52 protein-coding genes (2 of these 52 cut by a window edge) are annotated in these 57,671 nt (G+C 61.5%); 27 read left to right on the forward strand and 25 right to left on the reverse strand.

All coding sequences use genetic code 11. The annotated features are described in order from the left end of the window. Positions 1-494 carry the 5' portion of a LysR substrate-binding domain-containing protein gene (locus ACU680_RS23980; protein WP_448180686.1) on the reverse strand. The gene continues 391 nt to the left of window position 1, outside the view, so the window shows 494 of its 885 coding nt (coding positions 1-494); its start codon is at positions 492-494; the stop codon falls past the left edge of the window. A 232-nt stretch (positions 495-726) separates the two neighbouring features. Here ACU680_RS23980 and ACU680_RS23985 point away from each other — a divergent pair, with 232 nt between their 5' ends. Then, complete coding sequence (locus tag ACU680_RS23985; RefSeq protein ID WP_448180687.1) at positions 727-1,215, forward strand: GFA family protein; 489 nt, start codon at positions 727-729, stop codon at positions 1,213-1,215. Between the two features lie 124 nt (positions 1,216-1,339). Here ACU680_RS23985 and ACU680_RS23990 read toward each other — a convergent pair whose 3' ends face one another. The 3 genes from ACU680_RS23990 to ACU680_RS24000 form a co-directional block, all read right to left on the reverse strand. Beyond that, positions 1,340-2,626: an ATP-binding protein gene (locus ACU680_RS23990; RefSeq protein ID WP_367084820.1), complete on the reverse strand. Its 1,287-nt coding sequence runs from the start codon at positions 2,624-2,626 to the stop codon at positions 1,340-1,342. After that, on the reverse strand, positions 2,627-3,334 hold the full coding sequence (locus ACU680_RS23995) for a response regulator (RefSeq protein WP_367084821.1): 708 nt from the start codon (positions 3,332-3,334) through the stop codon (positions 2,627-2,629). A gap of 147 nt (positions 3,335-3,481) precedes the next feature. Further along, on the reverse strand, positions 3,482-4,090 hold the full coding sequence (locus ACU680_RS24000; protein ID WP_448180688.1) for a MiaE family protein: 609 nt from the start codon (positions 4,088-4,090) through the stop codon (positions 3,482-3,484). Positions 4,091-4,249: 159 nt separating this feature from the next. On the opposite strand from ACU680_RS24000, the gene ACU680_RS24005 reads away from it, so the two are divergent. Then, on the forward strand, positions 4,250-5,113 hold the full coding sequence (locus ACU680_RS24005; RefSeq protein WP_367084824.1) for a universal stress protein: 864 nt from the start codon (positions 4,250-4,252) through the stop codon (positions 5,111-5,113). Positions 5,114-5,340: 227 nt separating this feature from the next. On the opposite strand, the gene ACU680_RS24010 is transcribed toward ACU680_RS24005, so the two are convergent. After that, a complete protein-coding gene (locus ACU680_RS24010; protein WP_007965774.1) occupies positions 5,341-5,811 on the reverse strand; it encodes a DUF1289 domain-containing protein in 471 nt (156 codons plus the stop codon). Positions 5,812-6,278: 467 nt separating this feature from the next. On the opposite strand from ACU680_RS24010, the gene acnB reads away from it, so the two are divergent. After that, the gene (gene acnB / locus ACU680_RS24015) at positions 6,279-8,888 is read left to right on the forward strand and encodes a bifunctional aconitate hydratase 2/2-methylisocitrate dehydratase (RefSeq protein WP_127651917.1); all 2,610 of its coding nucleotides are present in this window, start codon (positions 6,279-6,281) and stop codon (positions 8,886-8,888) included. Positions 8,889-9,056: 168 nt separating this feature from the next. On the opposite strand, the gene ACU680_RS24020 is transcribed toward acnB, so the two are convergent. From ACU680_RS24020 to ACU680_RS24035, 4 genes are all read right to left on the reverse strand, one after another. After that, positions 9,057-10,703, reverse strand: a complete 1,647-nt coding sequence (locus ACU680_RS24020) for a SulP family inorganic anion transporter (RefSeq protein WP_448180689.1) — start codon at positions 10,701-10,703, stop codon at positions 9,057-9,059. A gap of 142 nt (positions 10,704-10,845) precedes the next feature. Continuing rightward, positions 10,846-12,126 carry an HAAAP family serine/threonine permease gene (locus tag ACU680_RS24025; protein WP_448180690.1) on the reverse strand — a complete coding sequence of 427 codons (1,281 nt, stop codon included), beginning with the start codon at positions 12,124-12,126 and terminating at the stop codon, positions 10,846-10,848. A gap of 252 nt (positions 12,127-12,378) precedes the next feature. Then, entirely contained in the window at positions 12,379-12,549 is a 171-nt protein-coding gene (locus ACU680_RS24030) for a hypothetical protein (RefSeq protein WP_007965765.1), read from the reverse strand. A gap of 46 nt (positions 12,550-12,595) precedes the next feature. Beyond that, the gene (locus tag ACU680_RS24035; protein WP_367084826.1) at positions 12,596-12,790 is read right to left on the reverse strand and encodes a hypothetical protein; all 195 of its coding nucleotides are present in this window, start codon (positions 12,788-12,790) and stop codon (positions 12,596-12,598) included. A 230-nt stretch (positions 12,791-13,020) separates the two neighbouring features. Here ACU680_RS24035 and ACU680_RS24040 point away from each other — a divergent pair, with 230 nt between their 5' ends. The 5 genes from ACU680_RS24040 (at position 13,021) to ACU680_RS24060 (ending at position 17,257) form a co-directional block, all read left to right on the forward strand. After that, positions 13,021-13,404 (forward strand): tautomerase family protein, encoded by a 384-nt coding sequence (locus ACU680_RS24040; RefSeq protein ID WP_448180691.1) that lies wholly within the window; start codon positions 13,021-13,023, stop codon positions 13,402-13,404. Positions 13,405-13,610: 206 nt separating this feature from the next. After that, positions 13,611-14,135, forward strand: a complete 525-nt coding sequence (locus tag ACU680_RS24045; RefSeq protein ID WP_448180692.1) for a cysteine hydrolase family protein — start codon at positions 13,611-13,613, stop codon at positions 14,133-14,135. 139 nt (positions 14,136-14,274) lie between these two features. Further along, a complete protein-coding gene (locus ACU680_RS24050; protein WP_007965759.1) occupies positions 14,275-15,243 on the forward strand; it encodes a 2-hydroxyacid dehydrogenase in 969 nt (322 codons plus the stop codon). 156 nt (positions 15,244-15,399) lie between these two features. After that, complete coding sequence (locus tag ACU680_RS24055; RefSeq protein WP_448180693.1) at positions 15,400-16,467, forward strand: phosphotransferase family protein; 1,068 nt, start codon at positions 15,400-15,402, stop codon at positions 16,465-16,467. A gap of 22 nt (positions 16,468-16,489) precedes the next feature. After that, complete coding sequence (locus ACU680_RS24060; RefSeq protein ID WP_007965755.1) at positions 16,490-17,257, forward strand: SDR family oxidoreductase; 768 nt, start codon at positions 16,490-16,492, stop codon at positions 17,255-17,257. 201 nt (positions 17,258-17,458) lie between these two features. On the opposite strand, the gene ACU680_RS24065 is transcribed toward ACU680_RS24060, so the two are convergent. The 6 genes from ACU680_RS24065 to ACU680_RS24090 form a co-directional block, all read right to left on the reverse strand. Next, positions 17,459-17,680, reverse strand: a complete 222-nt coding sequence (locus tag ACU680_RS24065; protein WP_045122399.1) for a hypothetical protein — start codon at positions 17,678-17,680, stop codon at positions 17,459-17,461. A gap of 926 nt (positions 17,681-18,606) precedes the next feature. After that, positions 18,607-18,864, reverse strand: coding sequence for a DUF1652 domain-containing protein (locus ACU680_RS24070; RefSeq protein WP_123588182.1), 258 nt, complete (start codon positions 18,862-18,864; stop codon positions 18,607-18,609). Between the two features lie 134 nt (positions 18,865-18,998). Next, positions 18,999-20,495 carry a helix-turn-helix transcriptional regulator gene (locus tag ACU680_RS24075; RefSeq protein WP_448180694.1) on the reverse strand — a complete coding sequence of 499 codons (1,497 nt, stop codon included), beginning with the start codon at positions 20,493-20,495 and terminating at the stop codon, positions 18,999-19,001. A 189-nt stretch (positions 20,496-20,684) separates the two neighbouring features. Continuing rightward, a complete protein-coding gene (locus ACU680_RS24080; RefSeq protein WP_448180695.1) occupies positions 20,685-21,578 on the reverse strand; it encodes a LysR substrate-binding domain-containing protein in 894 nt (297 codons plus the stop codon). Between the two features lie 6 nt (positions 21,579-21,584). Beyond that, complete coding sequence (locus ACU680_RS24085) at positions 21,585-23,798, reverse strand: xanthine dehydrogenase family protein molybdopterin-binding subunit (RefSeq protein WP_448180696.1); 2,214 nt, start codon at positions 23,796-23,798, stop codon at positions 21,585-21,587. Beyond that, complete coding sequence (locus tag ACU680_RS24090) at positions 23,798-24,262, reverse strand: (2Fe-2S)-binding protein (protein ID WP_448180697.1); 465 nt, start codon at positions 24,260-24,262, stop codon at positions 23,798-23,800. The genes ACU680_RS24085 and ACU680_RS24090 overlap by 1 nt, the downstream gene beginning before the upstream one ends. A 118-nt stretch (positions 24,263-24,380) precedes the next feature. Here ACU680_RS24090 and ACU680_RS24095 point away from each other — a divergent pair, with 118 nt between their 5' ends. From ACU680_RS24095 to ACU680_RS24135, 9 genes are all read left to right on the forward strand, one after another. Then, entirely contained in the window at positions 24,381-25,271 is an 891-nt protein-coding gene (locus ACU680_RS24095; protein WP_448180698.1) for a LysR substrate-binding domain-containing protein, read from the forward strand. Positions 25,272-25,608: 337 nt separating this feature from the next. Then, positions 25,609-26,538: an amidohydrolase family protein gene (locus tag ACU680_RS24100; RefSeq protein ID WP_086792694.1), complete on the forward strand. Its 930-nt coding sequence runs from the start codon at positions 25,609-25,611 to the stop codon at positions 26,536-26,538. Between the two features lie 4 nt (positions 26,539-26,542). Next, positions 26,543-27,448, forward strand: coding sequence for an amidohydrolase family protein (locus tag ACU680_RS24105; protein WP_003224037.1), 906 nt, complete (start codon positions 26,543-26,545; stop codon positions 27,446-27,448). A gap of 279 nt (positions 27,449-27,727) precedes the next feature. Continuing rightward, positions 27,728-29,113: a UbiD family decarboxylase gene (locus ACU680_RS24110; protein WP_448180699.1), complete on the forward strand. Its 1,386-nt coding sequence runs from the start codon at positions 27,728-27,730 to the stop codon at positions 29,111-29,113. Beyond that, entirely contained in the window at positions 29,110-29,709 is a 600-nt protein-coding gene (locus tag ACU680_RS24115) for a UbiX family flavin prenyltransferase (RefSeq protein WP_448180700.1), read from the forward strand. Before ACU680_RS24110 ends, ACU680_RS24115 begins: the two co-directional genes overlap by 4 nt. Before the next feature lie 106 nt (positions 29,710-29,815). Continuing rightward, positions 29,816-30,856: a CobW family GTP-binding protein gene (locus ACU680_RS24120; RefSeq protein ID WP_448180701.1), complete on the forward strand. Its 1,041-nt coding sequence runs from the start codon at positions 29,816-29,818 to the stop codon at positions 30,854-30,856. A 257-nt stretch (positions 30,857-31,113) separates the two neighbouring features. Then, positions 31,114-32,469 (forward strand): nucleobase:cation symporter-2 family protein, encoded by a 1,356-nt coding sequence (locus ACU680_RS24125; protein WP_448180702.1) that lies wholly within the window; start codon positions 31,114-31,116, stop codon positions 32,467-32,469. A 13-nt stretch (positions 32,470-32,482) separates the two neighbouring features. Further along, a complete protein-coding gene (locus ACU680_RS24130; protein ID WP_448180703.1) occupies positions 32,483-33,871 on the forward strand; it encodes an amidohydrolase family protein in 1,389 nt (462 codons plus the stop codon). A gap of 221 nt (positions 33,872-34,092) precedes the next feature. Next, positions 34,093-34,302 (forward strand): hypothetical protein, encoded by a 210-nt coding sequence (locus tag ACU680_RS24135; protein ID WP_007965250.1) that lies wholly within the window; start codon positions 34,093-34,095, stop codon positions 34,300-34,302. A gap of 8 nt (positions 34,303-34,310) precedes the next feature. Here ACU680_RS24135 and ACU680_RS24140 read toward each other — a convergent pair whose 3' ends face one another. The 3 genes from ACU680_RS24140 to ACU680_RS24150 all read right to left on the reverse strand — a co-directional run bounded on the left by ACU680_RS24140 (position 34,311) and on the right by ACU680_RS24150 (position 38,288). Further along, positions 34,311-35,225: a DHH family phosphoesterase gene (locus ACU680_RS24140; protein WP_448180704.1), complete on the reverse strand. Its 915-nt coding sequence runs from the start codon at positions 35,223-35,225 to the stop codon at positions 34,311-34,313. A 140-nt stretch (positions 35,226-35,365) separates the two neighbouring features. Beyond that, entirely contained in the window at positions 35,366-36,649 is a 1,284-nt protein-coding gene (locus tag ACU680_RS24145) for a Zn-dependent hydrolase (RefSeq protein ID WP_448180705.1), read from the reverse strand. A 154-nt stretch (positions 36,650-36,803) separates the two neighbouring features. Then, entirely contained in the window at positions 36,804-38,288 is a 1,485-nt protein-coding gene (locus tag ACU680_RS24150) for an NCS1 family nucleobase:cation symporter-1 (protein WP_400764613.1), read from the reverse strand. 622 nt (positions 38,289-38,910) lie between these two features. Between ACU680_RS24150 and hydA the strand changes: the two genes are divergently transcribed. From hydA to preA, 3 genes are all read left to right on the forward strand, one after another. Further along, complete coding sequence (gene hydA / locus ACU680_RS24155; RefSeq protein ID WP_448180706.1) at positions 38,911-40,350, forward strand: dihydropyrimidinase; 1,440 nt, start codon at positions 38,911-38,913, stop codon at positions 40,348-40,350. A gap of 207 nt (positions 40,351-40,557) precedes the next feature. Further along, positions 40,558-41,925 carry an NAD(P)-dependent oxidoreductase gene (locus tag ACU680_RS24160; protein WP_448180707.1) on the forward strand — a complete coding sequence of 456 codons (1,368 nt, stop codon included), beginning with the start codon at positions 40,558-40,560 and terminating at the stop codon, positions 41,923-41,925. Continuing rightward, complete coding sequence (gene preA, locus ACU680_RS24165) at positions 41,926-43,200, forward strand: NAD-dependent dihydropyrimidine dehydrogenase subunit PreA (protein WP_448180708.1); 1,275 nt, start codon at positions 41,926-41,928, stop codon at positions 43,198-43,200. A 278-nt stretch (positions 43,201-43,478) separates the two neighbouring features. Here preA and ACU680_RS24170 read toward each other — a convergent pair whose 3' ends face one another. Continuing rightward, positions 43,479-44,099, reverse strand: coding sequence for a TetR/AcrR family transcriptional regulator (locus tag ACU680_RS24170; RefSeq protein ID WP_096795914.1), 621 nt, complete (start codon positions 44,097-44,099; stop codon positions 43,479-43,481). A 138-nt stretch (positions 44,100-44,237) separates the two neighbouring features. On the opposite strand from ACU680_RS24170, the gene copC reads away from it, so the two are divergent. Further along, on the forward strand, positions 44,238-44,600 hold the full coding sequence (copC, locus tag ACU680_RS24175; RefSeq protein WP_448180709.1) for a copper homeostasis periplasmic binding protein CopC: 363 nt from the start codon (positions 44,238-44,240) through the stop codon (positions 44,598-44,600). 3 nt (positions 44,601-44,603) lie between these two features. Next, complete coding sequence (gene copD, locus ACU680_RS24180) at positions 44,604-45,461, forward strand: copper homeostasis membrane protein CopD (RefSeq protein WP_448180710.1); 858 nt, start codon at positions 44,604-44,606, stop codon at positions 45,459-45,461. A 110-nt stretch (positions 45,462-45,571) separates the two neighbouring features. Here the strand turns inward: copD and ACU680_RS24185 are convergent, their stop codons facing one another. From ACU680_RS24185 to ACU680_RS24205, 5 genes are all read right to left on the reverse strand, one after another. After that, entirely contained in the window at positions 45,572-46,714 is a 1,143-nt protein-coding gene (locus ACU680_RS24185; RefSeq protein WP_448180711.1) for an HlyD family secretion protein, read from the reverse strand. After that, positions 46,711-48,366, reverse strand: a complete 1,656-nt coding sequence (locus ACU680_RS24190) for an MFS transporter (protein WP_448180712.1) — start codon at positions 48,364-48,366, stop codon at positions 46,711-46,713. The genes ACU680_RS24185 and ACU680_RS24190 overlap by 4 nt, the downstream gene beginning before the upstream one ends. 179 nt (positions 48,367-48,545) lie before the next feature. Then, positions 48,546-49,346 carry a sulfite exporter TauE/SafE family protein gene (locus ACU680_RS24195; protein WP_367084858.1) on the reverse strand — a complete coding sequence of 267 codons (801 nt, stop codon included), beginning with the start codon at positions 49,344-49,346 and terminating at the stop codon, positions 48,546-48,548. Between the two features lie 9 nt (positions 49,347-49,355). Continuing rightward, positions 49,356-50,600 (reverse strand): NAD(P)/FAD-dependent oxidoreductase, encoded by a 1,245-nt coding sequence (locus tag ACU680_RS24200; RefSeq protein WP_448180713.1) that lies wholly within the window; start codon positions 50,598-50,600, stop codon positions 49,356-49,358. A 168-nt stretch (positions 50,601-50,768) separates the two neighbouring features. Further along, entirely contained in the window at positions 50,769-51,110 is a 342-nt protein-coding gene (locus ACU680_RS24205) for an ArsR/SmtB family transcription factor (RefSeq protein WP_003224002.1), read from the reverse strand. 90 nt (positions 51,111-51,200) lie between these two features. Between ACU680_RS24205 and ACU680_RS24210 the strand changes: the two genes are divergently transcribed. Then, positions 51,201-52,064 (forward strand): MBL fold metallo-hydrolase, encoded by an 864-nt coding sequence (locus ACU680_RS24210; RefSeq protein ID WP_448180714.1) that lies wholly within the window; start codon positions 51,201-51,203, stop codon positions 52,062-52,064. A 109-nt stretch (positions 52,065-52,173) separates the two neighbouring features. Here ACU680_RS24210 and bkdR read toward each other — a convergent pair whose 3' ends face one another. Then, positions 52,174-52,662: a Bkd operon transcriptional regulator BkdR gene (gene bkdR, locus ACU680_RS24215; RefSeq protein WP_016985245.1), complete on the reverse strand. Its 489-nt coding sequence runs from the start codon at positions 52,660-52,662 to the stop codon at positions 52,174-52,176. Positions 52,663-52,847: 185 nt separating this feature from the next. Here bkdR and ACU680_RS24220 point away from each other — a divergent pair, with 185 nt between their 5' ends. The 4 genes in view from ACU680_RS24220 to lpdA are tightly spaced (at most 4 nt apart) and all read left to right on the forward strand, a layout consistent with a single transcriptional unit that may run on beyond the window. Next, positions 52,848-54,083 carry a 3-methyl-2-oxobutanoate dehydrogenase (2-methylpropanoyl-transferring) subunit alpha gene (locus ACU680_RS24220; RefSeq protein ID WP_007952906.1) on the forward strand — a complete coding sequence of 412 codons (1,236 nt, stop codon included), beginning with the start codon at positions 52,848-52,850 and terminating at the stop codon, positions 54,081-54,083. A 1-nt stretch (position 54,084) separates the two neighbouring features. Then, positions 54,085-55,143, forward strand: a complete 1,059-nt coding sequence (locus ACU680_RS24225; protein WP_003224000.1) for an alpha-ketoacid dehydrogenase subunit beta — start codon at positions 54,085-54,087, stop codon at positions 55,141-55,143. After that, positions 55,144-56,424: a dihydrolipoamide acetyltransferase family protein gene (locus ACU680_RS24230; protein WP_448180715.1), complete on the forward strand. Its 1,281-nt coding sequence runs from the start codon at positions 55,144-55,146 to the stop codon at positions 56,422-56,424. Between the two features lie 4 nt (positions 56,425-56,428). Then, a protein-coding gene (lpdA, locus tag ACU680_RS24235) for a dihydrolipoyl dehydrogenase (protein WP_448180716.1) crosses the window boundary here: on the forward strand, positions 56,429-57,671 show its 5' portion. It continues 131 nt past the right edge of the window; only the first 1,243 of its 1,374 coding nucleotides appear in the window; its start codon is at positions 56,429-56,431; the stop codon falls past the right edge of the window.

Raw genomic sequence — 57,671 nt, forward strand, 5'->3', positions numbered from 1 at the left:
TGCAGCGCCGGCAACGGCCGCACGAAATACGCGCTGCTGTCCACCGGTCCGGTGCCGTAGGTGATCGCCAGGTCGATGTCTTCGCCCGGCGCGCTGGCGTCGATCGGCTGTTCGTAGAGGTGCAGGGTGATGTGCGGATAGCGTGCGTAGAAATCGGTGAGGCGGTTCATCAGCCACTTTTGCGCCAGCTCGGCGGTGACCGCCAGCCGCAACACCGCCAGCGAGGAAGGATCGCGCAGTTCATCGCAGGCCTCGCCGATCAGTTCGAAGGCCTGCTGCAGGCTTTGCATCAAGCGCCCGGCGGCAATAGTCGGACGGATCTGCCGGCCTTCGCGGATGAACAGCGAGACGCCGAGTTGCTCTTCGAGCTGGCGAATCTGGTGGCTGACCGCGCTGTCGGTGACGCACAACTCGGCCGCAGCCCGGCCGAAATGCGCGTGGCGGGCGGCGCATTCGAAGGTTCGCAGGGCGGCCAGTGAGGGGAGTCTTCGCATGGGTTGGAGTGCCTTTTTTGGGGACATGCTGACCGGGCTGGCGGTGGGCGTCCAGTGCGACCGCGTCATCGTTCATCGCTGGCAAGCCAGCTCCCACAGGTTCTGTGTCGAATGGCAAAGCCGCGCACACCAAAAATCACTGTGGGAGCTGGCTTGCCAGCGATGGCGTCTGCATGATCGCCACAAACCTTCTAGGCTCAACCGCACCACTTCAGCCACTGGAGGCCCCCTCATGCACCTCGAAGGCTCCTGCCACTGCGGCGCCGTCACTTTCAGCCTGACCAGCGCCCATCCCTACCCTTATCAACGCTGCTACTGCTCGATCTGCCGCAAGACTCAGGGCGGAGGCGGTTACGCGATCAACCTCGGTGGCGATGCGGCCAGCCTCAAGGTTCAGGGCCGCAAGCACATCAGCATCTACCACGCGAAGATGAAGGAAGCAGGTGAAAAACGTGCCCATCGCAGCACGGCCGAGCGGCATTTCTGCTCACAGTGCGGCAGCGGCTTGTGGCTGTTCAGCCCGGAATGGCCAGAGCTGATTCATCCGTTCGCTTCGGCCATCGATACACCGCTGCCGGTGCCGCCGGAGCATACGCATTTGATGCTGGGATCGAAGGCGCCTTGGGTCGAGGTGGAGACCAAGCCCAAAGACAAGCAGTTTGCGGTATATCCCGAGGAGTCGATTGCGCAGTGGCATGAGCGACTGGGGTTGGTCAAATAAGTCCAGTCTTGTGCTGTGATTGATGGCCCTATCGCTGGCAAGCCAGCTCCCACAGGTTTTGTGTACGCCCAGTAACCTGTGGGAGCTGGCTTGCCAGCGATAGGGCCGGAACTGACAGCACAAATCAGTCCAGATGCGCCCAGGTCATCCGAAACGACGCCCCACCCCACACCGATTCCCCGACCTCGACCTGCCCGCCATGGGACTGCGACACCCGCCGCACCAGCGCCAATCCCAGGCCGAAACCGCCGGTACGACGGTCGCGACTGGCGTCCAGCCGCGAGAACGGTTCGAAGATTTTCTCTCGGCCCTCTACCGGCACACCCGGGCCGTCGTCGTTGACCCGCACCTCGTAGTAATCGCCGCTGCGCACCAGCGTCACCTCGACACGCTGCTCGGCATAACGAATGGCATTGCGCAGCAGATTGATCACCGCCCGCGCCATGAAACGCGGCTCGATGCGCACGGTGTCAAGCCGGCAGTCACCGATCAACAACTGCACCCCCGCCGCTTCGGCCTCCAGCGCCACGCTGCCGACCACGCTGTCGAGCCAGTTGGCCGCTTGAATGTTTTCCCGTTTGATCACCGTCGCGCCGCGTTCGAGGCTGGCGTAAGTCAGCAGCTCGGAGACCATTTCCTCCAGCTCGCCAAGGTCGGCGTACATGTCGGCGATCAGTTCGCGGTTCTGGCTGGCGTCCGGCTGTTGCTTGAGCTGGTCGAGTTCGAACGACAATCGCGCAATCGGCGTGCGCAGCTCGTGGGACACCGCGTTGGTCAGCTCACGCTGATTGGCGATCAAACTCTCGATGCGCGCCGCCATCAGGTTGAAGTGCTCGGCCAGGTCGCGGATGTTCGAGCGCTTGGACAGCTGAATGCGCACCGACAGATCGTTGTCGCCAAAGCGCTCGGCGGCCAGACGCAGTTTTTCCAGATCGCGCCAGTGCGGACGCACCCAGAAAAACAGCACGATGCCGATCAGCACCGCGAGCATCGCGTAAGCCACCGCGATGTAAAACGGCATCAGACTCGGCTCGGGCGGCAGCTTGATGCTGAGCAGTTGCGAGCCACCGTCGATGTTGCTGATGAACTGGGTGTAATTGTCGCGAATCACCAGCAGGTTCTGCGCCAGTTCGGCCTTTTCCTCGGGGCTGAGATCCAGTTGATCGGCCTCGATCAGCTTCAGCGACAAGCCGTAATGCGGGCGCAACGCCTCCAGTTGCCGCTCGCGCGCCGCGCCCTGCTGATCGCGCATGTGCTCGACCAGTGACCACGCCTGACCCCGCACCGCCTCGCGGTTGTAGGCCTGCATCTGGTTGTCGAGCAAGGCGTTGAAGGTGTGCTCGACGGTTTGCAGGGCCAGCACCAGCCCCACCGTCATCACCAGAAACAGCCCGAGGAATAACCGCAGCATCTACAGCTCCCACGCGAACGGATTGAACAGATAACCCTTGCCCCACACGGTCTTGATGCACACCGGTTCGCGGGGATTGTCCTTGAGTTTGTTGCGCAACTTGCTGATGTACACGTCGACGCTGCGATTGAGCCCATCGAAAGCGATACCGCGCATGCGGTTGAGGATGTCATCGCGGGACAAAGTTTTGCCGGCGGCGCTGGCCAGCAGCCACAGCAATTCGAATTCCATGGTGGTCATCTCGATGATCTCGCCGGCCAGACGCACATCGCGACAGCTGCGATCGATGCGCAAACGGCCGAACTCCAGCGCACTGACCACGCCGGTCTCCGGTACCTGGCGCCGCTGCAAGGCGCGCAGCCGCGCGAGCAAAACCGGCGGTTTGATCGGTTTGATCACGTAGTCGTCGGCGCCGGATTCCAGGCCGAGAATATGGTCGAGGTCGTCTTCCTTTGCGGTGAGGATGACGATCGGCGTGTCCGACACGCTGCGAATTTCCCGGCACACGTGCAGGCCGCTCTGCCCCGGCAGCATCAGGTCAAGCACCACCACTTTGGGCTGGAACTCGAGAAACGCGGCCACCGCCAGATCGCCGCGATGCACCGCGCGCACCTCGTAGCCATGCTGCTCGAGAAAGTGCGCAATCAGCGTGGCCAGACGCTCATCGTCTTCGACCAGCAGGACTTTGCCAAAACCCAGGTTATCCATAACAACCGTGTGCCAACCCATGTGTGAAGTGGGCGACATTATGGCGGCAATCGGCGGCAAGGCGTTGTTTCGGGCAGCAAAAACCGGCCGCAGGGGCCGGTTTTTGGTGATATTTCATACTCTTAAGAGTTTTTAACAGTTTGTGTTTCAGGCCGCGGCCGGCACACCACTGTGAAAGCGGAACTCTTCATCCGGCGACTCGATCAGCTCCTGCTCGGCCGCGCGAACCCTGTCGATCACCTGAGCGATGTCTTTCGCGTCGCCGTACTGGTAGGCCAGTTTCAGATAACCCTGAAAATGCCGCGCCTCGCTTTTCAGCAGGCCGAAATAGAACTTGCCGAGTTCTTCGTCCAGATGCGGCACCAGCGCTTCGAAACGCTCGCAACTGCGCGCTTCGATAAACGCGCCGACCACCAGGGTATCCACCAGTTTCACCGGTTCGTGGCTGCGCACCACTTTGCGCAGGGCCGAAGCGTAGCGCCCGGCGTGCAGCTGGCGCAGCTCGATCTTGCGGCGCTTCATGATGCGCATGACTTGTTCGTGGTGCACCAGTTCTTCCCGGGCCAGACGCGACATCATGTTGATCAGGTCGACGTGGGAATGGTACTTGGCAATCAGGCTCAGCGCGGTGCTGGCGGCCTTGAACTCGCAGTTCTTGTGGTCGATCAGCAGGGTTTCCTGATCGACCAGTGCCGCCTGGACCCAGGCGTCGGGCGTGCGGCAGCCAAGGAATTCGTGGATTTCGGGAAGGATCATGGGGCTCACGGTAAAAGGTGTACGAGCAAAGGCCGCCGATTATACCGGCCTGCCCGCAGACCACCAGTCGCAGGCGTTGATATGCATCAAGTCGCAGGCGCATGAGCAGCAACTATAGTTGTGCAACGCCGTGCCTTTTCTTTGCTGGAGACTCCGCTCATGCAAGCCATTCGCAGCATTCTGGTGGTCATCGAACCCGAACATTCGGAAAGCCTGGCGCTCAAGCGCGCCAAGCTGATCGCCGGCGTGACCCAGGCGCACCTGCACCTGCTGGTGTGTGACCGCAAGCACGACCACGCCGGCATGCTTGGCGTGCTCAAAGCCGCACTTTTAGCAGATGGCTATAGCGTGACCACCGAACAGGCGTGGAACGAGAGCCTGCACGAAACCATCATCGATGTGCAGCAGGCCGAAGGCTGCGGTCTGGTGGTCAAACAGCACTTCCCTGACAGCTCCCTGAAAAAAGCCCTGCTGACCCCGGCCGACTGGAAGCTGCTGCGTCACTGCCCGACCCCAGTGCTGCTGGTGAAAACCTGCACGCCGTGGAAAGACCGGGTGATTCTCGCGGCGGTCGATGTCGGTAACGCCGATGGCGAACACCGGCATTTGCACACTACGATCATCGATCACGGCTACGACATCGCCAGCCTGGCCAAAGGGCATCTGCATGTGATCAGCGCCCACCCCTCGCCGATGCTCTCGGCAGCCGACCCGGCGTTACAGCGGAGCGAAACCATCGAAGCGCGTTATCGCGAGCAATGCCGGGCGTTTCAGGCGGAGTTCGATGTCGATGATGAACACCTGCATATAGAGGAAGGCCCGGCGGATGTGCTGATTCCGTTCATGGCGCACAAGCTGCAGGCGGCGGTGACTGTGATCGGCACCGTGGCGCGGACCGGGTTGTCAGGCGCGTTGATCGGCAATACCGCCGAGGTGGTGCTGGATGCGCTGGAAAGCGACGTGCTGGTGCTCAAGCCGCAGGAGGTTGAGGATCATCTGGTGGAGTTGGCGGTGAAGCATTAAGGACTGCGGTGGCTGAACCGGCCCCTTCGCGAGCAGGCTCGCTCCCACAGTTGGAATGCATATCCCTATGGGAGCTGGCTTGCCAGCGATAGCGGTGGGTCAGTCAACATTGACATTGGATGCACTGCCCTCATCGCTGGCAAGCCAGCTCCCACAAGATCTGTTGGCGCCTGCAGGATCTGCATTCCACTCCGATCATTGTGGGAGCGAGCCTGCTCGCGAAGCTTCTAGGCGCCGAAGGCGTCTTTCAGGAAGCCCGGTGCGATATAGCGCTGATAATGCGCTTCCGACAGCAGGAAGAATTCCCGATCAATGGCATCGCGCAACTCCGGCAGGTTCCAGTCGCGGAACTCCGGCAGCAACACCATCCCGTAGGCTTCCAGATTAATGATCACCCGCGCCCCGCGCGCAATCAGCTGATACGCCCAGCAATATTCCGACTGATGCGGCACGAAGCGGATCTTGCGCTGTTCCAGCTGTTGGCGCAGACGCGCCGGATCGAAGATCTCGACCTTGCTCGCCATCACTTGTGACAGCAATTGCTCCAGACGCAACCACACCGCACGCTTTTCCTCCTCGCCGTAACCATTCCAATGGATCACTTCGTGGTGGAAACGCTTGCAGCCACGGCACACCAGATCTCCGTAAACAGTGGAGCAGAGGCCGACGCAGGGGGTCTTGATGGTCTGATTGGGCATAAATTGGCAGAACACTGAAACGCGGAACAGGTCGGCATGTTAGCCCTTTGTCGGGCATTGATCACCCCTCAAACGTCAGGGGCAAGCGCTGGCTCGCGGTTTACCCTGCCCGTGCACAACGCCACCAAAGTCCAATAGAGCCTGACTTACCTTTAAATTTTTTTTGCCGTAGAATCAGCCAGCCTTTTAAGGCGCCAATGTCCGTTAGAAGCTGTTTTCAAAGCGTCACGAGCACAGTCGTTCCTTCAGAGCGGTGTTGGCGAAGGGTTTTTCCAGCGGGGAAAAGCCCAACGCCAACCCTCATCAGCTCCCCGTTCTGCAGGCGTAAAACTTTGAAAGCAGCTTCTGTAAGGAATTGCCGGTAATTCTGGCCAAACGACCCACAACGTCGTGCGGTGCATGAGTACGGCAATTTCGGGATGAGCGTCCCGGACACCCATTTGGGACCACTGATGAGGGTAATAACTGTGCTTGAAGCCTACCGCAAACATATCGAAGAGCGCGCAGCCCTGGGTATCGTTCCCCAGCCGCTTAACGCCGAACAAACTGCAGGCCTGGTCGAGCTGCTGAAGAATCCTCCGGCTGGCGAAGAAGCTTTCCTCGTTGACCTGATCACCAATCGCGTACCACCAGGAGTCGACGAAGCCGCTTACGTCAAAGCCGGTTTCCTGTCGGCCCTGGCCAAAGGCGAAGTCACCTCCCCTCTGCTGGACAAAAAACGCGCTGTAGAACTGCTCGGCACCATGCAGGGCGGCTACAACATCGTGACCCTGGTTGAACTGCTGGACAACGCCGAACTGGCGCCAGTGGCTGCCGAAGAACTCAAGCACACCCTGCTGATGTTCGATGCCTTCCACGACGTGGCTGAAAAAGCCAAGAACGGCAACGTTCACGCCAAGGCCGTGCTGCAATCCTGGGCTGACGGCGAGTGGTTCAAGAAGCGCCCGGTGCTGGCCGACAAGATCAGCCTGCGCGTGTTCAAGGTCACCGGCGAAACCAACACCGACGACCTGTCCCCTGCGCCAGACGCCTGGTCGCGTCCTGATATCCCGCTGCACGCCCTGGCCATGCTGAAAATGGCCCGTGACGGCATCGTTCCGGACGAGCAAGGCAAGACCGGCCCGATGAAGCAGATCGAAGAAATGCGCGGTCAAGGCTTCCCGATCGCCTACGTCGGTGACGTGGTCGGTACCGGTTCCTCGCGTAAATCGGCGACCAACTCGGTGCTGTGGTTCTTCGGCGACGACATCCCTTACGTGCCGAACAAGCGCGCTGGCGGTTTCTGCTTCGGCAGCAAGATCGCTCCGATCTTCTACAACACCATGGAAGATGCCGGCGCACTGCCAATCGAGTTCGACGTATCGAACATGAACATGGGCGACGTGATCGACCTGTACCCGCACGCTGGCAAAGTCTGCAAGCACGGTACCGACGAAGTCATCACCACCTTCGAAATGAAGACCCCTGTGCTGCTGGACGAAGTCCGTGCCGGCGGTCGTATTCCGCTGATCATCGGCCGTGGCCTGACCGAGAAGGCTCGCGCCGAACTGGGTCTGCCTGCGTTCGACCTGTTCAAGAAGCCTGAAGCACCGGCCGAAAGCACCAAGGGCTTCACCCTGGCGCAGAAAATGGTCGGCAAGGCGTGCGGTCTGGCAGAAGGCAAAGGCGTTCGTCCTGGCACCTACTGCGAACCGAAAATGACCACCGTCGGCTCTCAGGACACCACCGGTCCGATGACCCGTGACGAACTGAAAGACCTGGCGTGCCTGGGCTTCTCTGCTGACCTGGTGATGCAGTCCTTCTGCCACACCGCGGCGTATCCGAAGCCGATCGACGTAACCACCCACCACACCCTGCCTGACTTCATCATGACCCGCGGCGGCGTTTCCCTGCGTCCGGGCGACGGCATCATCCACTCGTGGCTGAACCGCATGCTGCTGCCGGACACCGTAGGTACCGGTGGTGACTCGCACACCCGTTTCCCGATGGGCATCTCGTTCCCGGCCGGTTCCGGTCTGGTCGCGTTCGCCGCAGCCACCGGCGTCATGCCGCTGGACATGCCGGAATCGATCCTGGTGCGCTTCAAAGGCAAGATGAAACCTGGCATCACCCTGCGTGACCTGGTGCATGCCATTCCTTACTTCGCCATCCAGAACGGTCTGCTGACCGTCGAGAAGAAAGGCAAGAAAAACGCCTTCTCCGGCCGCATCCTGGAAATCGAAGGCCTGGAAGGTCTGACCCTGGAGCAGGCGTTCGAACTCTCCGACGCCTCGGCCGAACGTTCGGCTGCCGGTTGCACCATCAAGCTGTCGAAAGAGTCGATCACCGAGTACCTGCAGTCCAACATCACCCTGCTGCGCTGGATGATCGGCGAAGGCTACGGCGATGCGCGTACCCTGGAACGTCGTGCACAAGCGATGGAAGCCTGGATCGCCAACCCTGAGCTTATGGAAGCCGATGCCGACGCCGAATACGCCGAAGTCATCGAAATCGATCTGGCCGACATCAGCGAGCCGGTACTGTGCGCGCCGAACGATCCGGACGACGCCCGCCTGCTGTCCAGCGTGGCTGGCGAGAAGATCGACGAAGTGTTCATCGGTTCGTGCATGACCAACATCGGTCACTTCCGCGCTGCCGGCAAACTGCTGGATCAGGTCAAGGGTCAGCTGCCAACCCGTCTGTGGCTGTCGCCGCCGACCAAGATGGACGCTCACCAACTGACCGAAGAAGGCTACTACGGCATCTACGGCAAAGCAGGCGCGCGCATGGAAATGCCAGGCTGCTCGCTGTGCATGGGTAACCAGGCACGCGTTGAGCCGAACAGCACCGTGGTCTCGACGTCGACCCGTAACTTCCCGAACCGTCTGGGCGACGGCGCGAACGTCTACCTGGCTTCGGCCGAGCTGGCGTCCGTGGCTTCGATCCTGGGTCGCCTGCCGACCGTCGAGGAGTACATGGAATACGCTGGCAAGATCGACAGCATGGCGGCCGATGTCTACCGCTACCTGTCCTTCGACCAGATCGCCGAGTTCCGTGAAGCGGCTGCGAACGCCAAGATTCCGGTCGTTCAAGCCTAACGCTGCAACGCAATGAAGAACGCCGCCCATCGTGAGATGTGCGGCGTTTTTTTATGCCTTGGAATGCCGTCCCCTGTAGGAGTGAGCCTGCTCGCGATAGCGGTGTGTCAAATACATTTGTATCGACTGACACACCGCTATCGCGAGCAGGCTCACTCCTGCAGGGGGTTAAGTGTTGAGTTTGAGGGCTTGCCGGACCGCGCCATCAACGCTCAGCCCGCTAAGCGTCACGCCATTTGCTTGCACTTCGGGCAACGCCTCCAGCACAGCCAGCGCCTCATGCTTGAGTCGCGCCAGAATCAGGCGCTTGCCCTCCTGATGCACCCGCAGAAAGAACTCCTGCATCGCCTCGATGCTGGTGCCGTCCAGGTCCGGGGTTTCCTCCAGACTGAGAATCACCGTATGCAGCGGCACGTCCGAATGACGAATCAAGCGCAACGCCGCACCAAGAACCCGCTCGACGTTGGCAAAGAACAACGCCTCACTGGGCCGCACAATCAGCACTCCGGGCTCGGTTGTCGCCGTCGGATGACGTTGCACATCGACAAAATCATGCCCGCCGTCGATCCGCCCGAGCACCTGAATATCCGCCGCCGACATCTGTTTGAGCATCAGCAATACGCTGATGGCCACCGACACCAGCAAGCCGTCGAGAATGCCCAGCAGCAGCACCGCCGCCACCGCGCACAGCACCAGCAGCCGATCCCGGCGCCAGACGAAGTAACGCCCCAACGGCTGCAGACTCAAGCCACGCGCCAGCGCATGAATCACGATGGCCGCCAGAATCGGCTCCGGTGTCAGGGCGATCCACGGCAGCACCGTCAGCACGATCACCAGCACCACCAGCGCCGCCACCCCACCGGCCCAGCGAGAAGTCGCGCCAGCGGCCTCGTTCGCCGACGTTGCCGAATACCCCGCCCCCGCCGGCATGCCATGGAACAATCCGGACAACAAGTTCGCTGCGCCGAGCGCCAGCAGATCACGGTTGGAGGTCACACGATCACCGTGCTTGAGGGCGAACGAACTGATCGAGCCGTACGACTCGGCGTACAGAATCATCACCAGCGCAAACCCCACCTCCCCCAGCCGCAGCCAGTCGGCAAACGGCAGCACCGGCAGGCTCGGCACTTCAAGGCTCAGGTCGATCAAGCCAATCATGCTCACGCCATGGGCCGGCAGGTTCAGCCATTGCCCGGCGACGATGCCGATCACCACCACCAGCAAACCGCCGGGCACCCGTGGAAAGCGCGAGAACACTCCCAACAGCAGCAACGCCACCGCGGCAACAGCCGCCGCCGGCCAGTTCCATTGCGGCAGTTGTTCAAGCAATTGCGGGGCGAAGCGCACCAGATTGGCGTCGGTCAGGTGCACGCCGACCACGCTGGCGACCTGCTTGAGAATGATCGTCAGCGCCAGGCCGAAAGCGAAGCCGCGCAATACCGGTTTGGCGATAAACGCGGTGACACTGCCGAAACGGAAGATCCCCGCCAGCAAGAACAGCCCGCCGGTGACCAGCACCAGCCCGACCGCCAGCGTTGCGCGCAGCTGCGGGTCGCCATTGGCCATGGTCGCGGTGGCCGCCGCCAGCACTGCTGCCGAGGACGACGTAGCGGAAACAATGGCAAAGCGGCTGGTGCCAAACAACCCATAGCACAGCAGACCGGCAAACAGCGCGTTCACCCCGGCCTGCGGCGCCAGCGCGGCGATGGTCGAATAAGCGACCGCTTCGGGCAACAACAGCCCGGCAATCGACAGACCGGCGAGGATGTCCTGCCAGCGATTGGGGGGTTCTACAGATTGGGGCGCGCTCGACAATCCACTGTCTCCAGACGAAAAAAAGCCGCTGTGCGCATCACGCACAGCGGCCACTGTAGCTGAAAAGCGAAAGATCGCAGCCTGCGGCAACTCCCACAAGGTATTCCTGTAGGAGCTGCCGCAGGCTGCGATCTCTTGATCTTTAAGCGGTCAGCGAATAAATCAACGCCGAAATCGCCACCAGGCCTACGGCGGTGACAAACACGTTCGACGCCTGACCGCGATAACGCGCCATCGCCGGCACTTTGCGGATCGCGTACATCGGCATCAGGAACAGAATCGCCGCGATCACCGGGCCGCCGATGGTCTCGATCATGCCCAGGATGCTCGGGTTCAGGGTCGCGACGATCCAGCACACCACCAGCATGAACGCCGCGACGATGCGATCCAGCGCCTTGGCGCCCGGACGCTTGCCGCTTTTGACGATCAGGCCCTTGAGGCCTTCGCTGGCACCGATGTAGTGGCCGAGGAACGACTTGGAGATCGCCACAAAGGCAATCAACGGCGCCGCAAAAGCGATGGTCGGGTTGCTGAAGTGGTTGGCCAGGTACGACAGGATCGACAGGTTCTGCGCCTTGGCTTCGGCCAGCTGTTCCGGCGACAGGGTCAGCACGCAACTGAAGACGAAGAACAGCACCATCACCACCATCAGCAGGTGGGCGCGGCAGAGGATCTGCGAGCTGCGCTGCTCCGCATTGGCACCGTAACGACGCTTCTGGTCCACCGCGAAGGCCGAGATGATCGGCGAGTGGTTGAACGAGAACACCATCACCGGAATCGCCAGCCACAATGTGTGCAGCAGTGCCGACGGTGCCGGCACTTGCGAAGCGGTGGTGAGAATGCCGCCATTCCAGTGCGGAATCAGGTACACCGCGAGGAACAGCAACGCGACGATGAACGGATACACCATCAGGCTCATCGCCTTGACGATCACCTGCTCGCCGCAACGCACCACGGCCAGCAGGCCGAGGATCAGCACGAACGACAGCAGCGCGCGCGGTGGCGGCGTGATGTGCAGTTGGTGTTCGAGGAAGCTGGCGACCGTGTTGGTCAGGCCGACGCTGTAGATCAGCAGGATCGGGAAGATGGCGAAGAAGTACAGCAAGGTGATCAGCGCACCGGCCTTGATGCCGAAATGCTGCTCGACCACCTCGGTGATGTCGGCGCCTTCGCGACCGGAAAGCACGAAGCGGGTCAGGCCTCGGTGGGCGAAGAACGTCATCGGGAAGGCCAGCAGCGCGAGGATCACCAGCGGCCAGAAGCCACCCAGACCGGCGTTGATCGGCAAAAACAGGGTACCGGCGCCAATGGCCGTCCCGAACAGTCCCAACATCCACGTGGTGTCATGGCGATTCCAGCTCGACAGTTCAGCTGGTGCTGCCGTTTCATAGCGTTCGTCGACGCTATTGGCCTGATCATTCATCCGGTCGGATCTCCGCATTCCGGTCACTTGCCACTCGGTCAGGACGCGTCGGAAAAAACCGACAGACATGCTCCGGCCGAAACAGGGGCGCGATTCTCCGCGATAAATGAGCAGAAGCAAAGACTTAGCTGAGGAATGGTTGTGCGGAGCAGATCAGCGAGTTGTCGTTTTCGGGAAAATGGCTGTCGGCTCCGGATACGTGAAATGTCGTTTTCCGGCAAGTTTCAACGTCATACGAGCGAGACGACTTGATCAGATCGATCGAGCCAGCATGAATCCGAGTGACATGCAAAACAGGCCGAACGCCAGCATTCCCCAGATTGGGTACATATCGCCCTTGTTTTTGATGCGCATTCTTTCTTCCCACTCATCGTGTTCACGTTCCAGTTGTTCCATTCTGGCTTTGCGATCATAGGTACTCATGTGGTTTTCCTTTGGATCATGGGTCGGACGGTTGTGAAACGAACAATCAAAACTTGAAGAAAACGCCTGCTACTGCGGTGATTGCTGTCACCACCCCAGCTATAACTGCGAGCGGATATAAATTTGTCTCTCTCTTAAGCTTTTTTTCCTCCGCCAATAGCTTTTTCCTTTCGGCCACAAGCTTTCTTGACTCATTCTCCAGCCTGTCGAGTTCCAGATTTTCAAGATCGTTCTTGAGCATTCGCCTTCCTTGGCTGCCGGCAGTCCCTGCCCGGGCTGCTTTGTGCCCACATGATTTCGCGTTCATCACCCTTCCGATAGCAGATGCATCTGCCAGATTCGTAGGCAAAATCCGCGAAAATTGTAGGTAGCCTCGTACAAAAACAGCGGCGAATTCATCACCCCACACTTTCAATCTGGCCGACATGTTCTAGCGTGAGAGGAGTCCCTTGCCCAACGGAGTCTTTGCCCATGCCCCTCGTGCGCGTCGAAATCAAAAAACACTCTGACCCCACCTTCGCCAAACGCATCGGCGAGCAGATCTACGCCGCCATGCGCAGCACCATCAACGTGCCGGAGCACGACAACTTCCAGATTCTCAACGAGCATGATGGCGAACATTTCATCTTCGACCCGCAGTACCTGGGCATCCAGCGCAGCGATCAGTTGGTGATCATCCAGATCACCCTCAATGAAGGGCGGACGCTGGAGCAGAAAAAAGCCCTGTACCAGACCATCGCACACAGTCTGAACCGCCAACTGGGCATTCGCCTGGAAGATGTGTTCATCAATCTGGTGGAAGTCAAAAAGGAGAATTGGTCGTTCGGCAACGGCATCGCTCAATACGCCAGTTGACAGCCCTTCGCCGCCGCCAGCATGATCGGCGGCATGAACGTTCGCCCGCTGCACCTCACCCGTACCACCACGACCGCCACCGGCGGGTCGTGGTGTTGCTGCCTGAGGTGAATCCAGCGCAGTGAACCCAAGGCCCCGCCAGCAATGGACGGGGCCTTGTTGTTTCTCCCGTCCGTGCGCTTTTGCAGCCCTCAAGGAGAAACATCATGTCCGCAGCATTGTTGATCATCGATATGCAGGTCGGTCTGTTCCATGGCCCGGAAAAACCCCACGACGGCGAGCGCGTGCTCGCCAACATCCAGCATCTGATCCACCAGGCCCGCCAGCAACACGTGCCGATCTACGCCGTACGCCACACCGGCCCGGCAGGTTCGCCGATTGCCGCCGGCAGCCCCTTCTGGCAATTGCTGCCGGAACTCGATCTGAATGCCGAGTCCGACCATGTGTTCGACAAGTCCCGCCCCAACGCCTTCCATGGCACTGATCTGGCGCAGCAACTTAAAAGCCGAAACGTCGAAGATCTGTACCTGGTCGGCATGAAAACGCAGTTCTGCGTTGACGCCACCTGCCGCGCCGCTGCCGATCTGGGCTTCAAACCGTTGCTGGTGACCGACGCCCACACTTGCATGGACACCCCGGCATTACCCGCCCACGTCATCATCGAGCACCATAACGCCACCCTCGGCGGGGCATTTGCGCGGCTGATCAACAGCGCCGACGTGAGCTTCTGACGAAGCGCCCGCGCGCTCCCCGTTTCAGCTCCTACACTGGCTGAAGCGGGGCTGCGGCCATCATTGCCAAACCGCTCTGGAATCAGCACTCTGACACGACTTTCGCGACCGAACCGCCACTGATCACAGGAGCCGCGCAATGCCCGCCACCGTTCTGGTACTGGTTGAAACCATCAATGACTATTTACCGATTCTCGAGCATCAGGGCTTTCATCTGATCCTCGCACCAACCCCTGCCGAACGTGCGCAAGCCATCGCCAGCCACGGCGCACGGATCGACGCGGTGCTGACCCGTGGCCCGCTGGGACTGACCGCTGAGGAAATCGCCGCCCTGCCAGCACTGAAAATCATCACCGTGATCGGCGCCGGTTATGAACACGTTGACCTGCAGGCTGCCAGCGATCGCGGGATCACCGTGACCAACGGCGCCGGGGTCAACGCTTCGTCGGTGGCCGATCATGCGATGGCGATGCTGTTGGCGCTGGTGCGCGACATTCCGCGCTGCGATGCGGCAGTGCGCCGGGGTGAATGGCCGAAGATCATGCGCCCGTCGCTGGCCAATAAACGCCTGGGCATTCTCGGCCTGGGCGCGGTGGGCATGGCGATTGCCAAGCGTGCCCAGCTCGGTTTCGACATGCAGATCAGTTACCACAACCGTCAACTGCGCAGCGATGTGCCGTACGCTTTCTGCTCGACGCCAACCGAACTGGCACGCGCCTCGGACTTTCTGATCATCGCTACGCCGGGCGGCATCGGCACCCAGCATCTGGTGACTCGCCCGGTGCTCGACGCCCTTGGCCCGAACGGTTTCATTGTCAACATCGCCCGGGCGAGCGTCATCGCCACAGCGGATCTGATCACTGCCCTTGAGCAACGGCGGATTGCCGGCGCCGCACTGGACGTGTTCGATCACGAACCGCAGGTGCCGGATGCACTGAAAGTGCTGAGCAACGTGATTCTCACGCCGCACGTTGCCGGCCTGTCACCCGAGGCCACCCAAGGCACGGTGGAGCTGGTCGGCAAAAACCTCGTGGCGTTCTTCTCCGGGCAACCCGTGCTGACGCCGATCGCCCTGCCCCCCAGGCTCAACAACCAGCGCGTGCATTGAAAATCGCCGGCAGCGCCCTGCTGCCGTACCTATTCGAAACGCTGATTATCCTGCAACACGCTAACCTATAAGACCGCTGCGCGCTTGTGGCCGCCCGAGTGCGCCATTAGATTAGCCAATGATGTCTGGCCTCCAAAATAAGCAGAAGGGATAAGCATGGCGCTTACTGACCAGTCCACCCGTATCCGCGCTGGCGAAGAACTCGATGCCAGCCTGATCGATCCGTACCTCAAGGCGCACATTCCGGACCTGACCGGCACCCCGCAGATCAGCCAGTTCCCCGGCGGTGCGTCGAACCTGACGTACCTTCTGGAATACCCGCAGCAGGAGTTCGTGCTGCGCCGGCCGCCGTTCGGCCACAAGGCCAAATCCGCCCACGACATGGGCCGCGAATTCCGCATCCTCAATCAATTGCGCGACGGTTTCCCCTACTGCCCGAAAGCCTACGTGCACTGCACCGACGAGTCGGTGATCGGTGCCGAGTTCTATGTGATGGAACGGGTCAAGGGCATCATCCTGCGCTCCGACCTGCCGCCAGAACTGGGCCTCGATGCAGCCAAGACCGAAGCGCTGTGCAAAAGCTTCATCGACCGTTTCGTCGAACTGCACCGCGTCGACTACAACGCCTGCGGCCTCGGCGATCTGGGCAAGCCTGAAGGCTATGTCGCCCGTCAGATCAAAGGCTGGAGCGAGCGCTACGAAAAAGCCCTGACCCCGGATGCGCCGCACTGGGAGCAGGTCAAAGCCTGGCTCAACGACAAGATGCCGGCCGATCATCCGACCTCGAGCATCGTCCACAACGACTATCGCTTCGACAACGTGATCCTCGACCCGAACAACCCGATGCAGATCATCGGCGTGCTCGACTGGGAACTGACTACCCTCGGCGATCCGCTGATGGACCTGGGCAACACCCTCGCCTACTGGATTCAGGCCGATGATCCGGCACCAGTGCAACTGATGCGCCGCCAGCCGAGCCATGCTCCGGGCATGCTGACCCGCCGCGAGTTCGTCGATTACTACGCCGAACGCTCGGGCATCCGGATCGACAATTTCGACTTCTACTACACCTACGGCCTGTTCCGTCTGGCCGGCATCGTGCAGCAGATCTACTACCGCTTCTACCACGGCCAGACCCAGGACAAACGCTTCGCGCAGTTCATTCACATGAACAAACTGCTGGAGCACATGAGCCTGCAGGTCATTGCGAAATCGAGCCTCTGACGGCCCACACCAAGGAACCCTTATGTCCAAGACTCAGTTGTTCGACCTCGACGGCAAAATCGCATTCGTCTCCGGCGCCAGCCGTGGCATCGGTGAAGCCATCGCCAAACTGCTGGCCCAGCAAGGTGCCCACGTGATCGTCTCGAGCCGCAAGCTCGAAGGCTGCCAGCACGTCGCCGACGCCATCATCGCTGCCGGCGGCAAAGCCACCGCCGTGGCCTGCCACATCGGTGAAATGGAACAGATCAGCCAGGTATTCGCCGGGATCAAGGAACAGTTCGGTCGCCTCGACATTCTGGTCAACAACGCGGCGACCAACCCGCAGTTCTGCAACGTGCTGGACACCGATCTGGGCGCATTCCAGAAGACCGTCGACGTGAACATTCGCGGCTACTTCTTCATGTCGGTGGAAGCCGGCAAGCTGATGCGCGAGAACGGCGGCGGCAGCATCATCAACGTCGCCTCGATCAACGGGATTTCACCGGGCGTGTTCCAGGGCATCTATTCGGTGACCAAAGCGGCAGTGATCAACATGACCAAGGTCTTCGCCAAGGAATGCGCGCAATTCGGCATCCGCTGCAACGCCCTGCTGCCGGGCCTGACCGACACCAAATTCGCTTCGGCGCTGGTGAAAAATGACGCGATCCTCAAGCAGGCACTGACGCAGATCCCGCTCAAGCGCGTGGCCGATCCAAGTGAAATGGCCGGCGCGGTGCTGTATCTGGCGAGTGATGCGTCGAGCTACACCACCGGGGTTTCGCTGAATGTGGACGGTGGGTTCCTGTCCTGATTTCTCTGACAAATGATTAACCCTGTAGGAGCGGGCTTGCCCGCGAAGACGTAGTGTCAGGCACCATCGCTTTGAATGACACACCGCATTCGCGGGCAAGCCCGCTCCCACAGGGGTTCTCTGTCAGTCAATGACCTTGGGCCATTACCTGACGAAGCGCACCGACAACTTCCGCAACAGCAAACGCGCCCCCCCACAGCGCTACTGCGTGACACACCGGGTGGTGGTGATATGCCGAGTGACCTGCTCGTCAACGTACATATCGCCGGACACCTGAGTGTTTTCCAGCGTCTGACAAGTACGCACCGGCGGTGGTGGAGGTGCAGCAGGAGGCGGTGGTGGCGGACTGGCACAGCCACTGAGCAGCGCAACGGAGAAAGCCAGCGACAACGGCAGATACACGCGTTTCCCAGGATTATTCATAGGACGACCCGCGGTGAATGGAAGAGCCACTTCCGCCATTGCGCACGAATACCGCGGATGACGGAAGACCTGACCACTCATTCTTTATAGCCGACCACCCTGTAAGCGCCAGTGAAATGGAGGGGGATGGGGGAACTGGCTGTCGATTTTGTGGGGAGCAAACCTGAGTGGGAGGGATACATCAGCAAGAAATGTGTTCTCTGGAAGGCCGCCATCGCTGGCAAGCCAGCTCCCACAGGTGTGAGTATTTCTGCCAGAAACAGGCCGACTGTGAGGCCGCCATCGCCGGCAGGCCAGCTCCCACAAGGATTGAGTATTTCTGACAAAACTAGGTCGGCTGTCAGGCCGCCATCGCCAGCAGGCTGGCTCCCACAAGGATTAGTATTCATGCCAGAAACAGGCCGGCTGTGAGGCCGCCATCGCTGGCAGGCCAGCTCCCACAAGGATTAGTATTCCTGCCAGAAACAGGTCGGCTGTAAGGCCGCCATCACCAGCAGGCTGGCTCCCTGAAGCCCCAGATCAAAAGATCGCAGCCTGCGGCAGCTCCTACACTGGCCGAGTGTCAGCTCGCCGAAAGCTTTTGATCTGAGGGCCCGTCGGCAGGCTGAGTGGAGGGATTTATCCAGGGGTGGGAGCGCAGCGACCGTTTGGCGCAGCCAAACACAGCGAGAGGAGGTGCAGCGAAGCAAACCGTAGGCGCTGCCCCCCGGATGAATCCCGCAGCGAAGGAACCCGAGCCCAGGCGAGGGCCGAACGTCAGGGTAAAGCCTTTTTGGTTACTTTTTCGGCGTCTGGAAAAAGTGACCCGCCGTAAGGGCGGAACCTTAGGAGGCCGTTACCGCAGCAACGGATATACACCCAAAACCCCCTAACCCCCCCTAAAACCCCCTAAAACCCCCTAAAACCCCCTAAAACCCCCTAAAACCCTAAGCCATATCCGGATCCCGAGCAGCCCGCAAAGAATTACTCTCCAACTCATACCGCAACTCATCCACCAGCGCCGCCACCGACTCAGGCGTACGCAACGCATCGAGCTTCAACCCACTGATCACCAGATCCACCTGCCCCGAATCCGGGTGATACAACTTCACCGTCAGCGAATGATCCCCATCCACTGAACACTCGCACGCCAATGGCGAAAAACTCTGTTCGAGGCTGGCGCGCAACTGCGCAAGATTCATCATGGAGCCTGTTCCTTTAGCTGTTTCGAAGGGAGACGATCCCAAGCCGACAGGCTCGTATCGCACCCCAACAGACTAAGAACTGCCCCACCGTACCAAAACATCCATTTGCACCGTATCAACTAGTGCATTTGCACCTAACGTTGGCCCTTTCCGCTCCACTCTCCGGAGAACAGACCACGCTCCCGCGCCCAGACAATCGCCTCGCTGCGACTGTGCACATCGAGCTTGGAATACACCGTCGCCACATGATTGCGCACCGTGTTCGGCGCCAGCTTCAGGCGTGCGGCGATCTCCTTGTCGGCCAGCCCTTCACAGATCAGCCCCAGCACATCGCGCTCACGCGCCGTCAGGTCAGTAAAAGACACGCTCGGCAGTTGCGGCGAATTGACCTTTTTCACATTGGCCAGTTTTTCAATCAGCGTCCGGCTGAACCACGAAGCATCCTTCATCACCTCTTCAATCGCCGCCACCAGCTCCAGCTCGGTGCGCTTGCGTTCGGTGATGTCCATCAGCACCAGCAAATAGCACGGCGTGTCCTGGATATTCACGGTGTCGGCAGATACCGCGCACTCCAGCAGATCCGCATCCTTCTTGCGCACCCGGACGTCGACCCGATCAACCCGACCGCTTTTCGCCAGGGCGGTCAGCAGTCGGGCCCGCGCGCCATCGTCGTCGATGAAACTCAATTGGGTCACGGTTTTACCGACGACATCGTCACTCTCGTACGCCAAAGCGTCGAGGAACGCCTGATTAACATCAATTACCTGCTGCTCTTCGGCGGTGCAGATCAGAATCGGCACCGGCGTCAGGCGGAACGCCTTGGCAAAACGCTCTTCACTCTGACGCAGCGCCACCTCGGCCTTGTGGCGCAGCTCCATGTCGACGAAGGAAAACAACATGCAATCCTCATCATTGAGCACCAACGGTTGCCCGGCAACGATCACTTGCTTGCTGCCGCCATCGGGCAGGCGCAGTTGAGCCTGCATCTGCGGAATGGTCGCCACATCGCGCAGACGCTGGATCGCCAGATCCCTTTGCTCGGCCTGCTCGAAAATATCGATCTCATAGGCCGAGGTGCCGATCACCTGATCGCGGGTGTAGCCGGTCATTTCCAGAAACCCCGGATTGACCTTGATGTAGCGCAAATCGCTGAGACGGCAGATGACCGCGGGCGCCGGGTTGGCGTTGAAGGTTTTCTCGAAGCGCTGCTCGGCGTTGGCCCAATCGGTGACATCGCTCATGATCAAGACCAGCGACTCCGGCTGCCCTTCGCGGTCGGTCAGCACCATGCTGCGCACGCTGTGCACCCAGACATGCTCGGGATCCTCCACGGCGCTCAGCTCGATCAACAGATCACTGAAGACTTCGCAACGGGCGACGCGGCTGATCGGATAATTTTCCGGGGGGATCACGTGATTGTTGCGATAACGCAGAGTGAAACGCTTGGCATACTCATCGGCATTTACGCCCAGCTCACCGATCCGGCTGACACCGTGCATCGCCAGCGCCGCCTCGTTGGCCCAGAGGATGCTCTGATCGAGCTCCAGCAGAATCACCCCGTCGGACAGCCCGGCGATGATCTGCTGCAGCTGGCGACGGTTGGTTTCAGTGGTCAGGACTTCCTGGCTCATTGGATCTCCACAGGGAATGCACGTGTGAAGATTACGACCGCAGGCAATCGTGATCGTGCCGAACATAAATTCCCGCACCATCACAGTCCCCCTGTGGGAGCGAGCTTGCTCGCGAATGCGGTACTTCAGTCAAATAATTCGTCGGCTGACACACCGTCTTCGCGAGCAAGCTCGCTCCCACAAGGGGGATCAAGGTTGGCCTGACATGTCCACCAGCTCGCGCAACGTATCGAGAAACAGCCTGAGCACCGGCGAAGCATCATCAGCGCGGTAAGTGGCATACAACGGCACCTCCGGCAGCGCTGGGGTCAGCTTGCGAAACACCAGCCCCGCAGGTGCCAGTTGCTCGATCGAAGCCGGCAGCAGCGCCACCCCAAACCCGGCGCGTACCAGGCTGAGCAACGTCTGCACCTCGATCACCTGCTGGCGGATCTGCGGCGTGAAACCGGCCTGAATACAGCACTGATAGAGAAAGTTGGCAAACCGCGACTGCTTCAGCTCCAGCGCGACAAACGGCTCCTGCGCCAGATCCGCTGGCGCCAGCACCTCGCGACAGGCCAGCGGATGATCTGCCGGCATCACCACATGAATCGGCTCGTAGATCAGCAGTTCATTGCGCAAGAGCGGATCGTCATAACCGACGCGGAACACGCAAGCGTCGATACGTTTTTCCTTCAGCGCCTTGACCTGCGCCGCCGGGGTCATTTCATGCAGCCGCCAGTTCACCTGCGGATAGCGCTCGCGAAACAGATGCAGGGCCTTGGGCAGCACGCCGACCATCACCGAACTGATCATGCCGATTTCCAGCTCGCCGAGCTGCCCGCGCCCGGTCTGGCGGGTCAGGTCCAGCGCCCGTTCCAGTTGTTCGAACACCAGCGGCGCCTGCTCCTTGAGCATCTGCCCCGCCGCTGTCAGCTCGACCCGATGGTGACTGCGCTCGAACAGCGGCGTGCCGAGTTCTTCTTCCAGCAGACGAATCTGCTGGCTCAGCGGCGGCTGGCAGATGTGCAGACGCTCGGCGGCGCGACCGAAATGCAGCTCATCGGCCAGGGCCATGAAATAGCGCAGCAGACGCAGGTCCATGGCGGCTTACCCCAGAGTCAGCGGCGTTGAACGCTGGCGCACGCCGGTCAGCGCGAACAAGGCGTTGGCAATCGCGGGTGCCACCGACGGACTGCCTAACTCGCCGACGCCACCGGGTTTGCCTGGCTCACCCTCCAACACCACGATGTCGGTGGCGGGCATGTCCGACATGCGCGTCACGCGGTAGTCGTGGAAATTGCTCTGCACCACCCTGCCCTGTTGGATGTCGAGCCGATCAAACAACGCATGGCCGAGGCCCCACATCAGGCCGCCGTAAATCTGTTCCTCGACGCCGCCAGGTGACACCGCCAAACCGCAATCGACCACGCAGGTCAGCTTCTCGACTTTCGGCTTGCCATCGACCGTCGCGACCCGCGCCACCACCGCGATAAAACTGGTGTAACCCTGATTGGTGGCAATTCCCAACGCAGTGCCCGGTGGCAGCGGCTGGCCCCAACCGGCGCGCCCGGCCGCCTGTTTCAGCACTGCCACATGCCGTGGCCGTTCCTGCATATTCGCCAGCCTGAACGCCAGCGGATCGGCGCCCGCTGCGTGGGCCAACTCGTCCATGAAACTCTCGACGGCAAACACATTGGGAATAAAGCTCACCGATCGATACCAGCCACTGGGCACATGGCTTTCGTGCTTGACCCAGTTCAACTGCAGATGCGGCGGACGGTAGGCGAAGTCCCACGCGGTGATCGCTTCGGTGGTGCTGTAATCCATGTGATCCGGGCGCTCGAAATAGCCCGGCTCCCACTGCTCCGGCGAGGCCGGTGACACCGCGTGCAGTTGCAGCGCGCTGAGTTGGCCGTGGGCATCGAGCGCGCCTGTGACCCGGTGCAACGTGGCCGGGTGATTGAACAGCGCGTGCATTTCATCTTCGCGGCTGTTGAGCAGTTTCACTGGCACGCCGGTCTGCTGCGCCAGATACGCCACCTCGAACAACCAGTATTTGGCCTCCCGCGCACCGAAGCTGCCACCGGACACCAGTTCGTTGATGGTGACCTTGCCTTTGTCGATGCCGCACACGGTTTGCGCGGCTTCCAGCGCCGAAGACGGCACCTGCACGCCGCCCCAATAAGTGATCGCCTTATCTTGCACGTGCGCGGTGATGCAGATCGGCTCGAGCGGGTTCTGCACCTTGTACGGCATGCGGTAATCGGCTTCGAGCAGTTGCGCCGCGTGCGGCCATTGCGCGTCGACATCGCCATGCGTCATGGCCGTGACGGTTTGGCTGTGCGGGTCGGAAATAGCCGCAGCCTGGGCCTTGGCCAGTTCCGCGCTGTCGAACCCGGCCAGTGGCGAGTCGCTCCATTTGATCTCCAGCACCTTGCGGCCCTGCTGCGCCGCCCAGAACGTGTCGGCCAGCACCGCCACGCCTTCCAGGTTGCCACCGAGTACATCGGGCCGCCCCGGAATCGCAAGCACCTGGCGCACGCCCGGCACCTGCAATGCCGCCGCCGAATCGACGCTGAGCACTTTCGCGCCGACTACCGGCGCGCGCTGAATCACCGCCACCAGCATCTTCGGCAACTGCACGTCGATGCTGTACTTGAAGCGCCCGCAGACCTTGGCCGCGGCATCCCGTTTGTGCCGCAGTTTGCCGATGTACTTGAACTGCGCCGGATCCTTCAGCGTGACGTTGGCCGGTGCCGGCAAATGCGCCGCCACGCCGACCAGTTCGCCGTAGCCGAGGCTGCGTTTGCTGGCCGCGTGAATGACCCGGCCTTTTTCGGTACTGCAACTGTCGGGGCTGACTTTCCATTGCTTTGCGGCCGCCGCGATCAGCAGCGCCCGCGCCGTGGCCCCGGCCATGCGCAAGCGCTCGTATTCCAGGGAAACACTGGTGCTGCCGCCCGTAGAGAAGACTTTCCAGACCGGATGAATGTAGGTCTCGAAGAACGGATCTTCCGGGGTGATCACCTGCACGGTCATCGGGTTCACATCCAGCTCTTCGGCCACACACGCGGCCAGCGCTGTTTGCGTGCCGGTGCCGGAATCGTGCTTGTGCACCACCAGTTTCACCGTGCCGTCGGGGAAGATCCGCACCCAGGCGTTGGGCTCGAATTCCGTGGCCGGGGCCGGCGCCTTCGGGTCGCTGGCGGCGCTGCCGGATGGCAGGTACAAGGCAATCGCCAGGCCCGAAGCGAGCGTCGCCGTTTGCTTGAGAAACACTCGGCGGGACGGTTCGAGCAAGATGTCGTCGCGCAGGCTCATCACGCCTCCTTCGGCGCGTTCGCCGCACGTTTGATCGCTTTGTTGATCCGCGCGTAAGTGCCGCAGCGGCAAATGTTGCCGGACATCGCATTGCGGATCGAATCGTCGCTCACCGCTGCGCCGGTGTTGAGCAGCGCGGCGGCGGACATGATCTGCCCGGATTGACAGTAGCCGCATTGCGGCACATCTTCGGCGACCCAGGCCAGTTGCAGCGGATGGCTTTCGTTCGGCGACAAACCTTCGATGGTGGTGATGCTGTGGCCCGCGACGGCGGCCAGCGGCAACTGGCAGGAACGCACCGCGACACCGTCCAGATGCACGGTGCAGGCACCGCACAGGCCCATGCCGCAGCCGAATTTGGTGCCGGTGAGTTGCAGTTGGTCACGCAGTACCCATAACAAGGGCATGGAGGGGGACGCTTCATCCAGCTCGCGTCGTTCGCCGTTAACCGTGAATGCGATCATTGTCAGGCTCCAAAAGAGCGGCCCGTCTTTGTGCGGGCCTGGTCATCGATTATTGGAACCCCGGGCAAATCGCGGCCAGCGACGATTTCTGCCAACCGCTGTTAGCAGGACTAACAACATGTACAAGCGATACCCGTCAGTGCAGTCCATGAGTGCGTTCATCCACGCGGCGCGCAGTGGCAGTTTTTCCAGCGCGGCGCGCAAACTTGATCTGACTCACAGCGCGATCAGCCAGCAGATTCGCGCACTGGAAGATTTCATCGGTCAGCCGTTGTTTGTGCGTGAAGGCGGCGGCAGCAACCTCACCGACGCCGGGCAGCTGTTTGCCAGCGTGCTGTCGGACGGTCTGGCGCAGATCGACCGCGCACTGTCCTCGGTGAAAAACCGCAGCGTGGCGCAGCGCCTGACTCTGGATGTGGACAGCGAGCTGGCGCAGAGCTGGCTCAATCCGCGCCTGCCGGAGTTGCTCGACGGACTGCCGGATTACGAGGTGACGCTGCTGTCGATGCCGCGCAGTGACCGCAGCAGCTTCGAGCGCGTGGACCTGGCGTTGCGTTACGGTTATGGCGATTGGGATGACTGCGAGATGACGCAGATCTGTGGCGATCGGGTGTTGGCGGTGGCTTCGCCGGCGCTGCTTGAGCGCTATGGTTTGCAGTTGCCGCTGAGCCCGGCGCAGATTCTTGAACTGCCGCTGTTGGGCTATACGCGGCGCTCGTGGATTCCGTGGCTGGACGCAGCCGGAATGCTGCCCGAGGAGCCACCGGCGCGGGTGATTTTCGATAATGCGGCGAACCTGATTGCGGCGGCTGAAGCGGGTGTCGGTGCCGGGCTGGTGCGTGGATTGCTGGCTGCCGATGCGTTGCGCAATGGGCGGCTGGTGGCGCTGAACGAGGCGCAGATTGCCGCGCATTACAACCTCTACGCCGTGTGGCCGCACGGGCAGGCCGAGCGGGTGGCGCCGGTGGTTGAGGTGATCAGGCAGTTGGCTGCGCGTACACAGTCCTGACGCCATCGCTGGCAAGCCAGCTCCCACAGGTTTTTGTGGTGTGACACAGATCGGATCAACACTTCGATCACTGTGGGAGCTGGCTTGCCAGCGATGGCGTCGGCACATTCACCCTAAAACCAAAACCATATCGCCCAAGTATCACCACCCCACCCAATTAATATTGTACGAACCCCTCCCCCCTTTCCAATACTCGCCCTCAGCAACCACCCACCCGGGCCGGATGCGAACAGGCGAGGGAATGCGCGAGTGCTGCGCATAGAAATGGCCGATAGCCCGGGGCGTGGATGCCGAGAGCCGCAAGGCTCCCTTCCCCGCTATCAGGAGATCGACTTCAATGATCATCGATATCAGCTGCTATCCCACGGATCTCGTGGACCTCGCCTGGAGGCATGACGGTGACCCGTTCACCGGCGAGCGTTTGCTGGAGATGATGGATGGCCCGTACATGGTCAACGGCAAACCTCGCCGGATCGACAAAGCCTTCATCCAGCCGCCGCAGGGCAACACGATTTACACCTGGACCGACGGCGAACTCTCGGGCCGCGAATCCATCGACGCCTACATGGCCTACACCCTGAAAATGGTCCAGACCTACCCGGATCGTTTCATCGGCTGCTTCGTCTACAACCCGCGCTGTGGCGTGGAAAACGGCGTCGAGGCGATCGAGCGCTACGTCAAGCAACACGGTTTCAAGATGGTGCAGATGCAGGCCAACATGCACGCCTACCGGCCTGACCGAGCGCTGGACTGGGTGCGCCCGTGCTTCGAGAAATGCGCCGAGCTGGGCATTCCGGTCAAGCTGCACACCGGCGACGGGCCGTACAGCATCCCGTCGGAATGGGTGCCGATGATCAAGGAATTCCCCAACGTGAATTTCATCATGGCCCACTTCGGCGTGCAGACCGGCGGCGTCTACGTGTTCGAACCGATGCAATGGGCGATGGAATTGCCCAACGTCTACTGCGAATCGGGCTGGTGCCTGCAATCGCGGATCGTCGAGTTCGCCAAGGTCTTGCCGACGCACAAGATCCTGTTCGGCACCGACACCCCGCCGAACGAACCGGGCATGTGGCTGCGCCTGCTCGAAGTGTTGTGCCACGAGCCGCCGCAAGGCCTGAACCTCGACGAAGACACCCTCGAGGAATACCTAGGCAACAACACCGCGCGGATGATCGGCCTCGAACCGACCCCGCCGCCGCGTTCCGTTTCCGAAGCAGAGGCGCAACTCAAGCGCCCCGTCACCACGCAACTGGCCAGGAGCTGAACCGATGATCATCGACACCCATCTGCACCCCACCAACCTGGTCGACGAGGCCTGGCGCCACACCGGCGAACCGTTCACCGGCGAGCGCATGCTCAAGCTGATGGACGGCCCGTACATGATCAACGGCAAACCACGCCGCATCGACATGGGTTTCATCCAGCCGCCACCGGGCAACACCGGTTATCGCGACGGCAACCGCCGGGGCCGCGAGGGCGTGCGTGACTACATGTCGTATGTCGCCGAACTCTGTGTGAAGTACCCGGATCGCTTCATCGGCAACTTCAACTTCAACCCGCGCTGGGGACCGGAAAACGGTGCGGCGGAGCTGGAATTCCACATCAAGGAATACGGCTTCAAGATGCTCAAGCTGCACGCCAACATGCACGGCTATCGTCCGGATCGGGCGCTGGACTGGTTGCGCCCGGCGATGAAGGTCTGCGCCAAGTACAACATCGTGGTGCTGATCCACACCGGCGATGGCCCGTACACCATTCCGACGATGTTCTACCCGATCATCCGTGAGTTCCCGATGGTCAATTTCATCATCGGCCACTTCGGCATCCAGACCGGCGGCAATTACTCGTTCGAGGCGTTCTGGATGGCGATGGACACGCCGAACGTGTACTGCGAATCCGGCTGGTGCTTCCAGTCGCGGATCGTCGAGTTCGCCAAGGAACTGCCGCGCAACAAGATCGTGTTCGGCACCGACTCGCCGCCGAACGAACCGGGCATGTGGCTGCGCGAGCTGGAGGTGTTGTGCTCACCGGCACCGCAGGGCTTGGGCATCGATGAGGATCATCTCGAAGACTACCTGGGCAACAACATCGCCCGGTTGTGCGGGATCGAGCCGACGCCGCCGCCCAAAGACCTGGTTGAGGCGGATATTCGCCTGACCACCACTTATCTCTGATACCGCTGTTCGCTGAAGCCATGCTGAACCCTTGTGGCGAGGGAGCTTGCTCCCGCTGGGTGGCGAAGCCGCCCCCAAAGAACAAGGCCTGCTGCGCAGTCCAGCGGGAGCAAGCTCCCTCGCCACAGGGATCTGCTCAGCACCTTAGTGAACAGTAGAGGCAACACAGCGACTTTACAGGCACGAAGATGACCCGGCGTTCCCTCGACCGGCAGGCCAACGGCTGCTCGATCGAACGCCTTCTCACCCCTGCGTGCCTGCTTTTTACGAGGTGAAACCATGACCCGTTCGACGCTCGGCGATTCTCAGGACTTTCACGCGTTCATCGATGCCTATAGCCGTGAATACCCGGACGATGTGCTGACCATCACCCAAGCAATTTCTGCTGATCAGGACGTCACCGCCCTGGTTGATGCCCTCGCCGCACAGGGCCGCGATCCGTTGCTGATCTGCGAAAACGTCGGCGGCCTCAAGGTACCAGTGGCAACCAACCTGTTCGCCTCCCGCACCCGCATTGCCCGCTTGTTCGGCGTCACCCCGGCACAACTGCACGAAACCTTCCAGCGCCGCGCCAACCAGCCCATCGCCCCGCGCTACGTGGAAAGCGGCCCGGTGCTCGATGAAGTGTTCGAAGGCGAAGCCGTGGATCTGGCGCTGCTGCCGATGCTCAAGCATTTCGACAGTGACCGCGGCCCGTACATCACCAACGCGATCATCATCGCCGAGGACCCGCTGACCGGCATTGCCAACATGAGCTACCACCGCTCGATGCGCCACGCCCGCCAGTCCCTGGCGACCAGCCTGCACTCGCGTGGACACTTGTGGCGGATGCTGCAGACCGCCCGTGAACGCGGTGAAGAATTGCGCGTGGCAATGGTAGTCGGCGCGCATCCGTTGTTCATGCTCGCTGCTGCCGCACGCCTGCCGTATGGCGCCGATGAACGCGCCGTCGCCGGCGGCCTGTTCGGCGCGCCGCTGGAGCTGGTGAAAACCCCGCGCTATGGCATCGGCGTACCGGCTTACGCCGAATTTGTCCTGGAAGGCGCCATCGACCCGACGGCTTACGCCGAAGAAGGCCCGTTCGGCGAGTTCAGCGGTTATTCCTCGGATCGTTCGACCAACAACGTGTTGCGCGTCGACACCCTGCTGCGGCGCAAGGACGCCTGGCTGGTCGATGTCATGGGCGGCCGTTACGCCGAGCACCTGACCCTCGCCCGGCTGCCGCGCGAAGCGGAAATGAGCGAGAAGCTCAAGGCACGTTTCCCTGCCGTCACCGCCGTGCATTACCCGAACTCCGGCACGCATTTTCATTGCTACGTGGGGCTGGACCAGAGCCGCGACGGTGAGGCGCGGCAAATCATGCTCGCCCTGCTCGGCTGGGACCCTTACCTGAAAAACGTGATTGCGGTGGACAGCGATATCGACATCACCGACGACAGCCAGGTGTTGTGGGCGCTGGCCACGCATTTCCAGCCGCATCTGGATATTTTCGTGATCGATGGCTTGCCCGGCAGTCCGCTGGATCCGTCGTCTTCGGTCAACGGCACCACTTCGCGCATGGGCCTTGATGCCACACGCGGTTCCGGCTTCGACGGGATCAAGGCGCAGCTGGATCAGGATGTGCTCGAACGTGCGCGGGTGTTGCTCAAAGGGCTGGCATCGTGAGCCGCCAGCGGATGGTGGTGGGCATCAGCGGCGCGTCCGGCTTCATCTACGGCGTGCGCCTTTTGCAATTGCTCGCCGAACTGGACATCGAAAGCCACCTGATCATCAGCCGCGCCGCGCTGCTGACCATGGCCCACGAAACCGACTACAAACTGGCCGAGGTCACTGCGCTCGCCAGCCACTACCACCGCGCCGATGACGTCGCCGCCGGGATTGCCAGCGGTTCCTTTCGCTGCCTGGGCATGGTGGTCGCGCCGTGTTCGATGCGCACCCTGGCGGAGATCGCCACCGGCACGTCTTCCGGGCTGATCGGCCGCGCCGCCGACGTCACCCTCAAGGAACGCCGCACCCTGGTGCTGATGGCCCGCGAAACCCCGCTGACTCTCGCCCACCTGCGCAACATGACTGCCGTCACCGAGATGGGCGGGATCATCGCCCCGCCAGTGCCGGCGTTTTACGCGCGGCCCAAGAGTCTTGGGCAAATGGTCGATCACAGCCTCGGCCGGGTGCTCGATCTGTTCGGCCTGGATGCCGGCGTTGCCTGCCGATGGCAAGACCCCCCCCGGCCCCTGTGGGAGCTGGCTTGCCAGCGATAGCAACAGGTCAGCCGGCATCACTGGTGAATGACACACCGCCATCGCTGGCAAGCCAGCTCCCACAGTTGATCGCACTCCGACAAAAAACACAGGTAAGGAGCTCCAGATGAACACCCCCTTCAACGCCCCAACCCCCAACACCAAAATCCCCGTGACCATCCTCACCGGCTTCCTCGGTGCCGGCAAAACCACCCTGCTCAACTACATCCTCAAGGAAAACCACGGCCGCAAGATCGCCGTGATCGAAAACGAGTTCGGCGAGGTCGGCATCGACGGCGATCTGGTGCTCAGCTCGGAGACCGAAGAAATTTACGAGATGGTCAACGGCTGCGTGTGCTGCACCGCCGAGGTTCGCGAGGATCTGGTGCGCATCGTCCGCGAACTGGTGGCGCGCCCGGTGCGCCTCGATCACATCCTGATCGAGACCAGCGGTCTGGCCGATCCATATCCGGTGGCACAGAGCTTTTTCATCAATGACCCGATTGCCGAGGAAGTCGAACTCGACGCCATCGTGACCATGGTCGACGCCAAGCACATCGCCCAGCACCTGGAGGATCTGCAACTGGATGGCGTCGACAATCAGGCGGTGGATCAGATCGTCTGCGCCGACCGCATCGTCATCAACAAGGTCGATCTGGTCAGCCCTGAAGAGGTGGACATTCTGCGCGGCAAGATCCGTGGTTTGAACGCCACCGCAGATCTGGTGACCTCGACCCACGCGCAAATCGATCTGACGAAAATCCTCGGCATCGGCGCGTTCGAGTGCACGCAGAAGCTCATGGAAATCGGCGCCGAGCCTGAGCATCACGAGCATGACCACCAGCATGAATCGGATGACCACGAACACGACCCGAGCGTGTCATCGGTGCGCATCGCCGTGGACGGCGCGGTCAACCTGATGGCGTTCCACCGCTGGATCAGCGAACTGCGCTCGTCCCAGGCCGACAACCTCTATCGCATGAAAGGCGTGCTCGCCGTGGCCAACGAAGACCAGCGCTACGTGCTGCAGGGCGTGCACAGCCTGGTGGAATTCCGCGCCTCGACCGCATGGGGCACCGAGCCTCGTTCGAGCAAGATCGTGTTCATCGGCCGCGACCTGGACCGCGCGGCGCTGAACCAGGGCTTTGCCGCCTGCCTGGCAGGCTGAGCAAGGCACCGGAGCCGGTGGATGGCGGCTTCGCAGCACGAATGACTGGAACGATCACTTGGCGGTGACACGGTACCTGTGGCGAGGGAGCTTGCTCCCGCTGGGTCGCGAAGCGGCCCCTGAACAGCATGGGCCTGCTGCGCAGTCCAGCGGGAGCAAGCTCCCTCGCCACAGGTGTCATCACGGCGTCAATCAATTGATCGGCATCAGACGAATACCCCTCTCTACCGCATAAAAACAGCCAGAGGTGATTCCCCATGTCGTCAGCCACTCCTTCCTCCACCGTGCACCCCGTCGACCGCGTCCTGCCGGTGCGACAGATGCTCACCCTCGGCCTGCAACACATGGCCGTCTCGTACATCGGCGCCATCGCCGTGCCGTTGATTGTTGCCAGCGCGCTGAAAATGTCCCACGCCGACACCGTGGTGCTGATCAGCACCACGCTGTTCTGCTCCGGCATCGCCACCCTGTTGCAGACCGTCGGCTTCTGGAAATTCGGCGTGCGTTTGCCAATTCTGCAAGGCGTGGCATTCAGCAGCGTCGGCCCGGTGATCGCCATCGGCAGCAACCCCGACGTGGGCTTCGCCGGAGTTTGCGGCGCGGTGATCGGCGCCGGGATTTTCACCATGCTGATGGCGCCGTTCGTGGGCCGATTGCGGCGGTTTTTCCCGCCGGTGGTCACCGGCTGCATCGTCACGGTGATCGGCTTGCAGCTGTTCCCGATCGCCTATGAATGGGTCGGTGGCGGACGCAACGCGAGCAATTTCGGCGCCCCGGCATTTCTCGCGGTGGCAGTGGTGGTGCTGTTGACCATTCTGCTGGTCAATCGCTATGGCAGTCCGTTGCTGCGCAACATGGCGGTGCTGGTGGGGATGCTGGTCGGCGCCGGTCTGGCCTACGGTCTGGGCATGGGCAATTTCCACAGCGTCGAAGAGGCGCCGTGGCTGACCGTGCCCTACCCGTTCTACTTCGGTCTGCCGACTTTCAGCCTGATCCCCATCGCGACCATGGTGGTGGTAATGATCGTGCAGATGGTCGAGTCGATGGGGCTGTTCGTGGCCATCGGCGACATCGTCGACAAACCGGTGGAAGACAAGCAGGTGATCAACGGCCTGCGCGCCAATGGCCTGGCGAGCACCATCGCCGGGATGTTCGCGGCATTCCCGTTTATCGCATTCATGGAAAACGTCGGCCTGGTGATCCTGACTGGCGTGCGCAGCCGTTGGGTGGTCGCCGTCAGTGGCCTGTTGATGTGTTCGATTGCGCTGGTGCCCAAGGCCGGGGCGATCATCGCGTCAATGCCGACCGCAGCGCTGGGCGGCGCCGGTATCGCGATGTTCGGCGTGGTCGCGGCAGCGGGCATCCAGACCCTCGCCAAGGTCGATTACGAACGCAATCGCTTCAACGTGCTGATCGTCGGTTTCACCATCGCCGCCGCGCTGGTGCCGGTGCTCGCGCCTTCCCTGTTCAAACAAATGCCCGAGTGGTCACAGCCGTTCCTGCACAGCAGCGTGGTCATCGCCTGCCTGGTGTCGGTGCTGCTCAACGCGGCGCTCAACGGCGTCAGCGTGCCAGACACCACAGCCGGCAAATCCGCCTCGCACATTCTCTGACTGGAGCCTGCCCATGACTCAACTTCAAAACATCCTGATCAAAAACCCCGTGGCGGTGATGACCGGCCTGCGCGGCCCGCGTGCCCGCGCCGGGGCGACGGACATTCGCGTGGTCAACGGACGCATCGCCGAAATCGCCGCCAACCTTGAGCCGCAACCCGGCGAGCGGGTGATCGATGCGCGCAACTGCGTGGTCTATCCGGGCTGGATCAACACCCACCATCACCTGTTCCAGAACCTGCTCAAAGCCGTGCCCGAAGGCATGAATCAGGATCTGCAAGGCTGGCTGGCGAGCGTGCCCTACCCGCGCTTGAACCGCTTTACCCCGCAACTGGCGCGGATCGCCGCCCGCCTGGGCATGGTCGAGTTGCTGCTGTCCGGCGTCACCACCTGCGCCGATCATCACTACCTCTATCACGCCCACGGCACCACCGAGACCGGGGATCTGCTGTTCGATCTGGCCGATGAATTCGGCCTGCGTTTCGTGCTCTGTCGCGGTGGCGCACTGGAGTCGGCCAGTGCGCACCCGGGCTTCTCGAAAACCGCGCTGCAACCGGAAAGCCTCGAGCAAATGGTCGGTGATATCGAGAGGCTGAAGTCGCTGTATCACCAGGACACCCCGGACGCCCTGCGCCGGGTCGTCGTCGCGCCCACCACGCCGACCTTTTCGCTGCCGCCGACCCTGCTGCGCGAACTGGCGCACACCGCCCGCGGCCTCGGTTTGCGTCTGCACACGCACCTGTCGGAAACGCAGAACTACGTGAATTTCTGCCGCGAGAAATACAACTGCCTGCCGGTGGAGTTCGTCGCCGAACACGAATGGCTCGGACCCGACGTCTGGTTCGCCCACGCCGTGCACCTGCAACCCGGCGAAATCCGCATGCTCGCCCAGACCGGCACCGGCGTCTCGCATTGCCCGGTGAGCAACGCCCGTTTGGGCAGCGGCGTCGCACCGATTCCGCAAATGTACGAGGCCGGCGTGCCGATTTCCCTCGGCGTCGACGGCGTCGCGTCCAACGAATCCGGAAGCATGGTCGGCGAAGCTAACACCGCATGGCTGATCCACCGCGCCGAACAAGGCGCCTCGGCGACCACCGCCGAAGACGTGATCCACTGGGGCACGGCGGGCGGTGCACAGGTGTTGGGGTTGGGCGCGGTAGGAACGCTGGAAGTCGGCCAAACGGCGGATCTGGTGATCTACAGCCTTGATCATCCACGGTTCTTCGGTTTCCACGATCGCGCAGTTGCCCCGGTGGTCGCGGGGGAACCGATCACGGTGAAATACAGTCTGGTGGGCGGCCGGATCGTGGTCGACAACGGCGTGATTCCGGGGCTGGATATCGAACGGATGCGCGCCGAAGCGTGGGAAGGAGTGCAGGCGATGATGAATATCGACGATTGACCGCGGATCCGCATGCAATGCAAAACCCTGTGGGAGCTGGCTTGCCAGCGATGGCGGACGTTCAGTGAATGCAGCGGTGACTGATCCACCGCTATCGCTGGCAAGCCAGCTCCCACAAAAGAGTGCTGCATTCGCGACTTCCGGGATTCTCGACTAAGGTTACCCCCTCATCGGATTGAGCCCCTGCCAGCTATACCGGGCTCTTGATCAAGGAGAGACTGATGACGTCGCGTCGCAACATCGAACAGACTTATCGCACCTGGTCCAGCCCGATTCTGCTGGAGCTGAAAAAGCGCGAACACCAAATGGCGCCAGTCGAGCGTCAGGCGCTGGAGAATGTTTTGGTCGAACGGCGGTTGCTGGATGTGGGCAACCCCAACGGCCCTGACAGACGCCAGGGCATTGCGGGCAAGAATGACCGACCCGGTTGAGCACCGCGTCAGAGCAGGAGGTTAAGCCCCAACTGCAGCAGTTCCTTGCGCAGCATCGACGGTTTCACAAGCGCCATGCCCGCCTGCCATCGCAGCGGCACCAACCGATCCAGCTTCTGCTGGCTGAGCAGCGGCTCAGCCAGCAAACAACTCTTGCCGTCACGGATGCTGATGACGTTCAGCAACCAGTCATCGCCCTGCCCGGCCATCCAGCGGCTGATCTCGACATGCTGTTTTTCAATCAGGGCATCGGCATCCCATACGGTCATCTGGGCGAAAACCTGCGGCAGGTTGCTGTCCGGATTGAATCGCTTCAGATCCGCCGCTAACGCTGCCTGCAGGTCTGCTTCGATGGCGGCCTGACATTCGAGGAAATACTGCTCGGGCCAATTCGCCGGCAGATTCGCCCGCGGCGCCAATATTTCATAAGCCTCGATATCCAGTTCGGTGGTCATCTGTCCGCTGAAGTTGAGCGTGTTGTCGAGAATCGCCGTGGCCAGCAATGCCGCGCTGTGCACGCTGATTCGCGGTAGCAGGCCGGCGCTTTGCCAGCGCCGAAAAACCTGCGTCGCCGCTGCGCCGATCGGGCGAATATCGGCGGCGCAACCCAGTCGTTCAACCCAGTACCGTTCAAAACCGGGATGATGGTCGATGACCTCCACCACTTGGTCGAGCACCACCAGCGGGTCAAGGTGCTGATAGTCGGACACATCGACCAGCACGAATTCGTCGTTTGCTTGTGGAGAGTAGCGGTGAAACTCGGCACCCCAGCTCAGAACGGTCGGCGACACGCTGCCGTTGGGTCTGGCACTGCTGACGGCACGGGCGGAAATGCCTTGCAGGTTGAGCAACTCTGCGTAAGCGACACAGCAGGCGTAGGCGTCGATGTCCAGATAGGACGCGCCGGAGGTGATGATTTTCATGGGGCGCAAACGTCGCACATTTCCATGACATTGGGGTGACATAAAAAGATCGCAGCCTTCGGCAGCTCCTACAGGTTGAATGCAATCCAACTGTAGGAGCTGCCGCAGGCTCGGGCCGCGATCAGACGATCTTTTGATCTTCAGGCCGCGGCTTTACCGGCGGCCACCATCGCCGAAGCCGCGAGCATCGCCCGCAACAACACCGCACACCCGGCCGCCAGATCATCCGGCGCGGCGTTCTCGATTTCGTTGTGGCTGATGCCGCCTTCGCACGGCACGAAAATCATTCCCGCCGGGCCAAGTTCGGCGAGGAAGATGGCGTCGTGGCCGGCGCCGCTGACGATGTCCATGTGCGACAGGCCGAGGCCTTGCGCCGCGCCGCGTACCGCCTCGACGCAGCCCTTTTCAAAGTACAGCGGCGGAAAGTCTGCGGTCGGGGTCAGTTCATAGGTCAGGCCGTGTTCTTCGCAGGTCGCCTCGATGACTTGTTTCACCTCGCTGATCATCGAATCCAGGCGCTCCGGTTGCAGATGGCGGAAGTCGAGGGTCATGCGCACTTCGCCGGGAATGACGTTGCGCGAACCCGGATAGGCCTGCAGGCAACCGACGGTGCCGCAGGCGTGGGGTTGATGGCCGAGGGCGGCGCGGTTGACCGCGCCAACGATGACCGAGGCGCCGACCAGCGCGTCCTTGCGCAGGTGCATCGGCGTTGGCCCGGCGTGGGCTTCGACGCCGCGCAGTTTCAGGTCGAACCACTTTTGCCCGAGGGCGCCGAGGACCACGCCGATGGTTTTCTGTTCGTCTTCGAGGATCGGGCCTTGTTCGATGTGCGCTTCGAAATAGGCACCGACTTTATGCCCGCTGACTTTGCGTGACCCGGCATAGCCGATGGCGTTCAGCGCTTCGCCAACCGTGACCCCGTCGGCATCGACCTTGGCTAGGGTTTCCTCGAGGGTGAATTTCTCCGCGAACACCCCGGAACCCATCATGCACGGGGCAAAGCGCGAGCCTTCTTCGTTGGTCCAGACCACCACTTCCAGTGGCGCTTCGGTTTCCACGCCGAGGTCATTGAGGGTGCGCAGCACTTCGACCCCGGCGAGCACGCCAAAGCAGCCGTCGAACTTGCCGCCAGTGGGCTGGGTGTCGATGTGGCTGCCGGTCATCACCGGCGGCAGGTTCGGATTGCGCCCCGGACGACGGGCGAAGATGTTGCCGACTTCATCCACCGTGACGCTGCATCCGGCGTCCTTGCACCACTGCACGAACAGGTCACGGGCCTGACGATCGAGGTCGGTCAGGGCCAGGCGACAGACCCCGCCCTTGACCGTGGCACCGAGCTTGGCCAGTTCCATGAGCGAGGCCCAGAGGCGGTCGCGGTTGATGTGCTGATGGGTGGATTGCAGAACGTCTACGGCTGCGTTCATGTTGATCTCCTCAGGCAGTTTCTTATGGTATTTCTGTGGTGTTTTCCAGGCCGCCATCGCTGGCAAGCCAGCTCCCACAGGATTTGAGTGAACTCATGGTTTGTGTACGACTTGGTCCTTGTGGGAGCTGGCTTGCCAGCGATGAGGCCCTCATTTACACCGCTGTTTTCACAACCGAAGGCTGCGCCCGCATCACGCACAACCCGTAATAAATCACCCCGCCCAGCGCCGAACCGGTAAACCAGCCATAGCTGTAAAACCAGCTGAACGCATCGCTACCCAGCGACAGCAGGGTCAGCACCACCGGCACGCCAAACGCGGTAAACCCGGCCCAGTTCCACGCCGGATAGACGTCGTCGCGGTACAGCCCGGCCAGGTCCAGTTGCTGCTTCTTGATCAGGAAATAGTCCACCACCATGATCCCGGCGATCGGCCCCAGCAGGCTCGAATAGCCCAGCAGCCAGTTGGAATACACGGTTTCCAGGCTGACATCGGAGACGATCAGCCCGAGCTTTTTCAGCAGCTCGTGGGCCATCAACGCCAGCCCGACGAAGCCGGTGAGCAACACCGCTTTGGTGCGGTTGATCACCTTGGGCGCGATGTTCTGAAAGTCGTTGGTCGGAGAGACAATGTTCGCCGCGGTGTTGGTCGACAGCGTGGCGATGATGATCAGTGCCATGGCTACCGCGACCCACAGCGGACTCTGGATATGGCCGATCAGGCTGACCGGATCCGACACGGTCACGCCAACCAGTTTCACCGAAGCGGCGGTCATTACCACCCCCAGCGAAGCGAACAGAAACATGGTCAGCGGCAGGCCGAAAATCTGCCCGAGGATCTGGTCTTTCTGGCTCTTGGCGTAGCGGCTGAAATCGGGAATGTTCAGCGACAGCGTGGCCCAGAAGCCGACCATCGCCGTCAGCCCGGCGGCGAAGTAACTGACCACGCTGGCGCCTTCAGGACGCTTGGGCGGAATCGCCAGCAACTCGGTCATCGACACATTGGGCATCGCCCACACCAGCAGGCCGATGCCGACCGCCACCAGCAACGGCGCAGACAGGGTTTCCAGCCATTTGATCGACTCGGCGCCACGGATCACCACCCACAGGTTCAGCGACCAGAAGATCATGAAACCGATCACCTCCCCCGTGCCGCCAAGGGATTTCCAGCCCTCGAAGATCGAGCCGAGAAACAGGTGAATCGCCAAACCGCCGAACATGGTCTGGATGCCAAACCAGCCGCACGCTACCAGCGCACGAATCAGGCACGGCACGTTGGAGCCAAGCACGCCGAATGACGAGCGCAGCAGCACCGGGAACGGAATGCCGTACTTGGTGCCGGGGAAAGCGTTGAGGGTCAACGGGATCAACACGATGACGTTAGCCAGCAGAATCGCCATCAGCGCTTCACCGACGGTCAGGCCGAAATACGCAGTGAGCACGCCGCCGAGGGTGTACGTCGGCACGCACACCGACATGCCGACCCAGAGCGCGGTGATGTGCCATTTGTTCCAGGTTCGTTCGCGCACCTTGGTCGGTGCCATGTCGTGGTTGTAACGGGGACTGTCGAGGACGTCGCTGCCGGCTTCGAGTTCGAACAAGCCGTCGCGCTCGGTCACTTGCGATCTGTTCTGTTGCATGGCCGCTCCACTGTTCTTCTGATTATTTTTTTGCTCATCAGGCGACTGCACACCAGGTGCGAGCCGGACGATGGCCGGAGGAACTGACAACTTTCTTGCACCGGCCAAGGTGACAGCGGCGGCATCAATAAACGTGCCGGGTACTCCGTCTGACGCTCAGGCAGTGCTACAAACGCATTGCAACTTTCTGATAATTCACGGTTTTAATTATTCACCACAAGAGTCCGCGAAAACTTGTCTGCACGCTCAGGCTAAACGTTTGCCAAGTTGCTCGAACTTTCAGGACTCAATCTGGTGCACTGCACTTTTTTCATCACGGGCGATCAACCGCAGCTCAATTTCAAGCGGCTGATTTCACATAGGAAATCTTGCTCATATTTCCATCCTGTCAAGTGCGTCAAAATGGTGAACGGCCTCACCATTTTGGTGATTTGCAGTTTTTATCGTTATTTTTCATACAGTTAAAACAGACATAAGCTTATAAAAAATAATCTTGATCAATTGCAAAACTGCGACTAGCTTCTATTCCTGACAGCGCTGACAGGAATACGCCGATCAGCGTTGTCCATTAATAAAACATTTAGAACCGACACAAGTCGGTCATGCCTGCGAGGAACTCAGAATGTCTCTGTTGATCCGTGGCGCCACCGTTGTTACCCATGATGAAAGTTATCGCGCCGACGTCTATTGCGCCGACGGCGTGATCAAAGCCATCGGTGAAAACCTGGATATTCCCGCCGGTGCCGAAGTGCTCGACGGCAGAGGCCAATATCTGATGCCCGGCGGCATCGATCCACACACCCACATGCAACTCCCGTTCATGGGCACCGTGGCCAGCGAAGACTTTTACAGCGGCACCGCCGCAGGTCTGGCCGGCGGCACCACGTCGATCATCGACTTCGTGATTCCCAATCCGCAGCAGTCACTGATGGAAGCATTTCACCAGTGGCGCGGCTGGGCCGAGAAGTCGGCATCGGACTATGGCTTTCACGTCGCGATCACCTGGTGGAGCGAGCAGGTGTGCGAGGAAATGGCTGAGCTGGTCAGCCATCACGGAATCAACAGCTTCAAGCATTTCATGGCCTACAAGAACGCGATCATGGCCGCCGACGACACGCTGGTGGCGAGTTTCGAGCGCTGCCTGGAACTCGGCGCCGTGCCGACCGTGCACGCAGAAAACGGCGAACTGGTGTATCACCTGCAACGCAAGTTGATGGCCCAGGGCATCACCGGGCCGGAAGCGCACCCGCTGTCGCGGCCCTCGCAAGTGGAAGGCGAAGCGGCGAGCCGGGCCATTCGCATTGCCGAGACCATCGGCACACCGTTGTACCTGGTGCATGTTTCGACCAAGGAAGCGCTGGACGAAATCACCTACGCCCGCAGCAAGGGTCAACCGGTGTACGGCGAGGTACTCGCCGGGCACCTGCTGCTCGACGACAGCGTCTACCAGCACCCGGACTGGCAGACCGCCGCCGGTTACGTGATGAGCCCGCCGTTCCGCCCGCGCGGGCATCAGGAAGCGCTTTGGCGCGGCCTGCAAAGCGGCAATCTGCACACCACCGCCACCGACCATTGCTGCTTCTGCGCGGAGCAAAAAGCCACCGGGCGCGACGATTTCAGCAAGATCCCCAACGGCACCGCCGGCATCGAAGACCGCATGGCGGTGTTGTGGGATGAAGGGGTCAACAGCGGACGTTTGTCGATGCAGGACTTCGTCGCCCTCACCTCAACCAATACCGCGAAAATCTTCAACCTCTATCCGCGCAAAGGCGCGATCCGCGTCGGCGCCGATGCCGACCTGGTGCTGTGGGACCCGCAAGGCACCCGCACCATTTCCGCCAAGACCCACCATCAGCAGGTGGACTTCAACATCTTCGAAGGCAAGACCGTGCGCGGCGTGCCGAGCCATACCGTCAGCCAGGGCAAAGTGGTCTGGGCCGACGGCGACCTGCGCGCTGAGCGCGGGGCCGGGCGCTATATCGAACGGCCGGCGTATCCGGCGGTGTTTGATTTGCTGAGCAAGCGGGCTGAGTTGCATAAGCCCACAGCGGTTAAACGCTGATCCGATTCCCTGTGGCGAGGGAGCTTGCTCCCGCTGGGTGGCGAAGCCGCCCCAAAACCAGGCAATGCGCTCATCCTGATACCCAGGAGTGAATGGTTTTGGGCCTGCTGCGCAGTCCAGCGGGAGCAAGCTCCCTCGCCACAGGACATGACGAAAACCACTGCCCATCAGAGGCAGAGAACCTCAATAACCGTGAGGCAAAAAACCGTGATCGAGACCCTGAACCATCTCCCGCATCCGCACGAAAGCGCGGCCGCCCTCGCCGGTCATTTCACTGATCTGGCGCCACCGCTCAACGCCCGGCAGGCGCATCTGGAAGCCTCGCGCTGCCTGTATTGCTACGACGCGCCATGCGTCAACGCGTGCCCCAGCGAGATCGATATTCCGTCGTTCATCCGCAATATCCATCAGGACAACGTGCCCGGTGCGGCGCAGAAAATCCTTTCGGCGAACATCCTCGGCGGCAGTTGTGCGCGGGTCTGCCCGACGGAAATCCTCTGCCAGCAAGCCTGCGTGCGCAACAACGCCCAGGAATGCGCGCCGGTGCTGATCGGCCTGCTGCAGCGCTACGCCGTGGACAACGCGCACTTCACCGAGCACCCGTTCCAGCGCGCCGCCGCTACCGGCAAACGCATCGCCGTGGTCGGTGCCGGGCCGGCGGGTTTGTCCTGCGCCCACCGCAGTGCCATGCACGGGCATGACGTGGTGATTTTCGAAGCACGGGAGAAGGCTGGCGGCCTTAATGAATACGGGATCGCCAAGTACAAACTGGTCGACGACTACGCGCAGAAAGAGCTGGATTTCCTTTTGCAGATCGGTGGTATCGAAATCCGTCATGGGCAGAAACTCGGCGAGAATCTGACCCTCAGCGAACTGCATCAGCAGTTCGACGCCGTGTTCCTCGGCCTCGGCCTGAATGCCAGCAAACAGCTCGGTCTGCCCCACGAAGACGCCCCCGGCCTGCTCGCCGCCACCGACTACATCCGCGAACTGCGCCAGGCCGATGACCTCACGCAACTGCCACTGGCTGAGCGCTGCATCGTCCTCGGCGCCGGCAACACCGCGATCGACATGGCCGTGCAAATGGCCCGCCTGGGAGCGCGTGACGTGAATCTGGTGTATCGCCGTGGCGCGGCGGACATGGGCGCCACCGGTCACGAACAAGACATCGCCAAGGCCAATCAGGTGCGCCTGCTGACCTGGGCGCAACCGGAGGAAGTGCTGCTCGACGCGCAAGGCAAGGTGCGCGGCATGCATTTCGCCCGCACGCAACTGGTCGACGGTCGCCTGCAAACCACTGGCGAGACCTTCGAACTGGCCGCCGACGCGATCTTCAAAGCCATCGGCCAGGCCTTCGACAGCAGCGCCCTCGCCGACCCGCTGGCGCGCGAACTCAAGCGCGAAGGCGAACGGATTCAGGTCGATGACAACCTGCGCACCAGCATTCCCGGCGTGTATGCCGGTGGCGACTGCACCAGCCTTGATCAGGACCTCACCGTGCAAGCCGTACAGCACGGCAAACTCGCCGCCGAGGCGATCAACGCACAACTGATGCTCAACGTGGAGGCTGCGTAAATGGCCGATCTCTCGATTGTCTTCGCCGGTATCAAAGCCCCCAATCCGTTCTGGCTGGCCTCCGCGCCGCCGACCGACAAGGCCTACAACGTGGTCCGTGCCTTCGAGGCCGGCTGGGGTGGCGTGGTCTGGAAAACCCTCGGTGAGGACCCGGCAGCGGTCAACGTCTCGTCGCGCTACTCGGCGCATTACGGCAGCAACCGCGAAGTACTGGGCATCAACAACATCGAGCTGATCACCGACCGCTCGCTGGAAATCAACCTGCGCGAAATTACCCAGGTGAAGAAGGACTGGCCGGACCGCGCGCTGATCGTCTCGCTGATGGTGCCGTGCGTCGAGGAGTCGTGGAAACACATCCTGCCGCTGGTGGAAGCCACCGGTGCCGATGGCATCGAGCTGAATTTCGGTTGCCCGCACGGCATGCCCGAGCGCGGCATGGGCGCGGCGGTCGGTCAGGTGCCGGAGTATGTCGAGCAGGTCACTCGGTGGTGCAAGACCTATTGCTCACTGCCGGTAATCGTCAAGCTGACACCGAACATCACCGACATCCGCGTCGCCGCCCGCGCCGCCCATCGCGGTGGCGCCGATGCGGTGTCGCTGATCAACACCATCAATTCGATCACCAGCGTCGATCTGGAACACATGGTCGCCCTGCCCACCGTCGGCAGCAAAAGCACCCACGGCGGTTACTGCGGTTCGGCGGTCAAGCCGATTGCGCTGAACATGGTCGCCGAAATCGCCCGTGATCCGCAGACCCAGGGCCTGCCGATCTGCGGCATTGGCGGCATCGGCAGTTGGCGGGATGCAGCGGAGTTCATGGCGCTGGGCAGCGGCGCGGTGCAGGTGTGCACGGCGGCGATGCTGCATGGCTTTCGCATTGTCGAGGAGATGAAGGACGGCCTGTCGCGCTGGATGGACAGTCAGGGCTACGCCAATATCGCCGAATTTTCTGGGCGCGCGGTGGGCAATACCACCGACTGGAAGTACCTCGACATCAACTACCAGGTGATCGCGAAAATCGATCAGGCGGCGTGCATCGGTTGCGGACGTTGCCACATTGCTTGCGAAGACACTTCACACCAGGCGATCAGCAGCCTGAAGCAGGCCGACGGCACGCATAAATATGAAGTGATCGATGATGAGTGCGTGGGCTGCAATCTGTGCCAGATCACCTGCCCGGTGGCGGACTGTATCGAAATGGTGCCGATGGAGACGGGCAAGCCGTTTCTGGACTGGAATCATGATCCGAGGAATCCTTACCACGTTGCCGTCTAGATTGCCTGCTGATCCAACAGCCCCCTCACCCTAGCCCTCTCCCCCTGGGAGAGGGAACCGACCGGGGGATATTGACGAACTGCACCGACGTGAAAGTCTTGCGTTGAATCCATCACCGAAACAGATAGAACTCCGCTGTGAATCCATAACCGAAGCTGCAAGAGCTGCGCTCTGAATCCATAATCGACCCGGTCTTTCAGGTCGATGTACCTCTAAATACACCTCGGTCGGCCCCCTCTCCCTCCGGGAGAGGGTTGGGGTGAGGGTCAGCTCTTGCTTCAGGGCTCCAACCCGATCCCGCGCAAAATCACACTGGTCACCGTCTGCACCGCCCGCTCGAACTGCATGTCAGACAGCGGCTGGTGTTCGTTCAGAATATTTACCTGATGATCGAAGTCGGCGTAATGCTGGGTCGAGGCCCAGATCATGTACAGCAGGCTCGACGGCTCCACCGGCAGAATCCGCTTGTCCTCGACCCACTGGCGGATCTTCGCTTCCTTCATTTTCGCCCAGTCGTACAGGCTCAGATCCAGCGCCTCACCGAGGGTCGGTGCGCCGTGGATGATCTCGTTGGCCCAGACTTTCGAGCCGTGCGGCCGGCTGCGCGAGTGGTTCATCTTGGCGCGGATGTAGCTGCTGAGCACCACCCGCGGGTCATCGAACATCTCGAAGCACAGCGCGTCCTGCTTCCACACTTCCAGCAGGTCGAACAGCACCGCGCTGTACAGCTCGCTCTTGGTCGAAAAGTAGTAATGCAGGTTGGAACGCGGCAGTTGCACTTCGGCAGCGATGTCGGCCATGGCGGTGCCGCCGAAGCCTTTTTCGGCGAAGACTTTTTCCGCCGCCAGCAGGATTTTCTCGACGTTACTGCGACGGATCTCGATCTTGTGATTGCCCATGAGGGCTCCCTGACAACAGCGTTGCCCAAGACTAGCATCCGCTCTGGGGCGCGGGCGACCGTTGCAAACAAAACTTCGTATGAAGGTCGGCGCATGGCTAAACTGGCGTTTCTTTGTCCTGCCTCAGAGGTATCCGCGATGCTGTTCAAGAACGTCCTGACCACCACTGCCCTGCTCGCTTCGCTGTTCGTCGCATCTTCGGTTTTCGCCCACGCCCACCTGAAAAGCGCGACCCCGGCCGCCGACAGCACCGTCGCCGCGCCGGCCGATCTGCGCCTGACCTTTTCTGAAGGCGTCGAAGCCAGTTTCACCAAAGTCAGCCTGACCCACGACGGCGCCCCGGTCGCGATCAAACCGCTGACCACCGAAGGCGACAAGAAAATCCTGATCGTCACCCCGGCCGCACCTCTGGGTGCCGGCGAGTACAAAGTCGAATGGCACGCGGTGTCGGTCGACACACACAAGAGCGAAGGCGCCTACCAGTTCAAGGTTGGCCAGTAATTCATGAGTGAAGCGCTGGTGCTGTGCCGCTTTGTGCATTTCAGCGCGGTGTTGATGCTGTTCGGCGCTTGGCTGTTCCGGCCGCTGCTGCTCAAGACGCCAGTGCCGACACTGGATCGGCATCTGGCAGGACTGACGCGCTTGCTGACGGCGATTGCCTTGGTCAGCGGCATTACCTGGGCGCTGTTGATCACCGCGAGCATGGCCGGTTCGGCGGCGGCAGCGTTCGATCCGGACACGATTGGCGTGGTGCTGGGCAATACGTTTTTCGGTCAGGTCTGGCGTTGGCATCTGCTGATCAACGCGCTGTTGCTGGCGTTGCTGTTCACGCCGTGGCGCTCGAACCTGGCGTTGCGCCTGGGCTTGAGTGCGCTGCTCCTGGCGACCCTGGCGCCAGTGGGTCACGGCGCGATGCTCGATGGGCTCAGCGGGCAACTGCTGATTCTCAATCAGATCGTTCATCTGACATGCGTGGCGGCGTGGCTCGGCGGGCTGTTGCTGCTGGTGTTGATCCTGCGCCAGCCGGGTGAAGCGATGGGCACAATCCTGCAGCGTTTCAGCGGCGTCGGTTATGCGCTTGTTGGCGGGTTGCTGATCACCGGGCTGATCAATGTGCGCGTGTTGACCGGGCAATGGTGGCCGACGCCACTGTTCAGCGGGTTTGCGTTGATCCTGCTGATCAAGGCGCTGCTGGTGCTGGGGATGCTTGGCTTGGCGCTGTTCAACCGCTTGCGAATTGATGATTGCCAGCAGCGCATGGGCGCGCTCAAACGCAGTGTGGTGCTGGAGTGGTTGTTGGGGATGGGCGCTGTGGCGGCCGTTTCCCTGCTCGGTACCCTGCCGCCGATGATTGCTGCCTGAAGCCCCCTGTGGGAGCTGGCTTGCCAGCGATGGCGGTGTGTCAGGGACTGATATTTCGGATGTACCGACGTCATCGCTGGCAAGCCAGCTCCCACAGGGTTTTGTGTTGCTCAATGCTGTTGTGTGTCACCCGCTGCGGTGTCGATGCTGACCACCACCGACATCCCCGGGCGCAAGCGTTCCTCTTCCTGCTGCCCCTCATCAATGGTGATTCGCACCGGTACGCGCTGAGCGATTTTCACGAAGTTGCCGGTGGCGTTGTCGGCCTGCAACAGGGCGAATTCCGAGCCGGTACCCGGCGAGATGTGCTGCACGTGGCCGGTGAACTTGCGGTGGTTCAGCGCATCGACGGTGAAGCGCACCGGCTGCCCGACCCGCACGTTGTCCATCTGGGTTTCCTTCATGTTGGCGATCACCCATTTCTGGTTCGGCACCAACGCCATGAGTTGCGCACCGGAGTTGACGTAGGCGCCCAGGCGCACGCCGATCTGCCCGAGCTGGCCGTCACGCGGGGCGACGATGCGGGTGTTCGACAAGTCGATCCGCGCCAGTTGCACCGCCGCTTCAGCGCTGGCAACCGCGGCTTCCAGCGAACCGCGATTGACGATCACCGTCTGCAGGTCCTGCCGGGCGATTTCCAGATTGGCCTTGGCCTGCGCCACCGCTGCAATGCTCTGTGCATTGGCCGCGAGCGCTACGTCCATCTCGCGTTTCGACACCGAGCCGTCACTCACCAGCTCCTTGTTACGGCGCAGGTCCGCCTCGCTTTTACGCAACTGCGCCTCGCTGTCGGCCACCACGGCCTGACGCAACTTGATCGTCGCTTCGGCGCTGTTGCGTTGCTGCACCACGTTGGCCAGCGCGGCTTTCTGCACCGCCAGTTGCGCCAGCGACTGATCGAGGCGCTGCTGATAAATCCGGTCATCCAGTCGCACCAGCAAGTCGCCGGTTTTCACATACTGGAAGTCCTGCACCGGCACTTCGAACACGTAACCGCTGAGCTGCGGGCCGATGATCGTCACCTGGCCGCGCACCAGGGCGTTTTCGGTGGTTTCGACCGCGCTGCTGAACGGCGGCAACTGCCAGGCGTAGAGCACGATCAGCACGCCGACGATGGCAATCGCGGCAAAACCCAGCGACGAGATGATGCGCACCCGCAGCGAACGCGGCTCGGTGTTCGGCGAGGGCGGCGGTGCCACGCCTTCCGGGGTGGCGGCGATGGCATTGGTGGTTGTGGTGGTCGGTTCGGTCATGAATGGGAGGCACCGCTAGGAGGTACGGAAGGCGCTGGGTCGACGGCTTTGGTGGTGCTCATCAGCCACAGCGCACGAATGGACAGCCAGATCATGGTCAGCACCGCAATCACGGCGATCAGCATGAATACATCGTTATAGGCCAGCACGTTGGCTTCGCGAGTGGCCGCGTTGGACAGGCTGCGAATCCCGGCCAGATTGCGCAGGCTCGGGTCGGCCAGCAAGGAGCCATAGGCCGAACCGCCGCTCTGCACCCGCGCTGCCACCAGCGGATCGGACAGCGTCAGGTGCTCGACCAGATGACTGGAATGGAATTTCTCGCGCACGATCTGGAACGTGCCCAGCAACGCCGCGCCAAGTAGGCCGCCGAGGTTGTTGCAGATCCCGAACAGCACCGAAAAACTCACCAGATTGCGCGGATTGGTCAGCACGTTGCGGGTGCCGAACACCATGGTCGGGCCGAGGAAAAACGTGCTGCCGAAGGCCAGCAGAAACTGACTGAAGTACAGGTTTTGCGGACGGGTCAGGTTGTTGGAAAAACTGTCCATCACCGAACCGGTGGCCATCAGCGCCAGCGAGATGATCAGCGGCATCAGCAGGTGCTTGGGGTCGATGGTCAGGGCGCTGGTCGCCAGCCCCGCGACGCTGCCGATCAGCATCACCACATACAGGCTGTGCAACTGCTCATAACCCATGTTGAGGTTCTGCATAAAACCGACGGCGCCGGTGGATTGCTCCGAAGTGACCATGCGAATCAGGGTCACCGCCAGCGCCAGACGGATCATCGTGCCGCTGCCGAGCCAGCGGGTCATCAGCATCGGGTTGCTGCGATTGTGCTCGATCGCCAGGCCGGCGAGGATCAACGCGATCGAGGCGGCCAGCGCGTAGCCGATCCAGTTCGCCTCCAGCCACCAGTCGATGCGCCCCAGCGACAACACCGCGCAGAGCAGCGCCACGCCGCTGGCGAGGATGGCGAAGGTGAGAAAGTCCAGCGGTTCGAAGGTTTTGAAACGGTCACCGGGCGGCAACTTGAGCATCAAAACGCAGCCCAGCGACAGCAAGGCCATGCCCAGTTCGAACAGGTACAAGCCGCGCCATTCGGCAATCTGCAGCAAGTCTTCGGAGAACAGTCGCGCCAGCGGCAGGGCCAGTTGCGAGGCGCCCAGACCCAGCACCAGTGCCTTGAGCCGCCACTTGGCCGGGAACGCCTGGATCATGTAATACAGGCCCAACGAACTCAACGCCGCGCCCACCATGCCGTGCGCCGCCCGCACCGCAATGGCCGAGTTCAGATCGTTGACGAACAGATGACCGAAGGTCACCAGCGCATACAGCACCAGAAACACTTCGGTGAACGCGCGCAGGCCGAACTGCTGGCGAAACTTCACCAGCAGCAGGTTCATCGACACGTTGGTCATCACGTACGCGGCCGGCAGCCAGGCCATCTCCGCCGTGGTCGCGCCGAGCGCGCCTTGCAGATAAGGCAGGTTGGCGACCACCAGCGAGTTACCCAGACCGCCGGTCACCGCCACCAGCAGCCCGACCAGCGCATAGGCCAGGCGCTTGCGGTTGGAATGCAGCGGCGTCGAGGGGGAACCGGGCAGACTGGGCTTCTCGTGCGGCTGCCAGTTGCGCGGGGCGTATCGATCCATTGAGAGGCCTTGTCTGGGGATGTCTGAGTTTGCCGCAATCAACGACAAAACACACATCCCCTGTAGGAGTGAGCCTGCTCGCGATAGCGCAGTGTCAGTCAGCATCAATGTTGAATACTAAACCGCTATCGCGAGCAGGCTCACTCCTACAGGGTTAAATGCTGGGCCGGGGTTTTGTGTCAGGCGCGCAGCAGCATGTAGGCCGCGACCACCAGACACACACTGGCAAACCCCACCTGCAACGCCCGCGCTGGAACCCGCGCGCATAATTTGCGGCCGATGATCATGCCGACGATGCTGGCGACAATAAACGCCGCGCCAAGGCTGTCGATACGCACCCCGGCATGAAACGCGCCGATCACGCCAATCGCCGAAATCAGGCTGATCACCATCAACGACGTCGCAACGATGCCGCGCATCTGCACGTCGGTCAGTTGCTTGAACGCCGGGACGATGAGGAAGCCACCACCGACGCCGAGCAAGCCCGAGACCACGCCGGTCACCGCACCCAGCGCCGCCAGGGTCGCGGTGCATTTGGCGGTCCAGTCGAAACGACCGGTCTCTTCATTAAGCATGCAGTTCTTCTGCCCCCAACTCGCGTGGCCGTGATCGCTCGGTCCCGTTTGCGCACGCTCACGGCGCAACATGCGCCAGGCCACCATGACCATCAGCAGGCTGAAGAGGATCATCAGGATCTTCTCCGGCAACTGATGCGCAAAATAGATGCCCAGCGGCGAAAACACCGCGCCGAGAGCCGCAATCAACAGCGCCGCGCGATAGCGCACCAGGCCATGACGCAAACCGTCGATGGCACCGACTGCCGCCGCACTGCCGACGGCGAACAACGCCACCGGTGCGGCCTGGGTCATGCTCCAGCCGAGGCCCAGCACCAGCGCCGGCACTGCGAGAATCCCGCCGCCCGCGCCGGTCAACCCGAGAATCAACCCCATCACTACGCCAAACAGACTTGCCAGCAACATAGGGAGTTCTCAGTCGACTTTGGACAAACCGGTCAGCCACTCGCGGCCCTTGAGCATGCCGTTCCAGTAGAACCACGGCAGCAGCGTCGCCTTGAGAAACCACGCCGAGCGGCGCGGCACGGTCGCATCGAGGGCGAAGGTCGGCAGCAACTTTCCGCCGTAACCGAACTCGGCGAGGATCACCTTGCCCTTCTCCACCGTCAGCGGGCACGAACCGTAGCCGTCGTACTTCAGTGGCAGCGGTTGTTGCTTGCGCAGGGCCAGCAGGTTTTCCGCGACCACCACAATCTGCTTGCGCACCGCCGCAGCGGTTTTCGCATTGCTGGTGCCGCAGATATCACCGAGGCCGAACACTTCCGGGTAACGCGGATGTTGCAGGCTGTGCGGATTGACTTCGCACCAGCCGCCGGCGTCGGCCAGCGGGCTCTGGGCGATGAAATCCGGCGCGACTTGCGGCGGCACCACGTGCAGCAGATCGAAGGTTTTCGCCTGCGTGGTGATGTTGCCGTCAGCGTTCTTGACCTCGAACCACGCGGTTTTCGCCGGGCCGTCGACCTTGACCAGATTGCTGTTGAAGGCCAGGTGCGCGTTGTATTTCTCGATGTACTTCATCAGCGGCGGGACGAACGTCGCGACACCGAACAGCGCCGCGCCGGCCAGATTGAACTCGACGTTGATGTTGTTCAGCACGCCGGTTTTGCGCCAGTGATCACACGACAGGTACAACGCCTTCTGCGGTGCCCCGGCGCATTTGATCGGCATCGCCGGCTGAGTGAACAGCGCCTTGCCGCCGCGCAGTTTCTGCACCTGATCCCAGGTGTACTGCGCATGCTGATAGCTGTAGTTGGAGGTCACGCCGTGCTGGCCGAGGCTTTCCTGCAGGCCTTCGATCTTCTCCCAGGCCAGCCGCAGGCCGGGGCAAACGATCAGGTTCTGGTAAGTGACGGTGCGCTGATCGTTGAGGGTGAGTTGACGCGTGTCGGGATCAATCGCGGTGACTGCCGCCTGAATCCAGGTGGCCTGACGCGGCATCACCTTGCTCATCGGCCTTGCGGTGTCCTTGACGTCGAAGGCGCCACCGCCGACCAGCGTCCACGCCGGTTGGTAGTAATGCTGGGCGCTCGGTTCGATCACGGTGATGTTCAGCGAGGGATCACGCTTGAGCAGACTGGCGACGAAGCCGATGCCGGCGCTGCCGCCGCCGATGACCACGATGTCTGCACTGATGGATGGGCCCCAGTGTTGATCGTTCATTGCTTGTTCCTTATTGCTGCACGCAAGGATTTTTTTGAATCAAACCACTAAACCTGTGGGAGCTGGCTTGCCAGCGATAGGGATTTTTCAGCCGCTATTGATGGCGACTGACAGTCCGCCATCGCTGGCAAGCCAGCTCCCACAGGTTTTGAATGTGTTGGCTGGCATTCAGGGGTGACCCCAGCTCTTGAGCACCGCCCCGCAATACAGTCCGGAGAGGGTTTTCATCACCTGAATCACTTCAGGGCTGGCCAGTCCGTAGAAGATGTATTTGCCTTCGCGGCGGGTCGCCACCAGCCCTTCATCACGCAGGATGCCCAGTTGCTGGGACAGGGTCGGCTGGCGCACGCCGGTCATTTTTTCCAGCTCGCCGACGTTGCGCTCGCCCTGGGTCAGCTGGCACAGGATCAACAGGCGATCCTCATTGGCCAGTGCCTTGAGCAGCGCGCAGGCCTTGGAGGCGGAGGCCCGCAATTGGGCGACTTCACATTCGGTCAGACTGGATTGCATTTGCACGATGCCTTGAACGTCACTTAAGCTGCGAACATTATGTTTTTAGATAAAGTGTTGCAACCCATTTCCCCGTTCAGGTTGGTGTCCATGCCCGCGCAGATTGAAGCTTTCCTCGACCCCGCCTCCTCGACCTACAGCTATGTGGTCTATGAAGCTGATGGCGGGCAGTGTGCAATCGTCGATCCGGTGCTCGATTACGACGGCGCCGCCGGACGCACCTGCACCATGCAGGCCGATAAAATCATCGCCTTCGTCCGTGAACACAGTTTGCAGGTGCAATGGCTGCTGGAAACCCACGCCCACGCCGATCACCTGTCCGCCGCGCCGTACCTGCGCCGCGAACTCGGCGGCAAGATCGCCATCGGCCAGTCGATCAGCAAGGTGCAGAACGTGTTCAAGGCGCTGTTCAACCTGGAACCGGAATTCTGCGTCGACGGCTCGCAGTTCGATCACCTGTTCGCGCCGAACGAGTCGTTCATGATCGGCAATCTCAAGGCCACCGCCCTGCACGTCCCCGGCCACACTCCGGCAGACATGGCTTACCTGATCGACGGCGAACAGATCCTGGTCGGCGACACGCTGTTCATGCCCGACGTCGGCACGGCTCGCTGCGACTTCCCCGGCGGCGACGCGCATCAGCTGTTCAACTCGATCCACAAACTGCTGGCCTTCCCGGCCAGCGTTAAACTCTACGTCTGCCACGATTACCCGCCCGAGGGCCGCGCCGCGCAGTGCCAGACCACCGTCGGTGAGCAGCGCAAGAGCAATATTCATGTGCATGACGGGATTGATGAGGCGGCGTTTGTCGAGATGCGCACCAAACGTGATGCCGGGCTGGGCATGCCGACGCTGTTGTTGCCGGCGATTCAGGTGAATGTGCGGGCGGGGAATTTTCCGGCGGCCGAGGATAATGGTGTCGTGTATTTGAAGGTGCCGATCAACAAGCTCTAGAAGCAAAAGATCGCAGCCTGCGGCAGCTCCTACAGAGGAACGCATTCCAATTTTGACGGGAAACGCGTTCTCCGTGTAGGAGCTGCCGCAGGCTGCGATCTTTTGATCTTCAGGACCCGAGGGTCAAACCATTCGCCGGCAACGGCAGCGCAGTTTTATACCGCACCTGCTTCAAGGCAAAACTCGACCGAATATTCGCCACCCCCGGCACCTTGGTCAGAAAGTCCATCATGAACCGCTCCAGCGACTGAATCGTCGGCACCAGCACCCGGATCAGATAGTCCGGGTCGCCGGCCATCAGGTAGCACTCCATCACCTCGGGGCGGTCGGAAATCGCCTCTTCGAAATGCTGCAACGCCTCCTCGACCTGTTTCTCCAGGCTGACGTGAATGAACACGTTCACGTGCAGGCCCAGCAGGTCGGCATCCAGCAGCGTCACCTGCTCGCGAATCAAACCCAATTCTTCCATCGCCTTGACCCGGTTGAAACACGGCGTCGGCGACAGGTTCACCGAGCGCGCGAGGTCGGCGTTGGTGATGCGCGCGTTCTCCTGAAGGCTGTTGAGAATGCCGATGTCAGTACGGTCCAGTTTGCGCATGAGACAAAACCACCTGTTTTTTATGTTTATGCAGAATTTCTATCTGCAAATCGTCTCCAGCGCAACGAAACAGAGAGAAATATTCTTCTGGCCCGGGCCTATGATTGTTGTAGGACAAGATTTCTTTCACCCAAGAATGATTGCCAGCTCACTACAAGAAATTCACAAGATCGAGCGTAGAAGCCATGACCCAAGCGTATGAACCGCTGCGTCTGCACGTCCCTGAACCTTCGGGCCGCCCAGGCTGCAAAACCGACTTCTCCTACCTGCATCTGACCGATGCCGGCACGGTGCGCAAACCCTCCATTGACGTAGAACCCGCCGACACCGCCGACCTGGCCCGTGGCCTGATTCGCGTGCTCGACGATCAGGGCAACGCCCTCGGCCCCTGGGCTGAAAACGTGCCAGTCGAGATCCTGCGCAAGGGCATGCGCGCCATGCTCAAGACGCGGATCTACGACAACCGCATGGTGGTCGCCCAGCGCCAGAAAAAAATGTCGTTCTACATGCAAAGCCTTGGCGAAGAAGCCATCGGCAGCGCCCAGGCCCTGGCCTTGAACATCGACGACATGTGCTTCCCGACCTACCGCCAGCAAAGCATCCTGATGGCCCGCGATGTGCCATTGGTCGACCTGATCTGCCAACTGCTGTCCAACGAGCGCGATCCGCTCAAGGGCCGGCAGTTGCCGATCATGTATTCGGTCAAGGACGCCGGTTTTTTCACCATCTCCGGCAACCTCGCCACCCAGTTCATTCAGGGCGTGGGCTGGGGCATGGCCTCGGCGATCAAGGGCGATACCAAAATCGCCTCGGCGTGGATTGGTGACGGCGCTACCGCCGAATCGGACTTCCACACCGCCCTCACCTTCGCTCACGTTTACCGCGCGCCGGTAATCCTCAACGTGGTCAACAACCAGTGGGCGATCTCGACCTTCCAGGCCATCGCCGGGGGTGAAGCGACCACCTTCGCCGGACGCGGCGTCGGTTGCGGCATCGCCTCGCTGCGGGTCGATGGCAACGATTTCTACGCGGTCTACGCCGCTTCCGCCTGGGCCGCCGAGCGCGCCCGGCGCAACCTCGGCCCGACCATGATCGAATGGGTCACCTACCGCGCCGGCCCGCACTCGACCTCCGACGATCCATCCAAATACCGTCCTGCCGACGACTGGAGCCACTTCCCGCTGGGCGACCCGATTGCCCGCCTGAAGCAGCACCTGATCAAGGTCGGCCACTGGTCGGAAGAAGAACACGCCGCGGTCAGCGCCGAGCTCGAGGCCGAAGTGATTGCCGCGCAGAAACAGGCCGAACAGTACGGCACCCTCGCCGGCGGGCAGATTCCAAGCGCCGCGACCATGTTCGAAGACGTCTACAAAGAGATGCCGGAGCACTTGAAGCGCCAGCGTCAGCAGTTGGGGATCTGACATGAACGATCACAACAACAATATTCAGTTGGAAACCGCCATGACCACGACCACCATGACCATGATCCAGGCCCTGCGCTCGGCCATGGATGTGATGCTTGAGCGTGACGACAATGTGGTGGTGTTCGGGCAGGACGTCGGCTACTTCGGCGGCGTATTCCGTTGCACCGAAGGCCTGCAGACCAAGTACGGCACCTCGCGGGTATTCGACGCGCCGATCTCCGAAAGCGGCATCGTCGGCGTGGCCGTGGGCATGGGCGCTTACGGCCTGCGTCCGGTGGCCGAGATCCAGTTCGCCGACTACGTCTACCCCGCTTCCGACCAGATCATTTCCGAAGCGGCACGCCTGCGTTATCGCTCGGCCGGCGAGTTCACCGCGCCGATGACCCTGCGCATGCCCTGCGGCGGCGGCATCTACGGCGGCCAGACCCACAGCCAGAGCATCGAGGCGATGTTCACTCAGGTCTGCGGCCTGCGCACCGTGATGCCGTCCAACCCGTACGACGCCAAGGGCCTGCTGATCGCCTCCATCGAAAACGATGACCCGGTGATTTTCCTCGAGCCTAAGCGCCTGTACAACGGCCCCTTCGACGGCCACCACGACCGCCCGGTAACCCCGTGGTCGAAACACCCGCAAGCCCAGGTGCCGGACGGCTACTACACCGTGCCGCTGGATGTTGCCGCCATCACCCGTCCGGGCAAGGACGTGACCGTGCTGACCTACGGCACCACCGTTTACGTCTCGCAAGTGGCCGCCGAAGAATCCGGCGTTGACGCCGAAGTCATCGACCTGCGCAGCCTGTGGCCGCTGGATCTGGAAACCATCGTCAAGTCGGTGAAGAAAACCGGCCGCTGCGTGGTGGTACACGAAGCCACGCGCACCTGCGGTTTTGGCGCCGAGCTGGTGTCGCTGGTGCAAGAGCATTGCTTCCATCACCTGGAAGCGCCGATCGAACGCGTCACCGGTTGGGACACCCCCTACCCGCACGCGCAAGAGTGGGCGTATTTCCCAGGGCCGTCCCGAGTGGGCGCGGCGTTGAAACGGGTCATGGAGGTCTGAATGGGCACGCACGTTATCAAGATGCCGGACATCGGCGAAGGCATCGCAGAAGTCGAACTGTCGCAGTGGCACGTCAAGGTCGGCGACCTGGTGGTTGAAGACCAGGTGCTGGCGGACGTGATGACCGACAAGGCAATGGTCGACATTCCGTCGCCGGTCCACGGCAAGGTGATTGCCCTCGGCGGTCAGCCGGGTGAAGTGATGGCGGTCGGCAGTGTGCTGATCAGCATCGAAGTTGAAGGCGCCGGAAACCTGAAAGAGTCCGCCGCGCCAGCACCGGTTGCTGCGAAGGAAGCACCTGCTGCGCCGACAGTTGAAACAGCTGTCGAGAGCAAACCTGTGGCTGCTGCCGCATCGCGCCCGGCACCGGTTTGCCAAGGCCCGATGGTTGCCCGCGAGGCGGATGAACGTCCGCTGGCCTCGCCGGCCGTGCGCAAACATGCGCTGGATCTGGGCATTCAGCTGCGTTTGGTACGCGGTTCCGGCCCGGCCGGTCGAGTGCTGCACGAAGACCTCGAGGCCTATCTGGCGCAAGGTCAATCGAATGCTTCGGCGCCGGCAGCCGCCGCTTACGCCCAGCGCAACGACGAAGAACAGATTCAAGTGATCGGCATGCGCCGCAAGATTGCCCAGCGCATGCAGGACGCCACCCAGCGTGCCGCGCACTTCAGCTACGTCGAGGAAATCGACGTCACCGCGATTGAAGAGCTGCGCGCGCATCTGAATGAAAAACACGGTGCCAGCCGGGGCAAGTTGACCTTGCTGCCGTTCCTCGTCCGCGCATTGGTCGTTGCCCTGCGCGACTTCCCGCAGATGAACGCCCGTTACGACGACGAAGCCCAGGTCATCACCCGCCTCGGCGCGGTGCATGTCGGTGTCGCCACGCAAAGCGATGTCGGCCTGATGGTGCCGGTGGTGCGACACGCCGAAGCGCGCAGCCTGTGGGACAGCGCCGCGGAAATCTCGCGCCTGGCTAACGCCGCACGCAATGGCAAGGCCAGCCGCGATGAGCTGTCCGGCTCGACCATCACCCTGACCAGCCTCGGTGCGCTGGGCGGTATCGTCAGCACCCCGGTGCTGAACCTGCCGGAAGTGGCAATCGTCGGCGTGAACAAAATCGTCGAACGCCCGATGGTCGTCAAAGGCCAGGTGGTGATCCGCAAGATGATGAACCTCTCCAGCTCCTTCGATCACCGCGTGGTCGACGGCATGGACGCGGCGCTCTTCATCCAGGCCATCCGTGGTCTGCTCGAACAACCCGCGACCCTGTTTGTGGAGTGATGCCATGCAAACCTTGAACACCACGCTGCTGATCATCGGCGGCGGCCCCGGCGGTTACGTCACGGCGATCCGCGCCGGACAACTGGGCATTTCGACGATTCTGGTCGAAGGCCAATCGCTCGGTGGCACCTGCCTGAACATCGGCTGCATTCCGTCCAAAGCCTTGATTCACGTGGCCGAACAGTTCCACCAGACCCGCCATCACAGCCAGCATTCGGCGCTGGGCATCAGCGTTTCGGCGCCGAGCCTCGACATCGGCAAAAGCGTCGAGTGGAAGGACGGCATTGTTGATCGCCTGACCACCGGCGTCGCGGCGCTGCTGAAAAAGAACAAGGTTCAGGTCATCAATGGCTGGGCCAAGGTCATCGACGGCAAAACCGTGGAAGTCGGCGACACGCGCATCCAGTGCGAGCATCTGGTGCTGGCGACCGGTTCGACCAGCGTCAACCTGCCGATCCTGCCGATCGGCGGGCCGATCATCTCCTCCACCGAAGCGCTGGCACCGAAGTCCGTGCCTAAACGTCTGGTGGTGGTGGGCGGCGGTTACATCGGTCTGGAGTTGGGCATTGCCTATCGCAAGCTCGGCGCCGATGTCAGTGTGGTCGAGGCGCAGGACCGTATCCTGCCGGCCTACGACGCCGAACTGACCCAACCGGTGCACGAAGCGCTGAAGCAACTGGGCGTGAAGCTCTATCTCAAGCACAGCGTGCTGGGTTTCGACGGCACCTTGCAGGTGCGTGACCCGAACGGCGACACCCTGAACCTGGAAACCGAGCAGGTGCTGGTGGCGGTCGGTCGCAAGCCGAACACTCAGGGCTGGAACCTCGAAGCGCTGAATCTGGACATGAACGGCTCGGCGATCAAGATCGACAGCCGCTGCCAGACCAGCATGCGCAACGTCTACGCCATTGGCGACCTGAGCGGCGAACCGATGCTCGCGCACCGCGCCATGGCTCAGGGCGAAATGGTCGCCGAGCTGATCAGCGGCAAGCACCGCGAATTCAACCCGACCGCCATCGCCGCCGTGTGTTTCACCGACCCGGAACTGGTGGTGGTCGGCGAGACCCCGGACGAGGCCAAGGCTGCGGGGCTGGACTGCATCGTTTCCAGCTTCCCGTTCGCTGCCAACGGCCGGGCGATGACCCTGGAATCGAAAAGCGGCTTCGTGCGCGTGGTCGCGCGTCGCGACAATCATGTGATTGTTGGCTGGCAGGCAGTGGGCGTTGGGGTTTCCGAATTGTCGACCG

Source organism: Pseudomonas sp. LF020 (assembly GCF_053456425.1).

Excerpts from the sequence above, each read along its gene's own strand:
- ACU680_RS23985 (WP_448180687.1), top strand. The coding sequence starts at position 727 with ATGCACCTCGAAGGCTCCTGCCACTGCGGCGCCGTCACTTTCAGCCTG.
- ACU680_RS23990 (WP_367084820.1), bottom strand. The coding sequence starts at position 2,626 with ATGCTGCGGTTATTCCTCGGGCTGTTTCTGGTGATGACGGTGGGGCTG.
- ACU680_RS23995 (WP_367084821.1), bottom strand. The coding sequence starts at position 3,334 with ATGGATAACCTGGGTTTTGGCAAAGTCCTGCTGGTCGAAGACGATGAG.
- ACU680_RS24000 (WP_448180688.1), bottom strand. The coding sequence starts at position 4,090 with ATGATCCTTCCCGAAATCCACGAATTCCTTGGCTGCCGCACGCCCGAC.
- ACU680_RS24005 (WP_367084824.1), top strand. The coding sequence starts at position 4,250 with ATGCAAGCCATTCGCAGCATTCTGGTGGTCATCGAACCCGAACATTCG.
- ACU680_RS24010 (WP_007965774.1), bottom strand. The coding sequence starts at position 5,811 with ATGCCCAATCAGACCATCAAGACCCCCTGCGTCGGCCTCTGCTCCACT.
- ACU680_RS24025 (WP_448180690.1), bottom strand. The coding sequence starts at position 12,126 with ATGAATGATCAGGCCAATAGCGTCGACGAACGCTATGAAACGGCAGCA.
- ACU680_RS24030 (WP_007965765.1), bottom strand. The coding sequence starts at position 12,549 with ATGAGTACCTATGATCGCAAAGCCAGAATGGAACAACTGGAACGTGAA.
- ACU680_RS24035 (WP_367084826.1), bottom strand. The coding sequence starts at position 12,790 with ATGCTCAAGAACGATCTTGAAAATCTGGAACTCGACAGGCTGGAGAAT.
- ACU680_RS24040 (WP_448180691.1), top strand. The coding sequence starts at position 13,021 with ATGCCCCTCGTGCGCGTCGAAATCAAAAAACACTCTGACCCCACCTTC.
- ACU680_RS24045 (WP_448180692.1), top strand. The coding sequence starts at position 13,611 with ATGTCCGCAGCATTGTTGATCATCGATATGCAGGTCGGTCTGTTCCAT.
- ACU680_RS24050 (WP_007965759.1), top strand. The coding sequence starts at position 14,275 with ATGCCCGCCACCGTTCTGGTACTGGTTGAAACCATCAATGACTATTTA.
- ACU680_RS24055 (WP_448180693.1), top strand. The coding sequence starts at position 15,400 with ATGGCGCTTACTGACCAGTCCACCCGTATCCGCGCTGGCGAAGAACTC.
- ACU680_RS24060 (WP_007965755.1), top strand. The coding sequence starts at position 16,490 with ATGTCCAAGACTCAGTTGTTCGACCTCGACGGCAAAATCGCATTCGTC.
- ACU680_RS24065 (WP_045122399.1), bottom strand. The coding sequence starts at position 17,680 with ATGAATAATCCTGGGAAACGCGTGTATCTGCCGTTGTCGCTGGCTTTC.
- ACU680_RS24070 (WP_123588182.1), bottom strand. The coding sequence starts at position 18,864 with ATGATGAATCTTGCGCAGTTGCGCGCCAGCCTCGAACAGAGTTTTTCG.
- ACU680_RS24075 (WP_448180694.1), bottom strand. The coding sequence starts at position 20,495 with ATGAGCCAGGAAGTCCTGACCACTGAAACCAACCGTCGCCAGCTGCAG.
- ACU680_RS24080 (WP_448180695.1), bottom strand. The coding sequence starts at position 21,578 with ATGGACCTGCGTCTGCTGCGCTATTTCATGGCCCTGGCCGATGAGCTG.
- ACU680_RS24085 (WP_448180696.1), bottom strand. The coding sequence starts at position 23,798 with ATGAGCCTGCGCGACGACATCTTGCTCGAACCGTCCCGCCGAGTGTTT.
- ACU680_RS24090 (WP_448180697.1), bottom strand. The coding sequence starts at position 24,262 with ATGATCGCATTCACGGTTAACGGCGAACGACGCGAGCTGGATGAAGCG.
- ACU680_RS24095 (WP_448180698.1), top strand. The coding sequence starts at position 24,381 with ATGTACAAGCGATACCCGTCAGTGCAGTCCATGAGTGCGTTCATCCAC.
- ACU680_RS24100 (WP_086792694.1), top strand. The coding sequence starts at position 25,609 with ATGATCATCGATATCAGCTGCTATCCCACGGATCTCGTGGACCTCGCC.
- ACU680_RS24105 (WP_003224037.1), top strand. The coding sequence starts at position 26,543 with ATGATCATCGACACCCATCTGCACCCCACCAACCTGGTCGACGAGGCC.
- ACU680_RS24110 (WP_448180699.1), top strand. The coding sequence starts at position 27,728 with ATGACCCGTTCGACGCTCGGCGATTCTCAGGACTTTCACGCGTTCATC.
- ACU680_RS24120 (WP_448180701.1), top strand. The coding sequence starts at position 29,816 with ATGAACACCCCCTTCAACGCCCCAACCCCCAACACCAAAATCCCCGTG.
- ACU680_RS24125 (WP_448180702.1), top strand. The coding sequence starts at position 31,114 with ATGTCGTCAGCCACTCCTTCCTCCACCGTGCACCCCGTCGACCGCGTC.
- ACU680_RS24130 (WP_448180703.1), top strand. The coding sequence starts at position 32,483 with ATGACTCAACTTCAAAACATCCTGATCAAAAACCCCGTGGCGGTGATG.
- ACU680_RS24135 (WP_007965250.1), top strand. The coding sequence starts at position 34,093 with ATGACGTCGCGTCGCAACATCGAACAGACTTATCGCACCTGGTCCAGC.
- ACU680_RS24140 (WP_448180704.1), bottom strand. The coding sequence starts at position 35,225 with ATGAAAATCATCACCTCCGGCGCGTCCTATCTGGACATCGACGCCTAC.
- ACU680_RS24145 (WP_448180705.1), bottom strand. The coding sequence starts at position 36,649 with ATGAACGCAGCCGTAGACGTTCTGCAATCCACCCATCAGCACATCAAC.
- ACU680_RS24150 (WP_400764613.1), bottom strand. The coding sequence starts at position 38,288 with ATGCAACAGAACAGATCGCAAGTGACCGAGCGCGACGGCTTGTTCGAA.
- hydA (WP_448180706.1), top strand. The coding sequence starts at position 38,911 with ATGTCTCTGTTGATCCGTGGCGCCACCGTTGTTACCCATGATGAAAGT.
- preA (WP_448180708.1), top strand. The coding sequence starts at position 41,926 with ATGGCCGATCTCTCGATTGTCTTCGCCGGTATCAAAGCCCCCAATCCG.
- ACU680_RS24170 (WP_096795914.1), bottom strand. The coding sequence starts at position 44,099 with ATGGGCAATCACAAGATCGAGATCCGTCGCAGTAACGTCGAGAAAATC.
- copC (WP_448180709.1), top strand. The coding sequence starts at position 44,238 with ATGCTGTTCAAGAACGTCCTGACCACCACTGCCCTGCTCGCTTCGCTG.
- copD (WP_448180710.1), top strand. The coding sequence starts at position 44,604 with ATGAGTGAAGCGCTGGTGCTGTGCCGCTTTGTGCATTTCAGCGCGGTG.
- ACU680_RS24185 (WP_448180711.1), bottom strand. The coding sequence starts at position 46,714 with ATGACCGAACCGACCACCACAACCACCAATGCCATCGCCGCCACCCCG.
- ACU680_RS24190 (WP_448180712.1), bottom strand. The coding sequence starts at position 48,366 with ATGGATCGATACGCCCCGCGCAACTGGCAGCCGCACGAGAAGCCCAGT.
- ACU680_RS24195 (WP_367084858.1), bottom strand. The coding sequence starts at position 49,346 with ATGTTGCTGGCAAGTCTGTTTGGCGTAGTGATGGGGTTGATTCTCGGG.
- ACU680_RS24200 (WP_448180713.1), bottom strand. The coding sequence starts at position 50,600 with ATGAACGATCAACACTGGGGCCCATCCATCAGTGCAGACATCGTGGTC.
- ACU680_RS24205 (WP_003224002.1), bottom strand. The coding sequence starts at position 51,110 with ATGCAATCCAGTCTGACCGAATGTGAAGTCGCCCAATTGCGGGCCTCC.
- ACU680_RS24210 (WP_448180714.1), top strand. The coding sequence starts at position 51,201 with ATGCCCGCGCAGATTGAAGCTTTCCTCGACCCCGCCTCCTCGACCTAC.
- bkdR (WP_016985245.1), bottom strand. The coding sequence starts at position 52,662 with ATGCGCAAACTGGACCGTACTGACATCGGCATTCTCAACAGCCTTCAG.
- ACU680_RS24220 (WP_007952906.1), top strand. The coding sequence starts at position 52,848 with ATGACCCAAGCGTATGAACCGCTGCGTCTGCACGTCCCTGAACCTTCG.
- ACU680_RS24225 (WP_003224000.1), top strand. The coding sequence starts at position 54,085 with ATGAACGATCACAACAACAATATTCAGTTGGAAACCGCCATGACCACG.
- ACU680_RS24230 (WP_448180715.1), top strand. The coding sequence starts at position 55,144 with ATGGGCACGCACGTTATCAAGATGCCGGACATCGGCGAAGGCATCGCA.